Origin of the sequence: Nocardia veterana NBRC 100344, from assembly GCF_000308855.1 — a bacterium.
Classification (GTDB): Bacteria; Actinomycetota; Actinomycetes; order Mycobacteriales; family Mycobacteriaceae; genus Nocardia; species Nocardia veterana.
On sequence record NZ_BAGM01000052.1, the window covers coordinates 1 to 55,511 of the forward strand.

Below are 55,511 nucleotides of genomic sequence, written 5' to 3' on the forward strand. Positions count from 1 at the left end.
AAATGTCAAAGATGCTCAACATTTGAGCCGTGGCCAGCGAGCATCCCGTACGTGTACGACGGCGCGAATGCCGGATGACTCAGGCGCAGTTGGCTTCCATCGTCGGCGTCAGCCGGCAAACCGTGATCTCGATCGAACAGGGCGATTACGCACCGAGCGTCTACCTCGCATTGCGGATCGCCCGGGCGCTGGGAACGACGGTCGAAGACATTTTCTGGACCGAGGATCTGGAGGGGACATGGCCAAAACCACTGCACTCGAAGACATCTTCCTAGCCCCCGACGACCCGGCTTGGGGCGACGAGCGCGCCCGCGAGGAGTTCTACCGCGGCTCGACGTTGGCGCTGTGCGCGACGATGTACGGCTGCTACGTGATCGCCATCATCGCCGCGGCAGTGGACGCCAAGCTGGTATCGCTACTGATCTTCATCCTGCCGAGCCTCACGAGCCTGCTGCTCCTGCGCTACTGCGCGCGGCGCGGCATCGACGTTCGGGCGCTGGTGAAAAACTTCCCCACCTGGCGCAAACGGATCGCATACGCTACGACGTACCCGTTGGTCGCCATCTGGTTGGCCGTATATCTATGGCGCGCAATGCCTTCCGATTCGCAGGGGCTCGTCGGCGCCGTCGTGGGCGGCCTGGTCGGGGGAGTGGCCGCATTCGTGGTCGGGAAACTCGTGCGGCGGCGCTCTGCCCTGCAGCAGGTTCCCGAAGACGACTGCTTCGATTGCTAGCGGGGTGATCACCAACGGCCCACTCGCATTGTTGCCCTCGGGCGGGCGGAGCGGGCCGATTGCCGGAAACCGAGGCCCAGGCCGCCTATCTCGATCGCGCTCGCGGATCGGGCTGTGTCGTGGTAACCGGCCGCGCCCGTGATCAACCCATCTGGTCCACCAACTCGGCGCTGATGCGCCGCACTTCCACGCACGGATCGCCGGGCGCCTGTTCACCGTCGCGCACGTAAGGAATACGTGCCATGAACCACACCATCCCATACGACATATCGGCAGCGATGTAGCAGCGCTCCCGCCGATCGGGATCGAGGCGGTCGGCGAAATCGGTGCCGGGCTTGCTCGCGACTGTCGTAGGCGCAACCGCGGTGTAGTCGCCGAACCGGGAATCCTTCCGGAATTCCGCGACCGTCATCGGGCCGACGTAGACGCCCGCGTCGTACCAACCGGCCCGGGATTTCCAGATGCAGCCTTTCCATCCGGCGAACTCGGAGCCGACCGGGTGGGTGATCCGGTCTGTGGTGATGAGGTCGGAGGCGGTGACCTTCTGCTCGGGCAGATCGCACGGATTCGGAAGTGCTCGTGTCGACTCCGTCGTCGAAGACGCTGTGGTCTCGGATGCGATACCGGGGGAGTCATCTGATCCGCACCCGGTCACCGTTCCGGTCAAGGCTGCGCCGAGGAGAAGTGCCAGTAATTGTCGTTTCATACGAGCCAGGACCTTTGTGTCGGGTATTCGTCGAAGTCGTCGGGCCAATCGCTGGGCCCCACGACGTTATCGTCTTTGGGCTGCGGACGGCGGGCCGATACGCCGGCCGGTACAGCTACCGGAGTGGCAGGTGGTGTCCAGTCCCACCTGAACGAAGGTGAGCTCTTCAACTCTGCGATCTCGGGTGGGACCGGCCGTGCGAGCAATTCTATTTGCTCCCACTGACATTCGCCCGCTCGGACGCGTTCGGCATAGTCCTTCAGGGCTGGCGAGGAGTTGGGCATGGCGGCCAATTCAGCCAGTAGCCCGCCGGTGACCGGAGTCGGCGTGCTCCACAACTGTTCGATATCCGTTCGCTCGGCGCGCAGGCTGGCGGTCTCCAGATCCGCAGCCGCATCGAATACCTTGCGGGCGGCGTTCTCCACACCCGGGTCCAGGTTGGGATCCAACACAAAGGCTCCTCTGGCTCATGGCTTTTCAGAATTCGCCGAACGGCGGGTCTCGTGAATCATGGGGCGTTCTCCCATGGCTGCGTGCCGGAGCCGATGTCGTAGCCGACTTTGGGACGATTCAGGGTGTCGCCGAACTGCGATATCATTCCGATGTCGTTCACCAGTGCGGCCTTCTCCGCTGCGTTGTCCACCTTGCTGGTGATGGGTTCCAGTTTCTGTTCGACCCACTGCTTTCCCTTGTCGGCCGGGTTCGACACGAACTCCAGAAATTGCTTCAGGCTGTTACGCAACGTCTCTATCTCTTGAATGATCGTTTTGACCAGATCGACGACATTCCAGATCTTCCGCGCGGCGTCGAGGACTTCGATTGCCGTTCCGATGAAAGGGATCTTTTTGACGACGAGCTTGAAAATATCCTTCGCGCCCCGGAATTCGATGAACGACTTGATGAACTCCTGTAGCTTCTGGCAAACCGTTCTCACGCCCTCGCGAATCTTGTCCGCCACCTCGTTGCAGACGTCGGAGACGACTCTGCCGACCGGGCCCTCCCACTTCATTGCGGAAATCTGCTTCCGCGCCCAGTCCTCGAATCCGATTGCCGCCTTACCGTCCCATTTGGGACCGATACGTCGTACCGCACTCTCGAGGTTGCTCCCGGATGTCTCCATTGCGTTACCGGCGACCTTGTAGGATTCGCCGATCCTGCGCAGCTCGTTCCAGTTTGCGGTCACCGGCGAGAGGATCGTCTCCAATATGTTCACCTCGTTACCGGCCATGCGGGTGACATTCTTGATCGAGTCGTTGACGTCGCCGACGATGCCGGTTGTTTCGGCAATGATATCGGCAAGCTCCGGTGGCGCCGCGGACGGAGGGTCGAGCTTCAGTTCCTCCGATTTCGGATATGAGACCGGATCCAGATAGGGTTTCACGAATCCCGGGTTCTCATGGTCGGATGCGACGCTGACCGGAACACCGTTCAAATCGACTGTCGCGGCGTTCAGCGCTTCGTAATTCTGGAGTTCCTGATTATGATAGAGCCATGCTGCACGGTTGAGCTCCCCGCTGGTCACCATCGTCTGGTTTGCAATATCTCCCATCCGGGACTTCGTCGCGTCGGCGGCGACCCGGAAGGGCACTGTCAACGGTTCCAATATCTTGCCACCGAAATTTCCGCCGTCCACGTTGCAGCACTTGCCGACGAAGATCGCGATGGTGTTTCCGTCATGAGCGATGTCTTTCACAGCGTTACTCAATCCGGCGATCTCGTGCGGGTCTGCAACCAGATGTTCGGTCACTGCTCGGATCCTCCTCGGTGACTAGCGATTATTCGGTTTTTCGAAACGACGAGATCACTTGCTCCACACGGTCTTTCGTGAGCGAGTGGGGGAGGTCGGTGTGGTGTTCGACGACCAGAAGCGCCACCTCTGCCGTGGCGTACCCCGGCGTGGCGACAACATCGAATTCCGCACGGCCCGGATCGCAGGAGTGTTTTCTAGGAATATCTGTGATGGTCGCGGTGTATCGAACTGCCGGACGCCCGTCGACTGCTGTGGTGACCGGGCCGGCAATGGTGACTCTGGGCGGGCTGCCCGAATCGGCGAAGATGCGCTCGGCTTTCCGAACTTCTTCGCGTGCAGCGGTTTCCGGATCCACTCCGTTGCGGCCTGTCATGCCCACCTGAGCGAGGGCCGAGCCCTCGGCATCGGGGCAGTAGCCGTAACCGTAATCGCTGACTGCACCGTAGGTGGCGATCCGGCCCTCGGCGTCGGACCAGCCACTGATCATCGTGTTCGATGGCCGCCACCCGTTGCCGTTGGGCACGGTGTAGGACAGTCCGAACTTGGTCGGGACTGACTGCGGCTGCCCTGGGGGTGCCGAAGCCATCGTCGGGGGAAAGTGCATCACCGGAAACCCCGGCGGAGGTTCAGCCGCCGCAGACAAGGGAGCGACGGGCGTCGGCAACCATGCCGACGCTGCACTTTTCGCGTCTGGTACGTCCGTGGCGAACGGGTTGCCGACCCAGGCTACAGCGTAGAGAAAGACGACCAAGCCCCCGATCGACAGGGTGATTTTGCCCAGCGGAGCGAGGATCCCAGCGCGGCGCAGACGCGTGAGGATCTGCTTCATCGGCCCCCCCTTTCGCTGTTGCAGGTTGCGTGAATTTGGACGTAACGGACAGGGTAGAGGTTCCCTGATTGTGACTGGCGACACAGTGTCGTGGGTTCCGGCGGGTGCGTCTATCTCGATCGGGCTCACGGATTGGCGATGGTCGTGGCAGAACTTAGCCCAAGCAGCGTGGGAGTTACCCCGACGTTCGAACCGTGTTGGTTCCGGTGAGCAGGTTGGCCGGAAGGTATTCCGACTGTACGTCGACCGACATCCCCGCCGACTGTGCGAGCACCGCGATGGCCAGCGGCGCCAGTGCGAGAAATCCGCTCGGGTCGCCGGAGCGGTTGGTGCCGGTCCAGTACTCGCGATGCCGTTCGAGAGCCTGCACCAGGGCAGCCCTGAACTTTTGGGGGTCGCGGCGCAGGACGTAGTAGAACATCTCGATCGGCGGGTAGATGAGGTTCAGCATCGCGTCCGGGGGTGTGAACCGCGCGGCGTCCGGGTCGGTTCCGTCCATGGCGGGCAGGAACATTTCCGGAGTGACTTCGCGGTGGGTGACGAAGGCTTGCAAGGTTTCGATCCACGGATACAGGTAGGCGTCGTGTTCGACGCCCGAGGCTCGCAGGATCTCCTCTGGGACGGTCGCCAGCTGCTGGATCGCCGCGTCGTCGCGGACGATGATCGCCAGCCACAGGGCGGTCGGCCATCGACCGGCGTGGGCGGAGTCGGAGGGGCCGGTGGCGGTGAATCGGACCGGCCGGCCGATGACCGCCTCGATCTCCTGTCCCTCGGCGCTGGTTGCCGCGGTGAATACGGTGGTGGCAGCCCGGGATGCGAGCCGGAGGGCATCCCACGTGGCCGGGTGGGCGGCGTCCGGATCGACCGCCGCGCGGTACTGGGCGAGCGTCAGTGCCCGGCGCAGCACGTTGTCCAGCGCACCGGTGTCCTTGGCGATGTAGTCGAGGTAGAAGTCCATTTGCGACGTCAGCGCCTCGATCTGCTTGCGCGCCGCGTCGGTGTCTACCTCGGGTCTCGAAACCGTTGTCACCGGTCCTATTCGACCAGGATGTCGCCGACGGTGTCCACGCGGTCGGGCTGTTCCTCGGCTCGACGGGCTGCCGAGGAACACCACGTGGAGGCTGAGCCCGAATCGTCTCGATGTAATGGTGGGAACCGACCGGGTGCCGGCGCTATCGAGCGGCGGTTGCAGACGGCGAATCGGCTCCGGTCGAGGAGTCGGTACCGCGGTCGGATGTCGCAGCCCGGTACCGCCCCGGCGCCAGCTCGTACTCCCGCTTGAACGCCTTCGCGAACGCGAATTCCGAGGTGTACCCGACCTTTTGGGCCACCGTCCGCAACGGTGTGTCGTCGGCGCGCAGCAGCCGGCCGGCGAGGGTCATGCGCCACCAGGTGAGGTAGGCGAGCGGGGAGCGGCCCACTGTGGCGGTGAAGCGGCGGGAGAAGGCGGCGCGGGACAGGCCGCCGAGGGCGCCGAGTTCTTCGACCGTCCAAGGCTTTTCGGGGTTGGTGTGGATGGCGCGCAGGGCGGCGGCGACGGGGCGGTCGGCCAGGGCGGCGGCCCAGCCGTTGCGTGGGGTGCCGTCGTCCTCGATGTCCATCCACCAGGCGCGCAGGATGTAGAGCAGCAGGGTGTCGAGCAGGGATGTGACGATGGCGGCCGAACCGGGCTGGTCCTCTTCCAGTTCGGTGCCGAGCAGTTCTACGGCAGCGCGCAGAGAGCGATGGGCGCCGACGCGGGGGCGCAAATGGACCACGTCGGGGAGGTCGGTGAGCAGAGGGTGGGCGCGGCGGCGGTCGAGTTGATATGCGCCGCAGAGCAATACCGTGACGGCGGCATCGGGTGCGTGCGGTTCGGGCACGAACGGCGGCCAGGATCCGTCGGGCAGGGGCGTCACGTCACGCAGGGGTGCCGCAGGGTCGCTGGCCAGGGCGTGGGCCTGGCCGTGTGGCAGGAAGGCGATATCGCCGGGACCGAGTGCGATCGGCTCGCCGTGCTCGGGGATCAGCCAGGCCGAACCTTCGAGTACGACGTGGAAACCGGTGCCGTCGGAGGCGGGGAAGCGGATGCCCCACGGGGCGGCGCGGTGTTGGCGGGAGGAGTGGGGGCGGCCGGTGCGCATGGTGGCGACCGCGTCGCTGAGAACATCCAGGCCCATATCCGAAGAGTAGCCGCGGTCGTTGTCGGAAGACGAACGGATATTTCCGCGAGACTTCGGCACATAGATCATCTCTCGGCTGGTACATAACGTCGATGGCATGACAACTGACACGATCACTGCGCGCACGGTCGTCTTCCATGAGCTCGGCGACCCCGGGGTCTTGACCATCGAGGATCTCGAGTTACGGGCGCCGGGACCACGGGAAGTGCTCATCCGCGTCGAGGCACTCGGGCTCAACCGTGCGGAAGCCCTGTTCCGGGCCGGTACCTACTACTACCTGCCCACGCTGCCGGGGTCTCGCCTCGGCTACGAAGCCTCCGGGGTGGTCGAGGCGATCGGCGCCGAGGTTACGGAATTCGCAGTGGGAGACGAGGTTTTGACCGGACCGAATATCGAGATGAGTTCGGCCGGGGTGTACGCCGAGCGGGTGGTGCTCCCGGTCGAATCCGTGGTGCCGCGGCCAGCCGGGCTCGACGCGGTGGCCGGTGCGGCGACCTGGCTGACCTATGCCACGGCCTACGGGGGTCTGATCGAAACGGGCGGGTTGCGTCCCGGCGACCATGTGTTGATCACCGCGGCCTCGAGTGGCGTGGGGCTCGCGGCCTTGCAGACCGCCGCGCGGATCGGGGCCATCCCGATCGCGGTGACCCGGACCGGTGCGAAGAGCCGGTACCTGCTCGACAACGGAGCCGCACACGTCATCGCCGCGGCGGATACCGATGTCGTGACGCAGACGCGGCGCATCACCGACGGCGCCGGCGCGCAGGTGATCTTCGACGCGGTCGGCGGTCCCGGTTTGGCCGAACTGAGCACTGCCGCAACGCATAACGGCACGGTCGTCGTGTACGGCTGGCTGGATCAACGGCCGATGGCCATGCCCATGAACTGGCCGCTTCGGATTCTCGGCTACGCCAATATGGAACTGTCGGCCACCGCAGCGGGCCGCCGGCGGATCAACCACTGGATCGCCTCCGGCATTCGCGACGGCGTATTCCGGCCGCACGTCGGCGCCGTATTCGACGGTCTGGACAGCATCCGTGATGCCCACCGGCTGATGGAATCCGCTACCCACACCGGCAAGATCGTCGTCAAGCTCTGAGCACGGGCATGATGATGCGATGACGGATGTGACGCGGTCCGGGCACCACGAGATATGGCTCGGACCCTCCGCGGCTGGGCAGGTACCGCGTGGCCACGTCGTGGCGATCCCGCTCGGCTGGGGGATCGAGCCGCGGATCGAATGGAATCGGGACGCGGTCGTCCTGCGGTTCGAGCCCGGCGGGGAGATTCGGGTACCCATGGCGATGGTGCTGGACCACCGATAGGTCGCCGCGGCTCCGCCTCGCGAATGCCGCACGCTCCGAACGGATATCGGGAATAATCGTCGAAGTCGTTGCGTGACAGGACATGCGGATGACGGGGGTGGCCCGTCGAGTCGTCTGGAAATCCACTGCAAGGTCGAGGGAAGTATCGTCGCGATCCGCACTCGTGACACCGCTCAATCGATTCTCCAGTATGTGGCGACGCTGGGATTCGTCTTGGCTTGGGCGGCAACGAGTGCGGGGGTGTACAGCCGCAGCGAGACCTGGCTGAAGGGTGCCTGCCTGAAGGCTCTGAAGTGGTGGGCCGGCATTTTCGTGCCGGTCGCCCTGCTCAATCTGGCCTTCACGGTGATGAACAAATCACCGGCGTGAGCGGGATCTGCGCCCGCCGCTCACTCTCAACCGTTCACCGTCTGGCCTGGTCGAAGTTCCGTCCCGCACTCACCGCCGGTCTTCTGGTAGTCGGTCAGGAGGTGGGGCAGGGTGTCACTGACATACCGCTGCAGTTGCTGTAGTTGCCCGTCGTCGCGGACGACGTCCTTGCGCACCCAGTCCTCGTCCGGGTTGGCGGTGTTCTGCGATTGCTGGATGCGGTAGTAGTCGCGGCTCATGCGCGGGTCGACGGTGAGGCCGTTGTTCATCCAGACGCCGTGGACGTGGACGAAGGTGGGTTGGACTTGCTCGAACACGTAGTCGGCGAGGGTGGTGTCGGCCTTGCCCGCGTAGATGTCGGCGATCTTCGCGTCGGTGAGTCCGGCCAGGTCGATCAGTCGGAGCCGTGAGGTGAGCGAACTGCCACCCATATCGGGGGCCAGCAGGCTGGCTTGCGGAAGTCCGAGAATGTCGGCGTAGCCGTTGACGTAGCGGCCGAATCGAATCGCGATCCAGCACATCGGCACATCCGAATCGGCGCGGTAGGCATCGGCCTCGTCCGCCAAGGCGACGCCGGAAGGGACCATTGCGGCAACCAGGATCGCCGCGACCAGCGCCCGGCCGCGAGCGCTCAGGATGGTCAGCACCTGCGCTGCCGCAATGGCGACGGTGATCGCCGCGAGCGCCCACACCGGGGTGGCGAACCGGAACTGGCCCATCCAGTCCGGCTGCAGGACGCAGTAGGCGATGGTCGCCAGTGCCAGCGGAACCAGCAGGGCGACCAGGCCGTCGCGGTGTTCGTGCCGGCCGGTCAGGGTGATCCCGATGACGGCGGCGACCACGACGACGGCCGGTGCGCCCACGTACTGGACCAGTTCCCCGGCCCTGGTCAGGTCGTGCACGGTCGGGGTCGCCTGATGTTTGGCCACCGCCGTATTCGCGACGAGGCGACCGAACTCGCCGATCCGCCACAGTAGGTACGAGCCGAACGGAATCGCGAACGCCGCAAGGGAATACAGCACCTGGCGAAGCGCTATGGGCCAGTCACCGCGGCGAAGCAGCAGTAGCGACACCAACGGGTAGGCGGTGACGTAGATGAGGCCGTCGGGGCGGGTCAATGCCGCGAAGGCCGCGATGATCCCCGTCGTCACCGCCACCGCCGGGGTCCACAGCCGTCCGTCCAGTACCGCCAGGAACAGGCGGACGGCGAGCACACAGGCGCTCAGCGCGAACAGTGAGTTCTCCAGTCCGGAGAAACACCAGATCACGAAGGACGGAATCGATGCCAGCACGACGCCGGCGCCGAAGGTGAGCAGCGCCGGCCACCGGGTCACCCGCCGGGCGGCCAGATAGGTGACGACCAGGATTCCGGCGCAACACAGCAGCGCGATCGCCTTCGGGTAGACGACGAAGTCGGGGAGGCCGAACAGTGCGCCCGAGTCGAACAGGCCGCACCACTTTCCCACCACCAGCACCGACAGCCAGGTGGGATTGGAGTATCCCTCGACCGGTTCCGCGCCCGGCTGTAGTACCGGACCCAGGCCGGCGGCGATGTTGCGCGCATACGCAAAGGTGATGGCGGAATCGTCCACCAGCCAATAGCCGTATTGCGCGGCCCGCCATATCAGCAACAGCAGTCCACCGGATATCGCGGCCGCCGCCGCCCACTTGGACCGGCGCCGGTCCTGCTGCGACCGTTCCGGCGGCGCGGCAGAAGCTTGCGGCCGCGCCGTCAGAAGCCCAACCATTCGTCAAAACCCACGTTCGAAAGATGGTGCCGAGAGACGTCCACGGCCGTGGCCGCCCCTCGCACATTTCCACAGCAAACGCTTGATCTTGAATCACCCGGCGGCAGCAGTCAATTCGGCCGTCACCGAGAGCGGGGAGTGCGAAACCTGTGTTCTGCGAACGCCGAGCTGACTCCTGCCCGGGCGTCATCGGCGCCGCGGCACCGAGCGCGGCCTGATCAGAGTCGCCGACGCGTACTCCTCCATCGCGTGGGCCAGCCAGCCGGCCGTCCGAGCGACGGCGAAGATGGTTTCGCCCGCGCCGGGGATCATGCCGAAGACGGTGGCGAGGACGGCAAGGCCGAAGTCGCTGTTGATCGCCGGGAGGCGGCGTCGCCGCAGTTCGGCCGAAACAGCGTCTGCCACAGCGAGTTTCGGGTGGTCGGGGGCGATGCGCCGGATCGTCCCGACGAGGTGGGTGCCGCGCGCGTCGCCGGAACGGTAGACCGAATGCCCGGCGCCGGGTATGCGCTCGCCGCGCCGCAGACGCTCGCCCACTGCCGCGGGCACGGCACCGGGGTCGGTGATCTCGGTGAGCATCCGTTCCACCGCCAGGGACGCGCCGCCGTGCCTGGGACCGCTGAGTACCCCCAGCCCGCACGTGACGACGGCATAGGGGTCGGCGTGCACCGAGGCGGCAACCCGGGCGGCGAAGGTCGAGGCCGCCAGCTCGTGGTCGGCCAGCAGAACCAGTGCGGCCGTGAGTATTCGGAGCTCGCGGTCGTCGCGGGGAGGGGTGGGCGACAGCCGTGACCACAAGGTGGCGGCGACGGATCGGCCCACCGGCGAGGACAGGCGGGGGAGGGCCTCGACCATCCCCGCGATCAGGGTGCGAGCGATGGCGGCGACGGCCGCGGGATCACGGTCGAAACGCAGTGGGTCGTGGACGGCCGAGCTGGTCACGATGAGCTGGAGCCGGTCCAGCGGCAGGAGGGCTTCGGACAGGCCGGACTGGGCGGCACGGGCGGCGGCGACCGCCTCCGCGCGCGCCTGCCAGGGGGCGCTGTCGGTGAGGTCGCCCCGCCACAGCCATTCGGCGACCGCCTCGAAGGTGTGCGAGGCCGCCAGTTCGACGGCATCGAGGCCCCGGAAGAACGGCCGGTCCGCACCCAGTTCCGTCACGGCGGAGGCGATGGCGATCTCCGTCGGAGCCGGTTTGCGGCGCGGCTTTCCGCGCCGGGCCAGCTCCTCGACCTCGGCCGGATCGAACAGGCTGCGCCGCCGGATCGGATCGTAGCGGCGCCGCAGCACGCCCCGGCTGACGTAGGCGTAGAGCGTCGCGGGCTTCACGCCGAGCCGCTCGGTGGCGGTGGTGCTGTCGATCCACTCCATCTGGTTGACCATAATCAATATTGATTACGCACGGGCCGGGGCGCACAGTTCGGGTATGGATCTGGTATCGCAATTCGACCTGCAGGCGAGGGCCTGCGACAAACTCGGCTCGCCGCTGTACGGGTCGCTGCTGCGAAACATTGCCGGGGATATCGCCGAGGGCGGGCCGTGCGCGACGGTGCTGGCGGGCTTCGAGGAGATGGCGTTCGCGTCCGCGCTACCGCTGCGCATGATGGCCGGCGTCCATGCGCTGGTGTTGTCCGGCGGCGCAGCGGATCTCGCGCCGTTCTATCCCAGCTCCGGGGTAGCGCTGCGACAATGTGATCCGGCCGAGGCGTGGATTCCCTTCCGGCAGGCGGTGCTCGATCGGCCGGAGTGGATTCGCGACTGGCTGGACCGGCCACCGCAGACCAACGAGGTGGGACGGGCGGTTCCGCTGCTGGCCGGGTTGCTGGCCGCTGTGGACGCGATGCCGATGCCGGTGCGGTTGCTGGAGTTGGGCGCCAGTGGCGGACTGAATCTGCGGGCCGACCAGTTCCGTTGGGACAGCGGCGATATCGGGTGGGGTCCGCCGGACTCACCGGTCCGGATCACCGATGCCTGGCGCGGGCCGGTGCCCGCGTGGCTCTCCGCGGCGGTGCGGCGCCACCCCCGCGTCACTCTCGTCGAGCGAGGTGGCTGTGATCCGACGCCGTTGGATCCGTTGTCGCCGCGCGATTCGCTCGCGCTGCGTTCGTACGTGTGGCCGGATCAGCGCGAGCGGGCGGCGCGGCTCGACGGTGCGCTGCGACTCGCGGAGCGGATACCGGTCGATATCGCCGTCACCGGGGCTCGCGACTTTCTCGCCGGTGTCGAACTCGAACGCGGCACCCTGACCGTCGTGTGGCACTCGGTGATGCGGCAATACGTCGGCGCCGAGGAATGGCGCGCGGTCACCGCCGAGCTGGATCGGTTGGCGGCGGCGTCGCGCCCCGATGCCGGTTTCGCCTGTGTCGCTTTCGAACCCCAGAACAGCTCCGATGACCGCAACGGTTTCCGGCTCACCGTCCGGCTCGGTGCCGGCGCCCCGGTCGTTCTCGCGCGGGCGATGCCGCACGGCGTACCGGCCTTCGCTTACCCGCTCGACGATCCGGCCCGATAGCCGGCCCTCTCGGGCTCGCCGTTCTCCTGCGCCTGGCGACCCATTTGGCTCAGCCGCAACGGATTCGGGCGATGACTTTCCGCGGCCCGATGCGTCTTACTTGTGCGGCCGCGAATCTCGCGGCCAGAGGGGAGCACGTGATGACTACCGAGCGGGACCGGGCGGGTGCCGGACGTTATGCGGAACATCCGACCGTGCGGCGCATGGCCGAGGTCGGGCACACCACACCGGATCCGGTGGTGACCGCAGCGCGGCTGCGTGAGATCTGCCTCGCCGCCGGCGCCGATGATGTGGGATTCGTCCGGGTCGACGATCCCGCTGTGGCAGCCGAATTCGAGCACGCGCGCGCAATTCTGCCGACCGCCCGGACCTACATCTCCTTTTGTATTCGGATGAATCGCGACAATCTGCGCAGTCCGATGCGCAGTCTCGCCAACACCGAGTTCAACCACGCCGATGACGAGACGAACGTGGTGTCCCGCCGGATCACCCGGGCGCTCGAGGACGCGGGCTATCGCGCGGTCTATCCGGCGCCGGGATATCCGATGGAGGTCGACCAATTCCCGGGCCGGATCTGGGTCCTCGCGCACAAGGTGGTGGCGGAGGCGGCGGGCCTGGGAGTCATGGGGATTCACCGCAACGTCATTCACCCGAAGTTCGGGAATTTCATTCTGCTCGGTACGGTCGTGACCGATGCGGTCGTCGACGAACCGAGTGCGCCACTGGATTTCAGCCCGTGTCTGGAATGCAAGTTGTGCGTGTCGGCCTGTCCGGTCGGAGCGATCACCACCGAAGGTGGTTTCGATTTCCAGGCGTGCTACACCCACAACTATCGCGAATTCATGGGCGGGTTCACCGATTGGGCCGAAACCGTCGCCGACAGTAGAGACCGCGACGACTACCGCGACCGGGTCACCCGCGCTGAATCGTTCTCGATGTGGCAGAGCCTGTCGTTCAAACCGAACTACAAGGCCGGGTACTGCATGGCTGTGTGCCCGGCGGGCGAGGATGTGATCGGCGCGTTCCTCGACGATCGGAAGGCTCATCTCGACGATGTGGTGCGTCCGCTGCAGAACAAGTCCGAACCGGTCTACGTGCTGCCCGGGTCGGCGGCCGAAGAGCATGTCGCCCGCCGCTTTCCGAAAAAGACCCCGAAACCGGTCGGCAACGGATTCGGGGACGAGGTCAACGACCTGCTGGACCAGATCGGCCCGCGGCCACGCCGGCGTGATGCCTCGCAGGGGTAGCGGGCTCGCCGTCACATACCGGAAGGTCGGCTCGAACGCATCGGGATCGTTCGCGCCGGCCATTCGGGCCTATGGTACGAAAAGTACTATCCACCAATAGTTCCCGTCGCGAATCGACTCGGCTCGAGGCTCGGTGGGCGACACGAAACGCGGAGAATCGGGCGGATGTCCACATCCATGCCCGGAGTTGTCTATGCTGAAGATATTGCCGCGCAAACGAATTCGATAACCCATCCAGTTCGAGCACGTCAACCGGGTTCCGGATTCGGTTACATCCTGCAGGTCAGCGCAGTAGCCCTTGCCGAATTTGCGAGAAACGACTGGAGCCAGGTTTCGACCATGCCACAGTTCACGGATTCCGATTTTCCTGCCAGAACCCAGGCACCGGTGCTGCACGGTTCGCCGGTGCGCGCGTCCGGCGGCGAGCCGCGGGTCGCGATGTATACGCCCGATTTCTCGGCCGACCCGCATCGGGCCTATGCGGATATGCGGCAGCGGTACGGATCGCTGGTACCGGTCGAGCTGTCGCCGGGAGTGCCCGCCACTCTCGTGATCGGGTACCGCACGGCGCTGCAGATTCTCAACGACCCCGACCGCTTTCCGGCCGACCCGCGGGCCTGGCAGCAGAATGTGCCCGGGGAATGCCCGGTGCGACCGGTGCTGGAGTGGCAGCCGACCGCGATGTACAACACCGGTGTCGACCATCAGCGATATCGGAACGCGGTGGTCGCCGCGCTGGATACGGTGGATCTGCACGCGGTGCACGCGATGGTGGGCTATCTCGCGGAGCCGCTGATCGACGGCTTCTGCGAGGCGGGCGCCGCCGATCTGGTCACCGATTACGCGTTTCCGCTCGTCACGTCCGTACTCGACCAGCTGATCGGGTGCCCCGCGGAGCTGGGGCTGCGAGTGGCGAACGGGATGGCCGCGTGCTTCGACACGGCCCGGGCCGCGCAGGGGCTGGCGCAGGCGCGCGAGGCGCTGACCGAGCTGGTGTACCTCAAGCGCACCGATCCCGGTGACGACATCACGACACACCTGATCAACAGTCCCGCCGAGTTCACCGACGAGGAGGTGGCGGCGCAGCTGGTGAGCTTCTACTCCTCGGGGGTGCCGGCACAATGCAACCTCGCGGTCAACACGGTGCTGCTCATGCTCACCGACGAGCGGTTCGGCGGCGGGCTGTTCAGCGGGGCGCTGTCGACCCGGGACGCGCTCGACGAGGTGCTGTTCAACGATCCGCCGTTGGCGAACTTCTGCATCACCTACCCGAAACAACCCACGGTCGTCGAGGACACCTGGCTGCCCGCCCATCAGCCGGTCGTCATCAGTCTGGCCGGCTGCAATACCGATCCGGCCATCGACAAGGGGGAACGGTTCGGCAACCGGGCGCATATGGCCTGGAGTACCGGACTGCACGCCTGCCCGGCTCGCGAACTCGCCTACCTCGTGGTGCAGGACGCGGTGGACGAGCTGCTCGACATCGTCCCGGATCTGCGGTTGAGCATCGATCCCGAGGAGTTGGTGTGGCGGACCGGGCCGTTCCACCGGTCGCTGGTGTCGCTACCGGTCACCTTCGAGCCCGTTCCGAAAACCGGCCTCGACCGCTGACCTCGGCTACCCGCGCTTCCGGTTGCCGAGCAGGAGCGGGGCCAGCGAGATCACGATGATCACCGCCACGGCGGGCAGGAGATAGCGGTCGATGTTCGGCACCTGCCCGCCGAGCCAATAGCCCAGCAGCACCAGGCTCTGTGACCACGCCAGACCGCCCACGATCTGCCACAGCGTGAAGGTCCGGGTGGGGACGCCGAGCACGCCGGCGACCGGGCCGATCACCGTCCGGACCATCGGCACGAATCGGCCGATCACGATCGCGCGCCGCGAGCCGTAACGGTCGAGCCACTGCTCGCCGCGGGTCACCACCCGATGCAGCCGGAGATTGCCGGTGCGAGTCAGCATCGCCCGGCCGCCGTGCCGGCCGACCGCGAAACCGAACTGGGCACCCGCCACGGAACCCACTGCCGCGCAGAGCAATACCTGCCAGAGGACCAGATGCGGGCCGTCGCGCGAGCCGGTCGCGCAGAGAATTCCGGCGGGAAAGATCAGCGTGTCTCCGGGCAGAAAGAAGCCCACGACGAGCAGTCCCGATTCGGCGAATGTCCCCACCAGCACGGCCAGGGCGCCGAAGTCGGCCAGCAGGGCGGAGCCACTCGTCGGATCGAGCGCGGTCCGGATGCCTGCCATCGGCTCACGGTAGCGGGACGCGGCGGTCGCCGCCTGTCCGGCAATCCCGCCGGCCCCGGGTAGCGTGCCGGTAGCGGGCGTGCTGAACGTGGAAAGGGACGACTTCGATGGCGGCGGTGTCGGAAACCGTTCCCGAACTCTTGCGTGCACTGGACCTGACCGGAGTGTTCGCCAACGCGATGCTCGGTGGGGCGGTGGCGCGCACCTTCCGATTCGATCCGATCGGATTCGCGGTCCTCGCCACCGCGTCGGGACTCGGCGGTGGAATCATTCGCGACACCCTGTTGCAGCGCGGAACGCCGGTGGCTCTGGTCGATTACGCGTATCTGCTGACCGCGCTGGTCGGTGCGGTGATCGCCTTCGCCTTCCGGTTCGAGGGCAGGTTGTGGGACCGGATGTTCCCCTGGGTCGATTCGCTGGCCCTCGGCTGTTGGGCGGCGGTCGGTGCGCAGAAGACCTTGGAGGTCGGCCTGGGATGGTTGCCGGCGATGCTGTTGGGGACCACGACGGCCGTGGGCGGTGGGGTGGTCCGCGATCTCGCGGTGGGCCGGGTGCCGACGATTTTCGGTGGTAACACGCTGTATGCCACGTGTGCGCTGGTGGCCAGTGCGACACTGGTGATCATCTGGTATTCGGGGCATGTGACCGCGGGTTCGATCGCCGCGACGGTGGTCGGCGCGGGCCTGTGCCTGGCGGCCCGGTGGCGCGGCTGGATGCTGCCGGAACAGGTGAGTTGGCCGGAACGGTTGCGCTACGGACGGCGAAAGGAGAGGTGATGACCTCGACGACGCGGGACTACGCGGTATTGGCGGGGCTGGACGGGACGGCCGGCTGGCAGGAGGAGTTCTATCGTGACCTGCATGCCCATCCGGAGCTGTCGCATCAGGAACATCGCACCGCGGGCTTGATTGCCGACAAGTTGCGCTCCTGGGGTTACGACGTGCACCAGGGGGTCGGCGGGACGGGGGTGGTCGGGATTCTGCGCAACGGGGACGGGCCCGGGGTGCTGCTGCGCGCCGATATCGACGCCCTCCCGGTCCGGGAGGCCACCGGATTGCCTTATGCCAGTTCGGTTTCCGCGGTCGACCGGGACGGCAACGAGGTGCCGGTGATGCATGCCTGCGGGCACGATGTGCACGTGACCTGCCTGCTCGGCGCCGCGCAGTTGTTCGCAGAGCGACCCGACGGCTGGCACGGCACGCTCGTGGTGCTCTTCCAGCCCGCCGAAGAGGTCGGCGACGGAGCGCGCGGGATGGTCGACGACGGTCTCGCCAGTCTGCTGCCGAAGATCGATGTCGCGCTCGGTCAGCACGTCCTGCCCGCGCCCGCCGGCATCGTCGGCACCCGCAGCGGGCCGATGCTGGCGGCCGCCGACAGCATGCGGATCACCGTCTACGGACGTGGCGGGCACGGGTCGATGCCGCAGGCCACCGTCGACCCGGTGGTACTGGCCGCGATGATCGTGCTGCGACTGCAGATGGTGGTCTCGCGCGAGGTGGCGCCGACCGACACCGCGGTTCTCACCATCGGCAGCATCACCGCGGGAACCAAGAGCAACGTGATCGCCGATCATGCTGTGCTGCAATTGAATGTGCGCACCTACAGCGAATCCGTTCGCACCACGATTCTCGACGCGATCCGCCGGATCGTGCACGCCGAATGTCAGGCGTCCGGGTCGCCGAAGGATCCCGAATTCGAACTGTTCGATCGCTTCCCGGTGACCGACAACGACCCCGAGGCCACCCGGCGAGTGGCGCAGGCGTTCACCGCCCACTTCGGCGATCGTGCGATCGAGTTGCCGATGCAGAGCGCCAGCGAGGATTTCAGCGAGATCCCCGATGCCCTCGGTGTGCCCTACACCTATTGGGGTGTCGGCGGGATCGACCCGGCCACCTATCAAGCGGCTGCGAAAACCGGCCGGATCGCGCAGGAGATCCCGGTGAACCACTCGCCGGGGTTCGCCCCGGTGATCGAACCGACCTTGCGCACCGGAACCGAGGCGCTGGTCGTCGCGGCGTCGGCGTGGTTGAGCGGACACTGAGCGACAACGGCCGATTCCGCCGAGCCGGCCGGGCTCGGCGCGCGGCTCGGTGAGCGATTCAGCCGTGCGATTCTCGCCGGTCGTACCGTGTCCTGGCCGCGGCGTGGGCGGACCGTAGCAGGTCGCGGACCGCCGCGTCGGTGCGTGGGCCGGGATCGACCACGGCCAGCCAGCCCTGGCGGGCGTAGACCGGGTGGGCGATCACGGTATCCGCGATGCCGGGGTTCTGGGGCGCGACGTCGGCGCGCGGGCTGTGGCCCGTCCATCGGGTGAATGCTTCCGTGCCCGCGAAGATGTTGACGCGGAAGGTATTCGGGCGATTCAGTTGGGAGGATTCGTCGCCCGGGTAGTCCTTGGTGACGATGGTGGCGAAGGGTTGGGTTCGGGGGAGGACGCCGTCCGGGGCGTAGTAGAAGAAGGTGTCGCCCCAGCTGATCTCGGGGGTGCCGTCGCCGGGTTGCGGGCGCAGGGTCAGGACGCCACCGAGGTTCTCGACGAATCCGACGATCTCGTTGATCTCCATTGTTCTAGCGTTTCATTCATGTGCTTGTGGAGACTTCGGCCGATGAAGTGGCTGGTAGTGGTGTGAAAAGTCGCGAATCCGCTGGTCTGCGGACGGTCGATGTGGCCCGGCGCGCCGGATATTCGGTGCAGCAGGTGCGCAACCTCGAGCGGGACGGGGTGTTGCCGCCGGCCGTGCGGGGACCGTCGGGATATCGACGCTACGCCGAGATCCATGTGCGTTTCGCGCGAGCGTATCGATCGTTGGCGGCGGCGATCGGGCCGGTGGCGGCGAAGGAGGTCGTGCGGGCGGCACGGACCGGGCCGGATCTGCCGGCATTGCTGGATGCCGCGCATGCCCGGCTCGATGCCGAACGGCGCGAGGTGCGGTCGGCCGAACGGGCCGTCGAATCGATCGCCGCGGAACCGATCCTGGCGGCGGAGCCGGCCGATTCGATGACCGTGGCCGAACTCGCGGACGCACTGGGGGTGCGGCCGTCGACGTTGCGGCACTGGGATGCCGAGGGATTGGTCGTGCCCGGTCGGTCGGGGGCACGAAGCGCGCGGCTGTACGCGCCGGAGGATGTGCGGGACGCGCGGATCGTGCATCAGCTCCGGCGCGCCGGATATCGCATACCCGCACTGCGAGAACTGATGTCGATGCTGCGGCAGGCGTATCGGGTGGGTGATGCCCGCGCCGCGTTGGCCGCGCGCGCGAAGGCGATCGACCGGCGGTCGTGGGCGCTACTGGCCGCCTCCGCCGCACTCGCTGCGAGCGTGTCGCCACCCGACGGGGCGGGATTCGATTCGGAGTACGGCGGAGGCGGCCCGGCTGCGTAGGTGTGCTCAGCGCGTGGCCGCGCGCACCCGGTCGACCGGGTGCGGAACGCGCCGGCGGCGATCGGTGAGTACGACGCCGACCGCGATCGCGCTGAAGGCGGCGCTGCACCACAGTGCGGTCGCCGGACGATCGGTGTGGTCGACAACCGGACCGGCGGTGGCGGGGCCGAGAACGGCGCCGACGTTGAACGCGGTGGTCGCCAGGGCACCGGCGATTCGCGGCGCCGCCGCGGTGGCGGTCTGCACGATCGATGCGATCAGGGTCGAGCCGACACCGAAGGCGATCGCCCCGGCCACCGCGGACATGAGCAGAACGCCGAGCAGCGATTGCGCCGAGACCGCGGCCAGCAGCCACACCGCCACGAGGCTCACCGTTGCGACGACCACGATCCGCCGCTGATACCGGTCGGCGAACCGCCCGGCAACCGTCACCCCGGCGAACGAGCCGAGCCCGAAGACGGCCAGTACCAACGGAATCCATCCACGATGGCCGGTCGCGCCGGCGGTGACGGCGCCGAGATAGGTGAAGCCGGCGAAGGTGGCCGCGTTCACCAGGATTCCGCGCACCGCGGCGATCAGCGTCGGCCGCTGCCGCAGCACCGACCACTCCCGCCGGATCGAGCCCGCCCGGCTCGCCGACGGCTCACCGCCGTCGGCAGCGCGACCGAGCATCCGCCACACCGGCAGCAGGGTCGCCGCGGTGAGCGCGGCCACCGCCCAGAACGCCGACCGCCAACCCCAGATCTGCCCCAGCGCGGTGCCCGCGGGAACGCCGACGATGCAGGCCACCGTCACCCCGGACACCACCACCGAGGTCGCGCGACCGACCGCGCCGGAGCCGACCACTCGCGGCAGCGCGGCCAGCGCCACCGCCAGGAACCCGGCGTCCGCGACGGCCGCAACCACGCGGGTCACCAGCAACAGCGTGAAATCCGTTGCGAGAGCGCCCACTACGTGCGCCAGACAGAACAGGCTCGAGAAGGCGGTCACCGCCCAGCGGATCGGCAACCGGCCCGCGGTGATCGCCAGCACCGGCGCACCCACCACCATACCGGCGGCGAACAACGAGGTCAGCAGGCCGGCAGTGCCGAGCGACACCCCGGTGTCGGTCGCGATCCGCTCCAACAGTCCCGAGACCATGAATTCCGATGTGCCCTGGGCGAAAACCGCCACAGCCAGCACGAAAACCACAATTGGCATAGGAGAGAACTCCCCGGATACGGGACGCCGCAGCGGGGAGCCACGGCATCCGAGACGGCTGCGGAACCGGGCGCCGCCCGGCCGCAGAAATCCACCAGCATCCGGCGCTGCGAGATACCGGTCGCGCGGCGACCGGCAGTACATACCCACAACGCCGCCCGGCCCGTGGGCCGGGCGGCTACCGTTCGGATGCCTCCGGAGAATTCACCCCGACACCATAACAACGCCGGCGCGCAGGTTCGACGGAATATTCGCGCGGCCCGCACCGGCGGACGACGCGTGGCTCGCTCGTACCCGATCGACGCCGATCTCGGTGTCGCCGAAATCAGGAAACCGGTGCGTCCGAAGCGATGTCGGGCGCCAACGGGGCGATGACGCCGATGATGTCGGAAACCGTCGCCGCCAGCACGCCGGCCGCGTGCAGAGCGTCGGTCAGATGCCCGGCGACCAGGCTGAAGTGGTGCATGGTGATGCCGCGGCCCTGATGGACCTGCTTCATCGGGGCGCCGGTATAGGGCAGCGGCCCGCCGAGCGCGGCGGCGAAGAATTCCACCTGTCGACCCTTCAACCGCGACATGTTGGTGCCGGAGAAGAAGCCGGCGAGCTCCTCGTCGGCGAGGACCCGGCGGTAGAAGTCCTCGACCACGGTCTCCAGGGCTTCGTGCCCACCGATCTGCTCGTAGATCGACGCCGAGGCGGACGGGGCGGAGGACGATTTCGAGAAACGGGAGGGAATTCGCATGAAAACAGCGAATCACCGCCGTGTTTCCCGATCGTTGATCCGGTGTCGCCGTCGAGTTGCCGTGTGTAGAAAGACGATTTCTCCGATCTCACATCCGCTGTGCGGGCGCGGCGAGGTTTCTCGCGACGGGGTCTCGAACGCCTCGTCCGGACGCGCCTCGACAGTGGCGGAGGTGGGTGTATCCGATCACGGCACGGCCGGTACCGCCCGGCTGGGATCGACACCGGAGAACGCGAGAGAGATGACGAATCCGGCCGCCTCCTCCAGCTGCCGGGCCCGGTCGAGGCCGCCGAATACCGTCGCGGCGGCCCCGACGTCCCGGACCAACTGCTCGGTGGTCCGCAGGGCGGCCGGATCGTCACCGCAGATCGAGACCGTCACCGTCGCGGTCTCGCCGGTGGTCCACTGCTCGCTGGGAAACAGATGGAAGGCCTTGACCACTCGGGCGCCCGGGGCCAGCTCCGCCACCCGCCGCGCGTGGGACATGCCGGGCGGGAGGCGCAGCATGCCGACTCCGTGCTCGACCGCGTTGACCGGATCGATGACGGTGCGGCCGGACAGGCTGCCGCTCGGCGCGCCGACCGCGCGCAGGACGTCCTCGGTGCCGGTGTATGCGACCGCCAGTAGCACCACCTCGGCGTCGGCGACGGATTCCGCGAGCGGGACGGCTCGGATCGCGCCGAGCCGCTGGGCCGGTAGAGCGGCGAGCCGCTGGGCCAGCTGCCGCGCCTTGACCGGCGATCGTCCGGCGACCGTGATGTCGTGTCCGGCGCGGGCCCACCGGCTGCCCAATGCCTCGGCCAAGGTGCCCGTTCCCAGAATCGTGATGCGCATCCGCTGCTCCTTCGAGTTGTCGATCCGGCGTTACGGTAGGCATGTCGATACGCACCGATCGGTGCGCAACGGACGGGTGATCATCACAGGATGAGTGGCTACGACGAACATGCCGGCGAACTGGTCGCCGACTGCCGGTTACGCGCGGCGACCGACCTTTTCGCGCACACCTGGGATCCCGTGGTGCTGGTCGGGCTGCTCGGCGGGCCGCGGCGGCGCAGCGATCTGCGGGCCGAGATCGGCGGCATCAGCGACAAGGCGTTGACCGAGGCCCTGCGCCGGCTTCTCGGCCACCGCCTGATCGAACGCCACCGCTACGCGCAGGCACCGCCCCGGGTGGAGTACGCGCTGACCCCGCTGGGCCGCAGCCTGGTCGAGGGACCGATGCGCGCGCTCGGCGACTGGGTGGAGGAACACGGGGACGAACTGCTCGGGCCGGAGCCGAGCGACGAACCGGGGATGAGCGCGTAGCCCGGATCGACACGGCGGGACGGGCGCCGACCACCGGTCGACCGCTCGATAAGCTCGCCCGGTGACCGACGAGACGCTGCAGCAGGGCCCCATCCACGCCGTCCACACCGAGTTGGGCGCGACCTTCGCCCCGTTCGGGGGATGGGAGATGCCCGTGCAGTACGCGGGCACGGTCGCCGAACATACCGCGGTGCGGAGCACCGTCGGTGTCTTCGACGTGAGCCACCTCGGCAAGGCGACCGTCCGGGGAGCCGGTGCGGCGGAATTCGTGAACGCGGCGCTGACCAACGACCTCGGCCGCATCGGTCCGGGCAAGGCGCAATACACGCTGTGCTGCACCGAAGCGGGCGGGGTGATCGATGATCTGATTGCCTACTACGTCGGCGACGACGAGATCTTCCTGGTGCCGAACGCGGCCAACACCGCGGCCGTCGTGGCCGAGCTGCGCGCGGCGGCGCCCGAGGGGATCTCGATCACCGACCAGCATCGCGAGTTCGCCGTCTTCGCCGTGCAGGGGCCGAAGTCCGCCGATGTGCTCGGCGCGCTGGGACTTCCCACCGATATGGAGTACATGGCGTTCGCCGACGCCGAATGGGACGGCCGCCCGGTGCGGGTGTGCCGGACGGGGTACACCGGCGAGCACGGTTACGAACTGCTGCCGCGCTGGGCCGACGCCGAGGCGGTCTTCCGCGCGCTGCTGGCGCAGGTGACGGCCGCGGGTGGGCAACCGGCCGGGCTGGGCGCGCGCGACACGCTGCGCACCGAGATGGGCTATCCGCTGCACGGACACGAACTGACACTGGATATTTCGCCGGTGCAGGCCCGGGCGGGCTGGGCGGTGGGCTGGAAGAAGCCCGCGTTCTGGGGCAAAGCCGCACTGACACAGGAGAAAACGGACGGCCCGCGGCGAATCCTGCTGGGGCTCAAGGCGATCGATCGAGGTGTGCTGCGGCAAGGGCAGACCGTCCTGCGGGGGGAGGAGAAGGTCGGGGAGACCACCTCGGGGACGTTCTCGCCCAGCCTCAAGGTGGGTATCGCGCTGGCTTTGCTGAACACCGATGCCGGGCTCGAGCCGGGTGACGAGGTCGCCGTCGATGTGCGCGGGCGCCGGTTGCGCGCCGAGGTGGTGCGGCCGCCCTTCGTCGCCCCGCGCACGTCCTAGCGCGGTCGACCACACCGGTCGACGACGAACCCGATGACCCGCGTTCGCCGGGGAGGGAGGCGAGGCAGTCTCGCTCGCGAGAGCAGCGCTCCCGCGTGCCGGCGAGGGGGAGACGGGCCGGTCGTCGGGTGAGACCGTGGCTCTGACGGTGCGGCCTCGTCCTGCCGACGCAGGTCCGCGCATCGGCGCCGAGTACCGCAGTTCTAGTATCGAGATCATGACAGTTGCCGCACAGTTCACCCGTACCCCGCATCCCGCCCCGGTTCCGGCGGATCGGCGCGCGGAGATTCTGGCGGCGCCCGGGTTCGGCCGGTACTTCACCGACCACATGGTGTCGATCGACTACATCGACGGCCAGTGGACCAACGCACGGGTCGAACCGTACGGACCGCTGTCGATGGATCCGGCGACGATGGTGTTCCACTACGGTCAGGCCATCTTCGAGGGGCTCAAGGCGTACCGGCAGGCCGACGGCAGCATCGCCACCTTCCGCATCGACGCCAACGCGGCGCGGTTCCAGCGGTCGGCGCGGCGGCTGGCGATGGCGGAGCTGCCGGAGGAACTGTTCATCGAGTCGGTGCGGCAGCTGCTCGAGGTCGACGCGGACTGGGTGCCCGCGGCCGGTGGTGAGGAGTCGCTGTATCTGCGGCCGTTCATGTTCGCCACCGAGGCCGGGCTCGGCGTGAAACCCGCCGCCGCCTACAAGTATCTGCTGCTGGGATCGCCTGCGGGAGCGTACTTTCCGCGTGGCGTGAAGCCGGTGCGGGTGTGGCTGTCCACCGAATACGTGCGCGCCGCGCCCGGGGGCACCGGTGAGGCCAAGGTGGCCGGCAACTACGCCTCCTCGCTGCTGGCCCAGCAGCAAGCCACCGAGAAGGGCTGCGATCAGGTGGTGTGGCTCGACGCGTGTGAGCGCAAGTACGTCGAGGAGATGGGCACCAACAACCTGTTCTTCGTCTACGGGTCCGGTTCCGAGGCGCGGCTGGTGACCCCGGAACTGTCCGGTTCGCTGCTGCCGGGCATCACCCGCGACAGCCTGCTGACACTGGCCGCCGACTCCGGCTACCCGGTGGAGGAACGCAAGGTCTCGGTCGAGGAGTGGCGTGCGGGCGCGGAATCCGGCGAGATCACCGAGGTGTTCGCGTGTGGGACCGCCGCCGTCATCACCCCGGTCGGCTGGGTGCACTCCGCCGAGGGCGAATTCGAGATCGGCGGCGGTCAGCCGGGTGAGGTCACCATGGCACTGCGCGACACCCTGACCGGAATCCAGCGCGGAACCTTCGCCGACAACCACGGCTGGTTGCGCACCCTGGCCTGAGGTCGTGGCGCGACCCAGCGTCGATGCATGCGGCGCCCCGGACCGCGCCGGAGCGCCGCGGCGGCATCGTCAGTCCCGTGACAATGCCGCCTCGTCATGCTTTTCGACATCGATATACGGAAATCGACACCGATGGTGTGTTTCCCGGGTGCCGGAGCGGACGCCTCCAGCCGCTGCTCCGGCGGTATGCCCAGCAAGTTGTAGGTGTAGCGCACCGTCCCGTCCTCGACGTACAGCGCGTGACCACCGAACCGCGACCCGTGGGAGAAGATCACCTCGGCGCTGCCGGCCGTCGTGGTGACCTCGGCGAGGACCTCGAATTCCAGCCCGAGGAAGGTCTGCAGATCCTTGCCGCTGACCGCGAGGTCGTTGAGCGGGAGCACCTTGTTGATCTCGGCTTCCCGGAACCAGAGGCCGAGTGCACCACCGGTCGTGGCGGCGGACCTCATCCGCTCGGGTGAATGACGGTGTCACCGCCGCTGCCGCGCACCCCGTTGCCGATACCGCCACGACCTGGCGAATCGGGCGGTACGGTCGGATCAGCGTACGGCCGGCTACCGCTGCCGGCGTTGACGTTTCGGACAGTGAGGGAGAGGAAGTCATGCCACACCGCACCGACTCCGGCACCCACCACGCCTGCTGCGCACCCGCGGCCGGAAAGAGCGCCGAATCGACCGGACACGGTTCCGATGCCGGTCGGCCGGCAGACGCGGCTCGCCGCACGGACTTCGAGACCGGGCTGGTCGCCGTGCCCGGCGGCACCTTCACCATGGGAGACGAGAGCCGCTGGGCTTATCCCGGGGACGGTGAGGGGCCGCGCCATCCGGTCACGGTCGACGCCTTCGCTATCGGCCGGTACACGGTCACCAATGCCGAGTTCGCCGCATTCGTCGCCGCCACCGGCTACCGCACCGACGCCGAGAAATACGGCTGGTCGTTCGTCTTCGCCGGATTGCTGCCGCCCGATATGCCGCCCACCCGCGCGGTGGTCAACGCCCCGTGGTGGCGGCAGGTGGAAGGCGCGGACTGGGCCCATCCGTTCGGGCCCGGCTCCGACCTCGATGCCCTGGCCGACCATCCCGTGGTCCATATCTCCTGGGAGGACGCCCAGGCCTTCTGCAACTGGTCGGGCACGCGGCTGCCCACCGAGGCGGAATGGGAATACGCCGCCCGCGCCGGATCCACCGGCCCGTTCCCCTGGGGTGAGGACTTCGAGCCGGACGGGCAGCGACGGATGAACGTCTTCACCGGCGATTTCCCCCGCACCGCACCCGGTGCGCATGTGGGCACGATGCCCGTGGACGCGTACGCGCCCAATGGATTCGGGCTCTACAACACCACCGGCAATGTCTGGGAATGGTGTTCGGACTACTTCTCCCCGGACTACTACCGGCACAGTCCCGAGACCGATCCCACCGGCCCCGATCTCGGCCGTGACCGGGTGATGCGGGGCGGATCGTATCTGTGCCACCTGTCCTACTGCCGCCGTTACCGGGTGTCGGCGCGGCAGGGCAGCGAGCCGGTTTCCTCGACGGGAAACCTCGGTTTCCGCGTGGTCGCCGATACGCCGGCCGAGCGCTGACGTTCGCGGCTCGGTTCACCCACCACGTTATGAGATGCCGGGGTGCCGCGGTTGCGCGATATCGGCGGCCTGCTTGCCCGGGTGCCGGCCATCTCGATCATGGCGTTCCTCGAGACGGTCGCGGTGGACCGGGCGGTCGCCGCGCTCAGGCCAGATTGACGATGCCGCGGATGGTGAAGAGGGCGCCGAAGACCAGCAGCACGCCGATCGACAGCACCCGAGTGTGCCGGATCATCCAGACCTTGGCCGCGTCGAGTCCGGTGCGGGCGCGCTCGCCCAGCAGCAGGTAGATGCCGATCGGGACGAGAAAATCGAGGACCGCGGCGACGAGCAGCACGATCGTCCCGACCGCTGACGCGGCGACCGAGGTGCCCGAACTGGCGATCAGGCTCATGCCCGACAGCATGATGAACAGATTCGGATTGATCACCGCCAAGGCCAGGCCCGCGATGAACGCACCACGCGGTCCGGTGTTCTCCAGCTGCGTCATCCAGCGGGGCCCGCCGCTGGACGCGGTTGTCGGCTTGCGCGCCGCGATGACGGCGCCGGCCAGCAGGAACAGCACGCCGACCACCAGCCCGGCCCAGTGCGAGGTCTGTTTCGACGTGGACTGTGGATCGCCCGCACCGCCCAGCAGCGCGGCCACCGCGATCTGGGCATAGACGAGCAGGAATGCGGCGCCGAACGCGGAGGCGTCGGCGACCGGGCGATGCGACTGCAGCAGCAGTACACACCCGGCGACGGCGCCCGGGGTGACGATCAGTCCGATCACTTCCGGAAGTAGTAGTACGAGCAGATCGCCCATCTCGACTCCTCGCCACGTCCTGGTGCTGTGCCGACTCGGATCCGCTCGTGCTCGTCCGGCGGGGTGCGCTCCCGCACGATCACGCTAGAGCGCGGACGCCGGCGTGCCGTCATACGTTGCGGGTGAGCTCGGCGGCCGAGATGCCGGGAAGGTGCGTGGGGCCGCGGAAAATTGGTGTGCGCACAGGCGAAAAGCCCTCTCGCGCAGAGCGAGAGGGCTTCGTGCGGATGCGGTTCGGCTCAGCCGGGCATGAGCATGTGCCACTGTTCCAGGGTGGTCGGGCGCATGACGTAGTTGTTCTCGCGCACCGACGACAGGGCCGCACTGGGTTCTTCGGAGTACCAGTGGCCGGGGTAGACGACCGGGTCACCGGACAGTTCGGCCAGATGACGCAGGCTGCGGAACATGGCGTCGGAATCGCCGCCGGGGAAGTCGGTGCGGCCGCAACCGTCGACGAACAGGGTGTCACCGGCGACGAGCCGGTCCTCGAACAGGAAGCACTGGCTGCCCGGAGTGTGGCCGGGGGTATGCAGGAATTCGATCTCGACGCCACCGACGGCGAGGGTGTCGCCGTGGTCGTGGCCGGTCAACTCGCTCGGGGCGATACCGGTGACGTTGGCGACCCAGGACAGTTCCTCGTGGTTGACATGCACCGGGACCTGGACCCGCTCGAGCAGTTCCTTCACCCCGCGCAGGGTGAAGCCCATCATCGTGCCGCCGACATGGTCGGGGTGGTGGTGGGTGGCCAGGACGCCGGTCAGCCGCAGACCGTCGGACTCGGCGATATCGACCAGATCACCCGCCGCGTACGCGGGATCGACCACCACGCATTCGCCGGTCTCGCGATCGCCGATCAAATACGAGAAATTGCGCATTTGCGTGGCGATCGGATCGCCGACGGCCCAATCCCGGCCCGCCAGCAGCTGACGAAAATATAAACGGTCGGATCCCATGTGCACACCCTATTGTTCGCGGGCGAACTCCGCGCATCCGGACGCAATATTGTGAATCGTCACCGGCGCGCGGGCCACCGAACGGCTCGGTCCCTCGCGGAATCAGCGCAGCAGCGCGCCGAGCTCGTCCGCCGCCTCCGGTCCGTACGCGCCGCGCAACCGTTCGAGCGCGCTCTCGCGATCCAGCGACCACTCCTGAGTGCCCACGGTCTCCAGCACGAGCACCGCGGTGAGCGAACCCAGCTGGGCGGACCGCTGCAGGCTGAGCCCGGCAATGTGCCCGGTGAGGAATCCGGCGCGGAATGCGTCCCCGACGCCGGTCGGATCGACCTGTGAAAGTTCCGGCACCACTTCGACATTCACCTCGACGCCGTCACCATCGACGATCAGCGCGCCCTTGGCACCCAGAGTCGTGACCCGAATGCCGACGCGCCGGCCGATCTCCTCGGCGGACAGGCCGGTCTTCTGCAGCAGCAGACCCCACTCGTACTCGTTGGTGAAAAGGTATGTGGCGCCGTCGATCAGGGCCAGCGCCTGGTCGCCGTCGAGCCGGGCCAGCTGTTGCGACGGATCCGCGGCGAACGGGATGCCGAGCTTGCGGCACTCCTCGGTGTGGCGCAACATCGCGTCGGGATCGTTGGCGCCCACCAAAACCAGGTCCAGCGAACGGTTTTCGGCCACTTCGGCGATCGAGATGTCGCGGGCTTCGCTCATCGCACCCGGATAGAACGACGCGATCTGGGCCATCGTCTCATCGGTGGTGCAGACGAACCGTGCGGTGTGCGCGGTCTCCGAGACGCGGACCGCCGAGCAGTCCACCCCGTGGCGCTCGAGCCATTCGCGGTATTCGCCGAAGTCGGCGCCCACCGCGCCGAGCAGCAGCGGGCTGCCACCGAGCAGACCCATCGCATACGCGATGTTGCCGCCGACACCGCCTCGGCGAATCACCAGATCGTCGACCAGGAAGCTCAGCGACACGTGCTGCAACTGATCGGCAAGCAGGACGTCGGAGAATTTCCCCGGAAATCGCATCAGATGGTCGGTCGCGATGGAAGCGGACACAGCGATGGTCACGAAGCCCGGTCCTTGTCTGTCGAGGGCGAATTCAGCTTTACCGTACCGTGTGCACGACACGGCGCGGAACCTCCGCAGAGATTCCGCGCCGTGGGGGATATGTCAGTTGAAGCTGTCGCCGCAGGCGCAGGAGCCGGTGGCGTTCGGGTTGTCGATGGTGAAACCCTGCTTCTCGATGGTGTCGACGAAGTCGATGGACGCACCCTGCACGTAGGGGGCGCTCATCCGGTCGACGGCCAGCGTGACACCGCCGAACTCGGCGGTCAGGTCACCGTCGAGGGTGCGATCGTCGAAGAACAGCTGATACCGCAGGCCCGCACAACCACCGGGCTGCACGGCGATACGCAGCGCCAGATCGTCGCGACCCTCCTGGTCCAGCAGCGCCTTGGCCTTGGCCGCGGCGGCGTCGGTCAGGATCACACCGTGGGTGGTGGTCTCGTTCTGCACAGTCATGAAGTCTCCTCGCAGACCCTCGTTACCCGTGAACGTTGTTTCCGTGAACAGCGCACGGCTCGGTAGCTGTCAACGCCACGTCGCGGGTGGCTATTCCAATCTTGCCACTGTCGGCGGCGGGGCGGGCCGGTCGGCCCCGGAAATGCTGGGTCGGGCACGGTCCGACGTGCGAATCGCCACAGCTGGGGGCGTGTCGCGGCCACAGACCGGCCGGTCGGGGCCGGTTTGGCGGTATGGGCGATATGACCGATGACACAGGCTCCGCGGAGACCGTATTTCCCGGTCGGTGTGCCATCCAATAGCCTGGTCGGCGTGAAGTTCCTGCGCCGTGGCGATGCCAGCACCACCGACGACCACGCCGACGACACCTCGGCCGCGACCGGCGGCGACTCGGCCACCGTCGCGGAGCGGCCGGCGCCCGCGCCGACCGCGGGCAAAGGCCGCCCGACGCCCAAACGCCGCGATGCCCAGGGCAGACGCCGCGGCCCGGTCGCGCCGGCGCCGCTGACCGCGAAGGAAGCCCGGGAGCGGCGCAAGGCCATGCGGGGTAACCGGGAGGAGCGCAAGGCGGCCGCCGCCGAGCGCCGGGCCGCCGCCGCGGACCGTCGCGCCCGGATGCTGGCGGGTGAGGACAAATATCTGTTGCCGCGCGATCGCGGGCCGGTGCGGGCCTACGTCCGCGATCTGGTCGACGCTCGCCGCAACCTGGTCGGGCTGTTCATGCCGCTGGCGCTGGTGCTGATCCTGACCATGTTCCTCACCCCGCAGGTGCAGGCCTACGTCACGCTGGCGATGATCGTGATGATGCTGTTCATGGTCGCGGAGGGTTTCGTGATCGGCCGCATCATCAACAAGCGGGTGCGGGAGCGGTATCCGGACGACACCACGTCGAGCTGGTCGCTGGGCTGGTACGCCTTCGTCCGCGCCTCCCAGATCCGGCGCATGCGCGCACCGAAGCCGCGGGTCTCGCCGGGCGACGCCGTCTGAGATCGGTTCCGGCGGGGCCGGCCGGGTCCCGCCTGCGTGTTGCGGGCCTGAGCACCAGCCGAGCCGTCAGGCACCGAATCCGTTCCGGGCATACGCGCTGACAGCCCGGCGGTCCGATGTGCGGCGTCGGCCAGTACGCGGGAATCGCGGTGCCGCCCGATTGGTACCGTGCTGACGTGGTGAACGATGCTGCGGGCGGCCGAGGGCTGCGAACGCTGGTGCTCGGTGGGGCGCGGTCGGGTAAATCGGCCTATGCCGAGGAGGTGGCCGGCCGCCTCGGTCCGGTGCGGTACGTGGCGACCGCGATCCTCGATCCCACCGATGCCGATTTCGTCGCTCGCGTCGCCGTCCATCGGGTGCGCCGGCCCGGTAGCTGGCGGGTGGTGGAGGACGACCCGATCACCGTCCTCGGGGAATCCGCACCGGTCACCCTGATCGACGATCTCGGCACCTGGCTGACCGCCCGACTCGACGCCCGCGCCGCCTGGGAGGCGCCACGCGGCACCGTCGGACCCGATATCGATGCCCTGGTCGCGGCCGTCACCGGCTACGCAGACCGATTGCTGATCGTGAGTCCGGAGGTCGGACTCGGTGTCGTTCCGGCGACCGCGTCGGGACGGCTGTTCCAAGACGAACTCGGCACTCTGAATCAACGCCTCGCGGCGGTATGCGACGAGGTCGTCCTCGTCGTCGCGGGCGTTCCCGTGGTGCTGAAGGCGGCGGGCACGACCGCGGAAGGTGCACTGGGCGCAGCCGCGGCTGCCGCCGGACTTTCCGCGGGGGCGGTCGCGAACGAGCGCGGAACCGGTGCTCGCGCCGTCTCGAAAGAGACCGGCCCCGAATCGGATTCGGATTCCGGCGCTGTGCCCGAAGCCGGGCCGGCCGCCGCCGAGCTGGGCGGCCGGAGTCCCTCGGAACCGGCGGTCGGCGCGACCGAGGCTGCCGCGTCGCCGACCGGACCGCGCGCGGCGGCCGCATTCGACGGCACCGTACCGGCTTTCGGGCCGGTGGCCGCGCCGGACGCGCGGATACGGGCCCAGGCCGAACAGCGGCAGTTGCAGCTGACGAAGCCGGCCGGTGCGCTCGGCCGGCTGGAGACGCTGGGCAACTGGATCGCCGCCTGCCAGGGACAGTGCCCGCCGCGGCAGTTCGAGCGTGCCCGGGTCGTGGTGTTCGCCGGCGATCACGGCGTGGCGCGACACGGGGTGTCGGCCTATCCGAGCGAGGTGACCGCCCAGATGGTCGCCAACTTCCTGTCCGGTGGGGCGGCGGTGAACGCGCTGGCGCGGCTGGCCGATGCGACGGTGCGGGTCGTCGACATCGCGGTGGACGCCGATACCGATCCCTCGGTGTCGGCCTACAAGATTCGCCGATCCAGCGGCGCCATCGACCGCGAGGACGCCCTGACCGAAGCCGAGCTGTACGCGGCGCTGGCCGCCGGCCGGGCCATCGCCGACGAGGAGATCGACGGCGGCGCAGATCTGCTGATCGCCGGCGATATGGGAATCGGCAACACCACGCCGGCAACGGTTCTCATCGCTTCCCTGACCGATACCGAACCCGTGGTGGCCGTCGGGCGCGGCACCGGCGTGGACGATGCGGGCTGGATGCGGAAGGCCTCGGCGGTGCGCGATGCCATGTGGCGGGCGCGGCCGCATCGGCAGGACCCGTTCGCGCTGCTGCGGGTGGCCGGTGGCGCCGATTTCGCGGCCACCGCCGGCTTTCTCGCGCAGGCCGCGGCCCGGCGTACCCCGGTCGTCCTGGACGGCGTGGTGGTCACGGCCGCCGCTCTGATCGCCGAGATGCTCGCGCCCGGCGCCAAGCGCTGGTGGGTCGCGGGGCACCGCTCCACCGAACCGGCGCATGCGCCGGCCTTGGCCAAGCTCGGGCTGGAACCGCTGGTCGAATTGGATATGCGCCTGGGCGAGGGTTCGGGCGCGGTGAGCGCACTACCGATCGTGCGGGCCGCGGTCGCCGCGCTGACCGAGATGGCGACCTTCGGTGAGGCGGGAGTCAGCACCTCCGATGCCGAATCCGGCTCGGCCGCAGCGGAAGTCGTGTCCTGAGCGGCCTGCCGGAACGGATGTCGCGGGCCGGTGACGGTCCCGCCCGGGCAGTGGAGCGGCTGTGAACGGGGCCGTGCGGCTGGCCGTCTCGTGGTTGACGGTGCTCCCGATCCGCGGTCCGGAATCGGTGGATCGGACGACCGCCGCGCGGGCTATCGCGCTGGCGCCGATGGTGGGGATTCTGCTCGGAGCCCCGGCAACCGGCCTGCTGTGGGTATTGCACTGGGTGGGTGCGAGTTCGAGCCTGTCCGGATTGCTGACCGTCGGGATGCTGGCGCTCGCCACCCGCGGGATGCATCTGGACGGACTGGCCGACAGCGCGGACGGTCTGGGCTGTTACGGGCCGCCCGAGCGGGCCCGCGAGATCATGAAAAGCGGCGGCGTCGGGCCGTTCGGGGTCGTGGCGCTGGTGTTCGCGATCGGGGTGCAGGCGCTGGGATTCGCCGAACTCGCCGCGCAGCAGCGGTGGTACGCGGTGGGTTTCGCGATCGCGCTGAGCCGCGTCGCCGTCGTCGTCGCCTGCCGGCACGGGTATTCGGCCGCTCCGGGCTCCGGATTCGGAACCTTGGTGGCGGGCACCCAGTCGCGAAGCACCGTGGTCGGATGGACGGCGATCGGCCTGGTGGCAGCGCTGGTCGCGGGCGGCTCGTGGTGGTGGGGGCCGGTGGCCGCCGCCGCGGCACTGCTCGGCGCGGGCATGCTGGTCCGGCACTGCGTGCGACGCTTCGGCGGGCTCAACGGCGACGTTCTGGGCGCGGCGATCGAGATGACCGTGGCCGCCGCAGTGGCACTGCTCACGCTGCCGCGGTGAGGGCGGCGCCGGTAGGTTGCCGGTGTGGACGATGCGATGTGGCGAGCAGCGTTGGTGACCGAGGGCGACCGGATCGCGGCGATTCCGCTCGCGGCGTTCGACGCACCGGTCGCCGCCTGCCCGGGATGGGATGTCGCGCGGCTCATCACCCACCTCGGCCGGATTCATCGGTGGGCCACGGCATTCCTGCGGGGCGGTGAATCGGCCGCGGCCGAAGTCGCGCGGCAGCCGCGGCCGGCCCGAACGGAACTGCCCGGGTGGTATCGCGACAGCCGCGACGAGCTGGTGCGTGCCCTGGACGAGTTGGACCCCGACGCGCCGGCCGACACCTTCGCGGGTCCCGGCACCGTGCGGTTCTGGTTGCGCCGGCAGGCCCACGAGACGGCGATGCACCGCTGGGACGCTCAGGACGCGGTGTCACCCGGCACTGCCGAGCCGATCGATCCCCGGCTGGCGGCGGACGGCGTGGACGAATGGCTCACCGTCTTCGTTCCGCGCTTCCTCGGCCGGGGTCCGGGGATTCCCGACGACCTGAGCGGCTACGCCGTGCAATTCCGGTGCACCGATATCGACGCCCCGGCCTGGACGCTGCGCCTCACGCCGCCGCTGTCGGTCGTGGAATACGGTACGGCGCAATCGGATTCGGTCGTCACCGGCAGCGCGTGCGATCTGCTGCTCACCGCCTGGCATCGGGCGGCGCCGACGCCACCCGCCGGCGCCGAGGCCGGGCAGGTCCGCCGGGTGCTGGACCTGGTGCACGTCACCTAGCGCCGGGCCGCTCGATACCATCCGAATTTGCGGTGACGCAGCGGAATACGAATTTCGTTCCCGAACGGTGAACGTCGGCCCGGACGGCGGCCGCCGCGGTTCGCCGAACGCATTGTCCCGGTTTGGAAATCGACGCCACGGGTACTCGTCGGAAATGACGGTGACACCGGATCACCGTATTCGCCGCCCGCCGACGACGCCGAGCGCACCGCGGATACTTCGCTGTCGGCAGGTTGTCGGGATCGATGTTTCGCGCGCCAGTTCGAGACCTCGACATCGATGAACCGAGGTCGAGAGGGGAGTAGGTTTGTCGATGTCGTTCCGTGACTCGAAGAACAAGAATCCGGATAAAGGCTATGTCGCCCTGTTGGGTTGGAGCCTGAGCGCCGTGGAAGCGATCGACCGTTTCGACCGGCGGTATGTGGTGGTCGCTCCGGAGTGGGCGCACGAGTATTGCAGCGAGCACGAAATACCTTATATTCCCTGGGATTTCGAACGCCTCAACGACCGGTCGATGGAAATCGCGGAGACATTGCACGCGATGGGTGTCGACGTGGCGATCCCGATCTTCGAAGAAACCGTCGAATGGGCCGGTGCGATCAATTCGGTCCTGCTCGGCAACCCCCGCCTGCTCGGGCAGGCGATGCTGTTGCGCGACAAATCGCTGATGAAGCGGCGCGCTCAGCTCGGTGGGATCCGGGTGGGCATCTTCGAGGAAGCGCACGAACGCGACGATGTGATCCGATTTCTCAAACGCGTCAATCAGACGCTGCTCAAGCTCGACGGCGATCCGAACGACCCGATCCACATCAAGGCCTTCGACAAGGCCGGCTGTCTCGGGCACCGCGTGATCCGCACCCCCGACGAGGTCGACGCGATACCGGACGACGAGTTCCCGGTTCTGATGGAATCGCACCTGGACGGCTGGGAATTCGCGGTGGAGGCGTGGATCCACGGCGGAAAGATCCGGTTCCTGAACATCTCCGAATATGTGCGGCTCGGATATTCGGTCTTCGTCCCGGCAACACCGGAGCTGGAGCGGTACCGTCCGGAGATCACCCGGCAGGTCGAAAAGTTGATCAAGACCTTCGATATCGAATTCGGTTTCGTCCATCCCGAATACTTCGTCACCAGCGACGGCGAGATGTATTTCGGCGAAGTCGCTTATCGGCCACCGGGTTTCAAGGTGTTCGAGCTTCTGGAGCGGGCCTACGGGTTCAACGCCTATCACGCCCTCGTGCTCGCCTTCGACCCGAAGACGACCGAGGAGGAGATCGAGGCGTTCTTCCCGCGGGAAGTTGTGGACGCGAAAGGTCACGCCGGATCCTTCGGGGTGTATCCGCGGCGGCGCGTGGTCAGCCGGCTCTCGATTCCGGAGGAAACCGAGGATCACGAATACTTCGATTCGCACGAACTCACCGCTCCGCTGTCGGAGAAGGTCACCAAGCGCACCGCCTTCGGAAATCACTGGGGACTGTTGTACTTCTTCGGCGAGGACCCGTACGCTCTGCGGGATCTGCTGAAGCGGCAGGAAGAACTCGACTTCTACGTATGAATCCGACTCGGCAGCACGGATTACGGGAGGGCCCTTGGTGAGTCCCATCGGCAGCGACGACGCGACCCTGGACAGACGGCTCGCCAAACTCGACGAAGCGACCCGAACCCTCGCCGCCACCAGCGATTTCGGTAAGCAGGTCACGGTGGCGAGAGTGCTGGGCGCGTTGCGGAAAGTGCTGCCGTTGCCCGGCGGCTGCGCGGCCGTACGGGCGCGGGCGCGGGAACTCGAAGCGGCCGGCCTGTTCCGTGGCACCGACTGGGCGCAGCCGCAGATTCTCATTCCCGCGCTCAGCACCGGCTCCCTGCGCAGCGCGAACGCCGACATCGTCGTGCTGGAGACGGTCAGCGATCTGCGGCTGCTGGCGGTGGCGAAGGGCGAGTACCAGCACGCCGCGATCACCGCCGACCAGGCGCTCGATCATCTGTCGCAGGTGCTCGCGATGAATCTGGCCCTGCTGTTCGGCCCGCCCAGCGAGGCCGAGCGGGAACAACAGGGACGGATGGCGCAGGTGTCGCGGGAACTGCTGCACCACCTGGTGGTCGAGATCGGTTACGAGAAGGTGCTCGAGCATCTGGTGGACGAGATCTGGCGGATCCTGCGACAGCGGCCCATCCAGGTCGATCAGGTGAAGCGAATGATCACCCAGATCGCCGTCGCCCGGGCCGATCCGGATATCGACCTGGGCGCCGGCGCGTTGGGCGCCGACCGGCTGATCAGCAGCCTCTACGGCACCACCGACGCCTGCCGGGAGGATCCGGGCGTCGAGGTCTACCGCACCCGGCTCGAGTCCATGGACGACAGCGCACTGCAGTACGAGGCAACGGGTTTCGCGCGCTCGATGCACGACACCGGACTGGTGTCGCCGTATCACGCGGTGCTGCTGCGCTATCTGCTGAGCCGAGGGGAGTATCTGCTCGGTGAGGCGCTGGGCCTGTCCAGCACCGGGCGCGATTGTCTGCTCTGCTATCACGAGCTGGTGCGCGCGCTGATCGAGCAGGCGGTGCACATCGACACCGCGCAGAGCATCTACGGTCTCGCACTGCTGCTCGAACGCGGGATCCTGTACCAACCACCGGTGGCGCCGGCGCTGTGGCGGGCATTGGCGCTGCCGCTGTCGGCCACCGCCCGGCGGCGCTTGACCGAGGTGTTCGGGACGGCACCCGATCCGCGCAACCGGCTGCTGGCGGGAATTCTGTCCATCCTGGGACAGCCGCTGGGCGTGGGGCAGGGGGACAATCCCACCTGCCAGTCCGCCCGGGCGCTGTCGATGTGGGCGTACAACGATCCGGATTATCTGTTGCAGACGGTGGCCTGGGCCGCCCGCGACGACGAGATCGTGATGCACTTCGAGGGACAGCCGATTTCCTCTCGCGAGGCCTCGGCCGGGGTCGCGACCACCCTGCCGCTCGATCTGGACCCGGTCTCGCTGCTGGTGGTCCCGCATCTGGACCGCATCTACGCCGAGATGGGGCGGCGCTGCGCGGGACGCGAGGGCGATCCGCATCGGTGGGTCAATCCGGAATTCCACGGCTGGTGGTCGGGCCGCGGGTTCCGCATCAATGTCGACGTGGCCAGCGGTCGCCTCATCGATCTGGACGAGTTCCTCCGGCACTTCTACGCCAGCTACCACCCGTTCTACAACGGCAATCAGCCGTTGATCCACCCGCAGCCCGCCGGCGTCGCCGTCACCGACAGCGCCGCTCGGTTCGTGGGCTGGCATGCCATCACGGTGCTGCGGGTGAACCTGGACCCGCAGGACGTCATGCGGGTGTATTTCTACAACCCCAACAACGACAGCGGCCAGGACTGGGGGGACGGCGTGGTCGTGGGCACCGCCGGACACGGGGAGCGGTTCGGCGAGGGGTCGCTGCCGTTCGAGCAGTTCGCCTCACGGCTCTACATCTTCCACTTCGATCCGCTCGAGCGCGGCGAACTCGCGTCGGTCGACCGCGCGGAGCTGGATCGCGTGGTCGGCTACATTCATCGCAGTTGGGGCGCGGACCGGCTCCCGGAGCCGGCGGTCACCGATCCGAGCGGGGACGGGTCAGCGTGAACGCGTCGACCACCTTCAATTCGCCGGGCCCGTTGAGCGCGTAGTAGGTGGCGCTGATCGTCGTGTTCCCGCCCGGCGTGCCCGGATCGACGTCGAAGGCGCAGAAGCCGTACGGATTCTCCGGGTCCTTGAACGCCGACCACGCCGCCTGCTCCATCACGTAGATCGGCGTCTTCCTCCCGGTGACCGGATCCGGGGCGCCGACGCCGGTGATCACCCGGCCCTGCCGATCGGGGAAGAACAGGGTGTTGGACGGGGCCGAGGTGCCGCCGCCGCCGATCACCACATGGACGGTGCCCCGGGTGGTGTCGATGATCTCGGTCGGACGGCCGGTGGCCGTCGCCGGGCCCAGTTCGACCGCGTTCGGCACCGGGTTCGGGGTGAGCGTATCGGTGCCCAGCACGCCCCGAACGGGATAGGAACGCTCGTAATGGTGTTCGTGTCCGCACAGCACGAGATCGACCTGATAGCGGTCGAACAACGGCAACCACTGCTCCCGGATCGCTCGGTCGGAACCGTTGGCCCGGTCGGCGGAGGAGATTGCGGTCTGATGCATGAAGACCACGATCCAGTCGATGTCGCGATCGGTGCGGGCCGCCGCCAATTCCGTTTCCAGCCAGCGCTTCTGCGCGCCACCGGAATAACCGCGGACATAGCTGTTGCCGCCGTCCTGGTAACAGATGTCGTCGTTGGCCAGGGCGATCACCCGCACCCCGCCCACCGTGAACGCGTACCACAGGCCGCGGGCGAAATCCTCGGCGCCGTTGTCCGGCACCGTGAAATAGGTTTGGAAGGCGGCATATCCGATCGGACCGTTGCCGCGTTCGTTCTCGTGGTTGCCGGGCGCGGGCATCCAGGGGCGGTGCCGGGCGGAGCGAGAGTTGTTGGCCCACCAGTCGTTCCAGGTGCGGATCCGGTCGGTGGCGAGATTGGCGTAGCAGAGGTCGCCGTTGACCAGGTTGAACAGCGGGGCGAGCCGTTCGATCCCGGCGGTGACGTCCCCGGCGAACGGTGAGCCCAGGTTGTCGTTGACGTAGCGGCCGTTGTCGAGCCGGCCGAGTGTGGGCGTGCCCTGATCGCCGAAGCTGGTGAAGCGGAACGCCGCGCGGCCCGCCGGCGCGGTGCGCAGCGTGCCGAATTCGCTTGTCGCGCCGTCGTGTCCGGCCGCGTAGACGTAATCGGTGGCCGGGGTGAGTCCCGTCAGCACCGCATGGTGGGTGTAGACCTCCCGGCCCGAGGCGGCATCCCGATACACCCGCGTGCGCGCCGCAACCGTACTGCCGAATCCGGCGGACGCCGGACCGAATCGGACCACCGGATTGCGCACCGAACCACTGCTGTGCCAGCTCACCACGGCTTCCCGCGCGGCATCCGAGCCGAACTGCAGATGCAGGCCGGTGACCGGGGGTGCGGCCACCCGGCCGGGGCCCACCACCAGATCCGGTGCGACCGAACGCAGGTCGTGCGCGCCGGCGGAACCGTCGTCGTGGACCGCGGCCGTGGCACCCGCGCCCACGGCCAGTCCGGCGAGCGCCGCCGCTCCGGACGCGCCGAACAACCAGCGACGGCTCACGGCCCGGGGCCGCTGGTCGGAAACGTGAACGTCCGTGCTCGCGGGGCCGGTCACCTCCGCGCTGCTGCCCGACGGGCGCGGATCCCCTTCGGTTTCGCCCTGATTCGGCTCCGATACGCCGTACTCGCTCATGCCCTCAGCTAACCCGGTCCGGGTTCAGGAAGTGGGACAGGGTGGCCAACGCGAGGTGAATCGCCGGACCGGCGGCGCCGGGGACCGTCAACCGCGCGCCGCGATGCGGGCCCGGACCTCCGGCCGCCGCAGCGGCGGCACCGTCTTCGGTGGCACCTTGCGGTCGGGGAGGGTGGCCAGCAGGCGCGTGGTGGCGGCCGCGATCTCGGCCACCGCCTCGTCCACGGCGGGACGCATCCCGGCGGAGATACTGGTCAGCCCGCCGACCTTCCGGACGTACTGCAGGGCGGCCGCCTCGATCTCCTCGGGCGTGGCCGCCGGTTCGAGCCCGCGCAGGGCGGTGATGTTTCGGCACATGCCTACGAGGCTAGGCCTTTGCCGCGACCGGCGCGGGACTCGCGGCACATGCGCCTACAGCCGCACCGGATACGTCGGCTCCTGAATCGTCGGCTTGATCCGGTCCTCGACGAAGATGCCGTGCCAGATCATGAACACCAGCAGGGTCCACAGGCGGCGGCTGTGATCGCCGTTGCCCGCCCGATGCGCCTCCAGCATCGCCTTGATCGCGGCCTTGTCCAGCAGGTGGTCGGTCTGCGATTCGGCGATCTGGGTGGCCGCCCAGTCGTAGAGTTCCGGGCCGCGCAGCCAGTGCCGCAGCGGGACCGGAAAGCCCAGCTTGGGGCGGTGCAGCACATGCGCCGGCACGATTGTCTCCAGCGCGCGCCGCAGCGCGTACTTGGTGGTCTCCTTGGTGATCTTCTGCTGGTACGGGATCTGCTCGGCGACCGCGAACACCTCCGAATCCAGGAACGGCACCCGCAGTTCCAGCGAATTCGCCATCGTCATCTTGTCGGCCTTGACCAGGATGTCGCCACGCAACCAGGTGAACAGGTCGAGGTGCTGCATCCGCGCCACCGGATCCCAGCCGCGCGATTGCGCGTAGATCGGCGCGGTCACGTCCCGATGGGTCCACTCCGGCCGGAAGTCGCGCAGGACCGCACGCAGCTGGGCGTCGTTGAAGCTGCGGGCATTGCCGTAGTAGCGCTCCTCCAGGCTCAGCGACCCGCGGTGCAGCAGGCTCTTGCCGCGGGTGCCGTCGGGGATCCGATCCGAGAGTTTGCCCGCCAGCCGCCGCACCCCCTTCGGCAGATATTCGAAGGGTTTGAGCGACAACGGCTCCCGATAGATGGTGTAGCCGCCGAACAATTCGTCCGAACCCTCACCCGAGAGCACCACCTTGACGTGCTTGCGGGCCTCCTGGGCGACGAAATACAGGGGCACCAGCGCCGGATCGGCCACCGGATCGTCGAGGTACCAGACGATTTCGGGGATCGCGCCGGCGAACTCCTCCGGGCTGACGGTCCGGATGAAATGCTTCGCGCCGATCGCCTCGGCGGTCTCGGCCGCCACATCGGCCTCCGAATAACCCTCCCGTTCGAAGGCGGAGGTGAAGGTCAGCAGGTTCGGATTGTGCCGGATGGCCAGGGCCGCGATCGCGGTCGAGTCGATGCCTCCGGACAGGAACGCGCCGACGGTGACATCGGCCCGCATGTGCTTGGCGACCGAATCCTCGAGCACGGCCGCGATCTCGCGGTAGCGGGCCTCCTCGGATCCGGCCGCGAACGGGCGCACCCGGAAGTCCGGACGGAAGTAGCGGGTCACCTCCGGTTCGCCGCCGGGGCGCAGGACCGCGTAGCACCCGGACTCGAGGCGGCGGATGTTCGCGTGCAGCGATTCCGGCTCGGGCACGTACTGCAGCACGGTGTAGTGCTCGAGCGCGCGCGGATCCAGCTCGTCGGACAGCTGCAACGCCGGCAGCAGTTCCAGCAGGCTCTTCTTCTCGCTGGCGTAGGCGGTACCACCCGGGCCGGTGGCCAGGAACAGCGGCTTGATGCCGAACGGGTCGCGGGCCAGTACCAGCTGCCGCGTTTCGGTGTCCCAGATCGCGAAGGCGAACATCCCGCGCAGCTTGGAGATGGCCGCGGTGCCCCAGTGGTGATAGGCCGCGACGATCGCCTCGCCGTCGCCCTCGGTGCGGAACTGCGCGCCGAATTCCTCGCGGAGCTGCGCGCGCAACTCCAGGTAGTTGTAGATCTCACCGTTGAACGCCAGCGCATAACGCTGCGGACTCTCCGGCGGACCCCAGCGCAGCGGCTGATGCGAATGCTCGATATCGATGATCGACAGCCGGTTGAAGCCCAGGATGATGTGCTCGTCGTGCCAGGTACCTCGCTCGTCCGGGCCGCGATGGCGCCCGCACTGCAAGGCGTCGTACACCTGCTGCACGACGGAGTCGGTGGCCACATCGGCGGTCAGAAATCCCAGCAGTCCACACACTGCGTCGAGAACCTCGTTTCCGGATCGGGTACGCGGAGAACATTCGAAACCAGTCCCCGAGTATGCCGCACCGCGGGCCGTGCCGTCGCCTCAGCGCACAGCGGTCCCGCCCGTCGGCGCCCGCACTCACCCCGGGGCGGAGCGAGGGGGCCGATACACCCGGTGGCCGGTGTGTCGAAAGCGACCCGGGCACAACGCGGGAGCCGGTTTGGTCTACGCTGCGTAGTACTCGGGAACTCTCGTGGTCGGCCGTGCGTTCTGTGCGGCACACGCAAAGGTCCCGAACGTGCTGAAAACGTGCCGCCCGGCCTCCGGGCAGCACCGTGTCGGATGGACGACCAGGAAGGCGTTGAGCGTGGCGCACAAGGCGAGCGAAGCGATAGGGGCACGACCCGCCCGGGTACGGCGGGGCCGCATCCTTCGGCGGGCCGGGCTTGCGGTGTCCATGGGGATCACCGTGATGCTCGTCTCGGGCTGCTCGATCGACAATCCCGTGCTTCGGTTCGGCTGGCCCACGGGTGTGACCCCGCAGGCGACCCGGATGCGGGAACTGTGGACGTGGTCGGTCGTCGCCGCCCTGGCGATGGGTGTGCTGGTCTGGGGTCTGACGTTCTGGACCGTGGCCTTCCACCGCAAGAAGAAGACCTCCCCGGAGTTCCCGCGGCAGACCGGGTACAACGTGCCCCTGGAGCTGACCTACACGGCGATTCCGTTCGTCATCATCGCGGTGCTGTTCTACTTCACCGTGGTCGTGCAGAACTACGTGCACGAGAAGACCTCGAATCCGGACGTGGTCGTGGACGTGACCGCCTTCCAGTGGAACTGGAAGTTCGGCTACCAGAAGGTCGTCGGCCAGAACGGCCAGGTCTACAACGGTGTCGACGAGACCCGCCAGGCGATGAACGACCAGATCAAAGAGGAGTACAAGGAGCGGAAGGCCGACGGCCACCCGCAGCCGGGCCCGGTGCACGGTCTGCCCGCCAACGACATCTCCTACCTGCACTACGACAAGGTCGAGACCGTCGGTTCCTCCGACCAGATCCCGGTGCTGGTGCTGCCGACCAACAAGGTCGTGGAATTCCAGCTGGCCTCCGCCGACGTCATCCACTCCTTCTGGGTGCCGGAGTTCCTGTTCAAGCGCGACGTGATGCCGAACCCGAAGGAAAACCACTCCGACAACACCTTCCAGATCACCAAGATCGAGCACGAGGGTGCTTTCGTGGGCCGCTGCGCGGAGATGTGCGGTACCTTCCACTCGATGATGAACTTCGAGGTGCGCGCCGTGACGCCGGAGAAGTTCGACAAGTACATCGCCGCCCGCGAGGCGGGTAAGACCAATGCCGAGGCGCTGTCGAGCATCGGCGAGTCGCCGGTCGCGACCACCACGCACCCGTTCGACACCCGTCGCACCGCGCGCGAAGCCAGCCAGGCCGAGAGCAAGTAAGGACTGAACTGACATGAAGGTCGAAGCACGCATCTTCGAGCTGCTCACGGTGTTCTTCATCATCGTGGCAGTGGTCTACGGATTCTTCACCGGCCAGTCCCGCACCGGCGTCGAGTGGGCGGGTACGACCGCCATCGTGCTGACCGCCGGTCTGACCCTGATCGTCGGCACCTACTTCCGCTTCGTGGCGCGCCGCCTGGATCTGCGCCCCGAGGACTACGAGGAGGCCGAGATCGTGGACGGCGCCGGCGACCTGGGCTTCTTCTCGCCCGGTAGCTTCTGGCCCATCCTGCTGGCCGGTTCCGCCTCGGTCACCGCGATCGGGTTCGCGTTCTTCCAGTACTGGCTGATCGCCATCGGCGTGCTGTGCGTGCTCGCCTCGGTCGCCGGTCTGGTGTTCGAGTACCACCTCGGACCCGAGAAGCACTGAGCCCCCGAACGACAACGGCGCCCCGGTCTCGACCGGGGCGCCGTTTTTCGTTGCGTCGAAGCGGGGGTCACTCCCCGGTGTGATAGCGGCGGGCGCGTTCGGATCGGCAGATGTCGTCGATGCCGGCGGTGACGTCGCGCAGGAGTTCCGGGGCTCCGGACCGGCCGGTGTAGCTGCCGGTGGGGCGCAGACGGCAGGTGAAGGTGATGAAGCCGTGGTCCTCGCCGGCGGATTCGTGCAGATACGGCGAGCGCACCCCGTAGGTCATGGCGGAGATGACCGTGAAGGCGCCGCTGCGTTCGCGGTGCTCGGCGAACAGGTCGTGCAGGCGGTGGAAGACCGTGCTGTAGCTCGACAGCGGCGCGAACACCGCCACCCGGTAGGCCGGTCCGCGTTCGGAGGAACTGATCACCGTGTCGGCCAGATATTCGGCATCGCGCAGGGTGAGCACCTTCGGTGCGAACATCAGCGCACCGGCGGCCGCGTTGCGCACCGGCATTCCGGCCCGGCCGCCGGCCGCGGACGCGATGGCGCCCAGCGACTTTCGCGCGCGGGTACCCAGTTCGCGGCGGGCGCGCAGCGACGGCGTGGCGGTGGTCGGATGCAGGCTGGACCACTGGCCGAAGCGGACCGTGCCGAGCTGGATGTTCCCGGTGCCGACCGGGCGGGACACGCGCAGCGGGGCGGTGTCGACCCACCGGCCGACCTGCAGCAGCGCATCGCCCGGGCGGGTGATCTCCGCGTGCGAATGTTCGACGAAGGTGTCGAAGTCGAGGAAGCGGTGGGCGTCGGAGGTGAGCCAGGTGTGATCCTTGTCGACCTCGATGGCCTGCAGCGTCAGGGCCGTGATGATGCCGCTGCGGCCGGCCCCGCCGAGGATGCGGCGGAAGCGGTCGGCGTGATGGGTGCGCCCGCAGGTGCCGAATCTGCCCTCGGGATCGACGTATTCGAGGGCGACCACGTTGTCGCTGAACATGCCGTAGCGATGTGAGGCCGCGCTGAGCCCGCCGACGGCCGCGAAACCGCCGGCCGTGATCTCGCGATGGTCGCCGACGATCGGCAGGCCCAGGCCGTGCGCGGCCAGGGTGCGGTCGATATCGGACAGCCGTGCACCGGCCTGCACGCGCACCAGACGCGCGTCCGCGTCCACGGCCTGTACCCGGTTCATCCGGCGCAGCGACAGCACGATGCGGCGGTCGGGCGGGCCGGGTTCGTCGTCGAGCTGCTCGCTGCTGTGCTCGCCGCCGCGGACGGTCAGCGGTTGCGGTCGTGAATCACGCACTGTGCGAACGACATCCGCGGTGTCGCGGGGCAGATATTCCTCCGGCAGAGCAGCGAGGGTGGTACTCATGGCCTCAAAGCTAACCACAGTAGCGGCGCTACGTCTGCACCGAGATTTGCGCGGCCGGTACCGGGCGGTGACGGCTCGGCGCACCCCGGGACTTTCCTGGAAACCTCGGCGAAAATGCGGGAAAACCGCCTGATTCGGCGCGGTTTGCACGATCGGTTCGGCATCGATCCGGTGTCCCCCGATGTGACATCCGCGATGGGTTCTTGCCCGGACCGGTGGCACGGAGTTGGGTGGAGCCCATGAGCACAGTGCTGGTGACCGGCGGGACGGGTGCGCTCGGGCGGCAGATCGTGGATCGGCTGCGGGTGCGTGGGCATGAGGTGCGGGTGTTGTCGCGGCGGCCCGGAGCGGGAACCCATGTGGGGGATCTGGCGACCGGGGCCGGTGTGCCGGCCGCGGCCGACGGCGCGGAGCTGATCGTCCACGCGGCGTCGGATTCGCGCCGCTTCGGAAAGCCGGACATCGATCAGACGCGCAATCTGCTCGCGGCGGCCGGGGGAGCGCGGCAGCTGCTGTACGTTTCGATCGTCGGGATCGACCGCATTCCGTTCCGGTACTACCGCAACAAGCTGGCCTGCGAGGAGCTGATCACCGGCAGCGCGCTGCCGCACACCATCCTGCGCGCCACCCAGTTCCACGACCTGCTCGCCGCGGTCCTGTCCGGTGTGCAGCGGCTGCCGATCGCTGCGCTGCCGTTGGATTTCCGGTTCCAGCCGGTGGCGACCGAGGATGTCGCCGTCCGCATCGCCGATCTGGTCGAGGGCGAACCACGCGGGCGCGCAGCCGATTTCGGTGGGCCGCAGGTGCACACGCTGGCGGAACTGACCGAGATCTGGCGGCAGCAGCACGGCCGGCCGCGCCGGACGCTCCCGCTCCGGTTGCCCGGTGCGGTCGCCCGGGGCTTCCGGGCCGGCGACAACACCTGCCCCGACCATGCCGACGGAACTCGGACGTGGGCCGACTACGTCGCCGCGGATCCCGGTCCCAGTTATCGCTTGCGCGGCTGATCCACGGGCGACAGGCGCTCCCGTAGGCCGGTCAGCCCGCTGCGGACGTAGTCGTCCACACCGGTGTCGAGGCCGTGGATCACCTCGTGCCAGGGCCCGAGCCGATGCCACACCGAAGCCCGCCGGCGGAGTTCGTCGGTGACGCGGTACGCGGTTGCCACGGCCGCCGCGAACTCGGCCGGCGTGCCGTGCAGCGCCCAGGCCAGGTCGACGGCCGGATCGCCGATGTGCACATCACCGAAATCGATGACCCCGCTGACCCGGCCGGCGTCGACGAGGATGTGTTCGGGACCGAGATCTCCGTGCACGAGCGTATCGGCGGGAAGATCGCGGGCCGCCGCGAGCAGAGCCGTCGCGGCGGCCCGGTCCGGCCGCGGCAGTAACGGCACGACGTCGACACGAAACCGATCGAGAGTCTCGGCCCGGGTGCGGTGCGTCTCGGCTGGGGGTGCCGCTGCGTGCTCGACCGCCGTCGCGGCCGGGCAGTCGTGCAGGGCGCGCAGAAATCGGCCGATCGCGAATCCCGCTCGGGCGTCCGGTGATTCCAGGGCGCGTCCCGGAACGAGGGCATGCCGAACGACGAGTGGATCGTGCCCGGCGACCTCGGGAACCGGCACCGGGAGCGGCAGCCGGGGCGCCAGCCACGGCATCAACCGGGTTTCGCGGAGCAGTTGTTCGGCGACGTCCGGGCGCCGGGGCCGCCGTTCGACCCAGCGGCCGCCCACCAGGGTTGCGACGGTGTCCCAGCCTTCGGCGAATTCCATTCCCTCACGGTAACGGCGTCGTGGCGGGGAATCGCGCCGCACCCGTTCAGTTCTCGCTCGTGGCCTCGGTGATCCGGGCGGCGGTCGCGGTGATCGCCGCGCCCAGTTCGGTGAGCCGGTGCGCCGACAGGCGGGTATCGGGACAGGCCACCACGGAAGCGACGACCCGTCCGGCCGCGAAGATCGGGGCGGCGACGGTGACGACCGCGTTCTCGGTCCCCAACTCGTCGGGCAGGTAGTCGATGGTGATCAGGTCGGTGATCATGCTGCCGAGCCGGTTGCGCAGCGGATCGGTGACCGGCGAATGGCGCAGGGCCGCAAGCGCTTCGAGGATCGGCGCGGATTCGTCGGCGAGACGTTCCACGGAATAACCGCGGGCCCGGACCGCGTCGAGCACCGCGAGCAACCGGTCCCGGTGGGCCGGGTCGGCGTCGGCCAGCCAGCGTTCGCGTTCCTCGGCGGGCGCCCAGGCGATGAATTCGCGCGCCACCGGTGGGGCGAGGGGCAGCCGCCGTCCCTGCCTGATCCATCCGACGGTGGGGGTGCCCGCGGTTTCGGTGACTAGGATGGAGCCGCCGTCGCGTTCGGCGAGGAAGATCGGAAAACCCTGGGCGGCAACGAAATCCCGCATCGGTGCCAGCGCCAGGCGGCGCAGGGGGAAGGCGGCTTCGGCGCGTCTCGCGACGGCGAGCAAGCCCAATCCGAGGCCGAAGTTGCCGTCGATATCGCGCACGGTCCAGCCGTCGGCGGTGAGCTGCGTGAGAACCGCATGCGCGGTCGCGCGGGACAGTCCGGTTTCGCGGACGATGCGCGCGAGCGAGAGGTGGTCGAGGGGGCGGCGAGACAGCAGCTCGATCACCCGCACCACGCGATGGGTCGGTGGGGAACCGGCGGAGGTGGCGGGGGTGTCGGTGCTCTCGGTCATGCGCTCTTCCTGGGGTGGTGGGAGTCCGAGGTGGGGAGACGGGCGTGGCCACGCACGGCCTCTTGACCGACGCGCAGTTTCCCGCCTATCGTCGGTGTCACAATATCGAACGATAGCGTCGAATATTCGACAACGCAACCCGAGGGGAAGCGAGCGAATCGACGCGGACAAGGCGACTGTGATGCGGACGGGATACGAGCTGTCGCATCTGTCGGCCCTCGAGGCCGAATCGGTGCACATCTTCCGGGAGGTGGCGGCCACCTTCGAACGACCGGTGCTGCTGTTCTCCGGCGGCAAGGACTCGGCGGTGATGCTGGAGCTGGCGCGCAAGGCCTTCTGGCCGGCGCCGCTGCCGTTCCCGCTGCTGCACGTCGACACCGGGCACAACTTCGACGAGGTGATCGACTTCCGTGATCGCACGGCGGCGCGGCTCGGCGCGCGGCTGCTGGTGGCGCGGGTGCAGGACGATATCGACGCCGGGCGGGTGACCGAGCGGCCGGGGGAGAGCCGGAACCGGTTGCAGACCACCACATTGCTGCGCGCGATCGCCGACCATCGCTTCGACGCCGTCTTCGGCGGGGCGCGCCGCGACGAGGAGAAGGCGCGCGCCAAGGAGCGGGTGTTCAGCTTCCGAGACGAATTCGGCGCCTGGGAGCCACGCGCGCAGCGGCCGGAGGTCTGGAACCTCTACAACGGCAAACACCGTGCGGGCCAGCACATCCGGGTGTTCCCGCTGTCGAACTGGACCGAACTCGACATCTGGGAGTACATCGACCGCGAGGCGGTGGAACTGCCGTCGCTGTACTACGCGCACCGCCGTCCGGTCTTCCGGCGCGACGGGATGTTGCTGGCCGCCAATCCCTTCCTGACTCCGGGCCCGGACGAACCGGTGTTCGAGACGACGGTGCGGTTCCGCACCGTGGGCGATGCCACCTGCACCGGCTGCATCGAGAGCGAGGCCGACAATCCGGCGGCCGTGATCGCCGAAACCGCGATCACCCGGCTCACCGAGCGCGGCGCCACCCGCGCCGACGACCGCATCTCCGAATCCGGGATGGAAGACCGCAAGCGGGAGGGCTACTTCTGATGAGCCGCAATCTGTTACGTCTCGCGACCGCGGGCAGCGTCGACGACGGCAAATCCACCCTGATCGGCCGTCTGCTCTACGATTCCAAGAGCCTGTTCTCCGATCAGCTGGCCGCCATCGAGCGCGCCAGCGCGCAACGCGGCGATGCCGCGACGGATCTCGCGCTGGTGACCGACGGCCTGCGCGCCGAGCGGGAACAGGGCATCACCATCGACGTGGCCTACCGCTACTTCACCACCCCGCGCCGCAAATTCATCATCGCCGACACTCCCGGTCACGTGCAGTACACGCGGAACATGGTGACCGGCGCGTCCACCGCGGATCTGGCGTTGATCCTGGTCGACGCGCGTAAGGGTGTGGTCGAGCAGACCCGTCGTCACGCGTTCCTGGCCTCGCTACTCGGGGTGCCGCACCTGGTGGTGTGCGTGAACAAGATGGATCTGGTGGACTGGTCGGCCGCGCGGTTCGACGAGATCCGGGAGGAATTCGCCGATTTCGCGGCGAAACTGACCGTCGGCGACCTGAGTTTCGTCCCGGTCTCCGCACTGCACGGCGACAACGTGGTGACCGGCTCCGAGCACACCCCGTGGTACCCCGGACCGCCGCTGCTGCGGCATCTGGAACTGGTCCATATCGCCTCCGACCGCAACCTGATCGACGCCCGGTTGCCGGTGCAATACGTGATCCGCCCGCACGGTAGTGCTGCGGGGGACGCCGATTCCGCGCAGCGCAGCTATGCCGGGACCATCGCCGGTGGCATCTTCAAACCGGGCGACGACGTGGTGGTTCTGCCCTCGGGTCGCGCGGCGCGGGTCGCGCGGATCTGGGGTCCGGGCGGCACCAAGATCGACGAGGCGTTCACCGGGATGGCGGTGTCGGTGGAACTCGACAGCGAGGTGGACGTCGGCCGCGGCGATATGCTCGCCCGCCCGGGCAATCGGCCGCATATCGCGACCGAGGTGGACGCGATGGTGTGCTGGTTCTCCGACAACACCGAACTGCGGCCCGGCGCGCGCTACAGCATCCGCACCGCCGCCCAGACCACCCGGGTGCGCGTGGACCGGCTCGACTATCGCCTCGACGTCAATACGCTGCACCGCCTCACCGACGCGGATGCCTTGGCGCTCAACGACATCGGCCGCCTCACCCTGCGCAGCCAGCGCCCGCTGATGGTCGACAGCTATCGTGACAATCGCCGCACCGGCAGTTTCATCCTGATCGACGAGGACACCGATCAGACCGTGGCCGCGGGCATGATCCTGGCCCGTGACACCGGGCCGGAGTCGGTGCCGGACGCCTCGGCTGCCCCGGCGGTGGTTCGCGAGGACGTGGTCTGGCACAGCTCGTCGGTGGGGCGCGGCCAGCGTCCGCACGCCGGGGCGACGGTGTGGCTGACGGGCCTCTCCGGCTCCGGAAAGTCCACGATCGCTGTGGAATTGGAGCGTCAGCTGGTGGCCGCCGGCCGGCCCGCCTACCGGCTCGACGGCGACAATCTGCGGCACGGACTCAACGCCGATCTCGGTTTCACCGACGAGGACCGGCGCGAGAACATCCGCCGGGTGGCCCAGGTGGCCTCGCTGTTCGCCGACGCGGGTCTGATCGCCATCGTCTCGGTGATCAGCCCGTTCGCCGACCAGCGCGCCCAAGCGCGTGCGGTGCACGCCGCGAGCGGTTTGGACTTCCACGAGATCTTCGTCGACACCCCGCTGGAGGTGTGCGAGCGCCGGGACCCGAAGGGGCTGTACGCCAAGGCCCGCGCGGGCCGGCTGCCGGAGTTCACCGGTATCGACTCACCCTACGAACGTCCCGAACACGCCGAGCTCGTGATCACCCCCGACCACGGCTCACCCGCCGACATCGCCGCGCTGATCCGGCGCGAACTGAGACTCTGAACCGCAGATCCGCCACGACACACAAGGACGACATGAGTACATCGACAGGATCGGCACCGGGCACCGACACCGCCGCCGGCAACGGACTTCCGGGCGGCGGCGCGCTCACCGAACCGTTCACCGCGGCGATCGCCGAGGCCGAGAAGCTGATCGCGGCAGCGGATTTCATCCACGACGAGCAGGACCTCGCCGAGGGTTACGCCTACCTCGCGGGCAGTATCGCCGCCTGCCTGCAGCTGTCGGAAACGCACGGCACCAGCCACCCCTACTTCGTCAGCTCGACGGGTCCGCACGCGAAAATGGGCCTGGACAACCCGGATACGCTCTACTACCACGCCAATATCGAGCCGGGTGCGGAGTACCTGATCACCGGCGTCCGGGGCAGTACCGTCGACCTGAGTTTCCAGGTGCTGCGCGGCGACTACACCGCCACCGACGTACCCAACGGCGACGACGCCTTCGACGATCGCCGGCTGCGGATCGCCGACGACGGCAGCTATCAGCTCCGCTTCGGCCCGCCGAAAGCCGATGCCGGACCGAACTATTTCGTCTTGGGCGAGGGCGCCTCGATGCTCGCGGTGCGCGAGGTCTACGGCGACTGGAACGCGGAGAAGAAGGGCAGCATCCGCATCGAACGTCTGGACACCGTCGGGACCGCGCCCGCCGAACCGGGCGTCGACCAGCTGCGCAAGCGATACCGCGCGGCGGCGCGGGCGCTGGTGCAGCGCATCCACACCTGGTTCAACTTCCCCAAGTGGTTCTACCTGGACCTGCCGGTGAACACCCTCACCGAACCGCGGCTCACCCCGGGCGGGCTCAGCACGCAGTACTCCTCGGTCGGCCACTTCGATCTCGACGACGACCAGGCGCTGGTGATCACCGTGCCGAAATCCGATGCGCCCTATCAGGGTTTCCAGCTCGGCAGCCGCTGGTACATCTCCCTCGACTACGTCAACCATCAGACCAGCCTGAACAGCGCGCAGGCGCAGGTCGATCCGGACGGGATGATCCGCATGGTGGTCTCGGCGCGCAACCCGGGCATCACCAATTGGATCGAGACGACCGGACGCCGCCGCGGCATCCTGCAGTTCCGTTGGCAGCGCGTCGCCCGGGAGATGACTCCCGCGGACGGGCCGCAGTTCGCCCTCGTGCCGTTCGACGAGGTGGCGGCGCAGCTGCCGCACTACGACCTCAACCGCATCGACGAGGCGGGCTGGCGGGCGCGCATCGCCGACCGCCAGCGCGGTTTCGCCGATCGGATGCTCGGATGAGCGCCGGAGTGGGCCTGCTGGCCGACAAGGTGATCGTGATCAGCGGTGTGGGTCCCGGGCTGGGCCGCTCGCTGTGCGTGCAGGCGGCCGCCGCCGGTGCGAAGGTGGTGCTGGCCGCGCGCACCGAATCGCGGCTGCGGGAGGTGGCCGACGAGATCGACAGCGCGGGTGGCACCAGCCTGATCGTGCCGACCGACATCACCGACGACGCCGCGGTGGCGAATCTGGTCGAGCGCACGGTCGAGACCTTCGGCCGGGTCGACGCGCTGATCAACAACGCCTTCGCGATGCCGTCGATGAAACCGCTGGAGCGCACCGACTTTCAGCAGATCAGCGACAGCCTGGAGTTGACCGTGCTCGGCACGCTGCGGGCCACCCAGGCCTTCACCGACGAACTGGCCAAGACCCGCGGCGCGGTGGTGATGATCAATTCGTCGGTGCTGCGGCACTCCGAACCGCGCTACGGCAGTTACAAGGTCGCCAAATCGGCGCTGCTGGCGATGTCGCAGACGCTGGCAACCGAGTTGGGCGCCAAGGGTATCCGGGTCAACAGTGTGGCGCCCGGCTACATCTGGGCCGATCAGTTGAAGTGGTATTTCGGTGAGGTCGCCAAGAAATACGGCATCACGGTCGAGCAGGTGTACGAGCAGACCGCCTCCCGGTCGGATCTCAAACGTCTGCCCGAACCGGACGAGATCGCCAGGGCCGTGGTCTTTCTCGCCTCCGAGTGGGCCAGCGCCATCACCGGCCAGACCCTCGACGTCAACTGCGGCGAATACCACGCGTGAGTTCGCGGCGCCGCTTCGCATTCAGTAAGGACAATTCATGACTGCACGCACGAATGTCGGGACCGTCGACGACTTGCACGCGTCGGCCACCAAGTTCTGCGGCCTCACCGATTTCGGCGACGACGACTACACCGAGGCGCTCGGTGTGCTGCTCGACTCCTACCAGCGCGACGCCGACCTCACCGAGCTCGGTTCCAAGATGAATCGCTACTTCCTGCGCGGCGCGCTGGTCGCCCGGGCGCTGAGCGAGGCGTCCTGGAAGGCCAATCCCGGGTACGCCGAGACGAAGATCGAGCGGCCGATCTTCGTCACCGGCCTGCCCCGCACCGGCACCACCGCCCTGCACCGCCTGCTGGCCGCCGACCCGCAACATCAGGCGCTGGAGATGTGGCTGGCCGAACTGCCGCAGCCGCGCCCACCGCGCGAGACCTGGGCCGACAATCCGGTGTTCCAGCGGATCGACGCCGGATTCGCCCAGCATCACATCGAGAATCCGGAATTCATGGGCCTGCACTACATGAGTGCCGCTGAGGTGGAGGAATGCTGGCAGTTGTTGCGCCAGACCGTGAAATCCATCGCCTACGAATCGCTGGCCTATCTGCCGACCTATTCGCGGTGGTTGCAGAAGCAGGAGTGGACCAACGCCTATCAGCGGCACAAGCGCAATCTGCAGCTGATCGGGATGGGTGATTCGAGAGGCTGGGTGCTGAAGAATCCCAGCCACCTGTTCGCCCTGGACGCGTTGCTGGAGGTGTATCCGGACGCGCTGATCATCCAGACCCACCGCGACCCGGTGACCATCGTCGCCTCCTCGTGCAGTCTCTCCGAGCAGGCGACCAAGGGGTGGTCGAACACCTTCGTCGGGGAGACCATCGGCCGCACCCAGCTCGAGTTGTGGTCGCGTGGTCTGCGCGAATTCAATTCAGCGCGAGCGCGATACAACCCCGACCAGTTCCTCGACATCCAATTCGAGGATCTGCGGGCCGATCCCTTCGGCACCGTCGAGAAGATCTATTCGACCTTCGGGCTGGATTACACCGAGTCGGCGCGCGCCGCGATGCGGGCCCTCGACGAGGAGAGCAAATCCGGTGCTCGCAAGCCCGCGCACACGTATTCGCTGGCCGACTACGGCCTGACCGAGGACGAGGTGCGGTCGGTCTTCGCCGACCTCTGATTCCGCTCGACGGTCGCGTCCGCCGAATCCCGGATCTCGGCCCGGAGCAGGTCGATCAGCGCCGGGAAGCGCTGTTCCAGCTCGGCCCGGCGCAGCTGGGCCATATTGCTGTTGCCGCGATCGACCTGACGAATCAGACCGGCCTGCCGAAGCACTCGAAAATGGTGCGTGAGTGTGGATTTGGATACCGGCAGACCGAACGAGCTGCAGGGCCGTTCGGTTCCGTCGGGTTCGGCCAGCAGGGTGAGGACCACCCGGCGCCGGTGCCGGTCCGCGAGTGCGGCGAACACCGCGCCCAGATCGATGTCCTCCGGTGCGGGCTCGGTCGTATCGGGCATGGCATCTCCCATTCCTAAGGTATGGCTTGCATCGTACCTTTGGGACGGCTACCGTCCCAAGGTATGACAGAGTTCGTACCTAAGACCGAGACGCCCTATGCCCTGGTCGGCTTCGCCCGCCCCAAGCCGGAACGGGCCGCCGAACTTCGCGAGTTGCTGTTGTCGTTCGTCGCGCCGACGCGAAGCGAACCCGGTGCGCTCGAATACCACTTCCACGAGGACACGAACGAGCCCGGCACCTTCGTCTTCTACGAGGTCTGGCGATCGAAGGACGACCTGGACCGGCATCTGGCGCTGCCGCATATGAAGCGGTTCTGGGACAACCGGATGGACTACCTTCGGCAGGATCTCGAAATCCGCTGGTTGACCATGCACAGCCCGTACCCGCGGCCGGTCGCCGCGTAGTCACGGGTATCAACCTCGGAAGCCGGGCCCGGGCGGTCCGCAATCACGCTCGCCCGTCGGCGGATTTCTCCCGGCGGCGGGCGCGGCGCTGCTGGATGGCGGCGAATCGGAGCTCCAGGCCCGCGACGAACGATTCCAGCGCCAATTCGAAACTCTCCGCGTCGATTTCGTCGGCCTTGGCGCGCAGCAGATGGGCCTGCTCGAGGTGGGGGTAACGGTCGCGGTAGACCTGCACATCGTCGACGAAGCCGCGGGAGAACGAGCCGATGGTGGAGCCCATCACGACGTAACGGGTGGCGGCGCCGATCATGGTGGCCTGGCGCGGTGGCCAGCCGGCGCCGACCAGGCCGCCGTGCACCGCATCGGCGGCGCGCAGATTCTCGTCGCGCTTCCCGGGGCCGGCGGCGAGGTAGGGCACGAAATTCGGGTGCCGGACCAGGGCGGCGCGATACGAGCGCGCCCATGAGATCAGCCCGGTTCGCCAGTCGGCGGTTTCGAAGGCCGACGCGTCCACATGGGACATGATCCCGGCGGCGATGTCGTCGAGCAGGTCGTCCTTGGTGGGGTAGTGGCCGTACAGCGAGGCGGCTCGAACGCCCAGTTCGGCCGCCAATTTCCGCATCGACAGCTCGGACAGTCCGTCGCGGTCGATCAGCTCCAGTGCCGCCTCGCGGATGCGTTCGCGACTCAGCAGCGGTACCCGTGGCCGGGGCATGCGCGCCACCTCCTTCGCCGCGAATCCGATCCGT

At 68.1% G+C, this 55,511-nt stretch carries 56 protein-coding genes; 30 read left to right on the forward strand and 26 right to left on the reverse strand.

The genetic code is table 11. From position 1 onward, the window contains the following. The first annotated feature begins 29 nt into the window (after positions 1-29). Positions 30-275, forward strand: coding sequence for a helix-turn-helix transcriptional regulator (locus tag ON37_RS31640; RefSeq protein WP_083892819.1), 246 nt, complete (start codon positions 30-32; stop codon positions 273-275). Then, complete coding sequence (locus tag ON37_RS30880) at positions 239-733, forward strand: hypothetical protein (protein ID WP_051031355.1); 495 nt, start codon at positions 239-241, stop codon at positions 731-733. The genes ON37_RS31640 and ON37_RS30880 overlap by 37 nt, the downstream gene beginning before the upstream one ends. A 142-nt stretch (positions 734-875) precedes the next feature. Here ON37_RS30880 and ON37_RS08440 read toward each other — a convergent pair whose 3' ends face one another. The 6 genes from ON37_RS08440 to ON37_RS08465 all read right to left on the reverse strand — a co-directional run bounded on the left by ON37_RS08440 (position 876) and on the right by ON37_RS08465 (position 6,177). Then, the gene (locus tag ON37_RS08440; RefSeq protein WP_040718271.1) at positions 876-1,439 is read right to left on the reverse strand and encodes a DUF3558 family protein; all 564 of its coding nucleotides are present in this window, start codon (positions 1,437-1,439) and stop codon (positions 876-878) included. Continuing rightward, the gene (locus ON37_RS08445) at positions 1,436-1,891 is read right to left on the reverse strand and encodes a hypothetical protein (RefSeq protein ID WP_040718272.1); all 456 of its coding nucleotides are present in this window, start codon (positions 1,889-1,891) and stop codon (positions 1,436-1,438) included. The genes ON37_RS08440 and ON37_RS08445 overlap by 4 nt, the downstream gene beginning before the upstream one ends. A gap of 56 nt (positions 1,892-1,947) precedes the next feature. Beyond that, positions 1,948-3,186, reverse strand: a complete 1,239-nt coding sequence (locus ON37_RS08450; protein WP_040718274.1) for a hypothetical protein — start codon at positions 3,184-3,186, stop codon at positions 1,948-1,950. Positions 3,187-3,214: 28 nt separating this feature from the next. Then, positions 3,215-4,018 carry a DUF8017 domain-containing protein gene (locus tag ON37_RS32820; protein ID WP_157171390.1) on the reverse strand — a complete coding sequence of 268 codons (804 nt, stop codon included), beginning with the start codon at positions 4,016-4,018 and terminating at the stop codon, positions 3,215-3,217. 175 nt (positions 4,019-4,193) lie between these two features. Continuing rightward, positions 4,194-5,048 carry an immunity 49 family protein gene (locus tag ON37_RS08460; protein ID WP_040718275.1) on the reverse strand — a complete coding sequence of 285 codons (855 nt, stop codon included), beginning with the start codon at positions 5,046-5,048 and terminating at the stop codon, positions 4,194-4,196. Between the two features lie 142 nt (positions 5,049-5,190). After that, the gene (locus ON37_RS08465) at positions 5,191-6,177 is read right to left on the reverse strand and encodes an AraC family transcriptional regulator (protein WP_210741492.1); all 987 of its coding nucleotides are present in this window, start codon (positions 6,175-6,177) and stop codon (positions 5,191-5,193) included. A 100-nt stretch (positions 6,178-6,277) separates the two neighbouring features. Here ON37_RS08465 and ON37_RS08470 point away from each other — a divergent pair, with 100 nt between their 5' ends. The 3 genes from ON37_RS08470 to ON37_RS32825 all read left to right on the forward strand — a co-directional run bounded on the left by ON37_RS08470 (position 6,278) and on the right by ON37_RS32825 (position 7,874). Further along, positions 6,278-7,279, forward strand: coding sequence for a zinc-dependent alcohol dehydrogenase family protein (locus tag ON37_RS08470; RefSeq protein ID WP_040718277.1), 1,002 nt, complete (start codon positions 6,278-6,280; stop codon positions 7,277-7,279). 19 nt (positions 7,280-7,298) lie between these two features. Continuing rightward, on the forward strand, positions 7,299-7,505 hold the full coding sequence (locus tag ON37_RS08475) for a hypothetical protein (RefSeq protein ID WP_040718278.1): 207 nt from the start codon (positions 7,299-7,301) through the stop codon (positions 7,503-7,505). Positions 7,506-7,577: 72 nt separating this feature from the next. Next, positions 7,578-7,874, forward strand: a complete 297-nt coding sequence (locus ON37_RS32825; RefSeq protein WP_157171391.1) for a hypothetical protein — start codon at positions 7,578-7,580, stop codon at positions 7,872-7,874. Positions 7,875-7,900: 26 nt separating this feature from the next. Here the strand turns inward: ON37_RS32825 and ON37_RS08480 are convergent, their stop codons facing one another. After that, positions 7,901-9,622, reverse strand: a complete 1,722-nt coding sequence (locus ON37_RS08480) for an ArnT family glycosyltransferase (RefSeq protein WP_040718279.1) — start codon at positions 9,620-9,622, stop codon at positions 7,901-7,903. A 186-nt stretch (positions 9,623-9,808) separates the two neighbouring features. Beyond that, positions 9,809-10,993: a citrate/2-methylcitrate synthase gene (locus ON37_RS08485; RefSeq protein WP_051031368.1), complete on the reverse strand. Its 1,185-nt coding sequence runs from the start codon at positions 10,991-10,993 to the stop codon at positions 9,809-9,811. Between the two features lie 55 nt (positions 10,994-11,048). Here ON37_RS08485 and ON37_RS08490 point away from each other — a divergent pair, with 55 nt between their 5' ends. The 3 genes from ON37_RS08490 (at position 11,049) to ON37_RS08500 (ending at position 14,992) form a co-directional block, all read left to right on the forward strand. Beyond that, entirely contained in the window at positions 11,049-12,134 is a 1,086-nt protein-coding gene (locus tag ON37_RS08490) for a DUF2332 domain-containing protein (protein WP_040718282.1), read from the forward strand. A gap of 140 nt (positions 12,135-12,274) precedes the next feature. Next, the gene (locus tag ON37_RS08495; RefSeq protein ID WP_083892821.1) at positions 12,275-13,381 is read left to right on the forward strand and encodes an epoxyqueuosine reductase; all 1,107 of its coding nucleotides are present in this window, start codon (positions 12,275-12,277) and stop codon (positions 13,379-13,381) included. A 339-nt stretch (positions 13,382-13,720) separates the two neighbouring features. Continuing rightward, on the forward strand, positions 13,721-14,992 hold the full coding sequence (locus ON37_RS08500) for a cytochrome P450 family protein (RefSeq protein WP_040718283.1): 1,272 nt from the start codon (positions 13,721-13,723) through the stop codon (positions 14,990-14,992). A 6-nt stretch (positions 14,993-14,998) separates the two neighbouring features. Here the strand turns inward: ON37_RS08500 and ON37_RS08505 are convergent, their stop codons facing one another. Beyond that, positions 14,999-15,625, reverse strand: coding sequence for a DedA family protein (locus ON37_RS08505; protein WP_040718285.1), 627 nt, complete (start codon positions 15,623-15,625; stop codon positions 14,999-15,001). 107 nt (positions 15,626-15,732) lie between these two features. Between ON37_RS08505 and ON37_RS08510 the strand changes: the two genes are divergently transcribed. Both ON37_RS08510 and ON37_RS08515 read left to right on the forward strand, forming a co-directional pair. Further along, the gene (locus ON37_RS08510; protein WP_040718286.1) at positions 15,733-16,401 is read left to right on the forward strand and encodes a trimeric intracellular cation channel family protein; all 669 of its coding nucleotides are present in this window, start codon (positions 15,733-15,735) and stop codon (positions 16,399-16,401) included. After that, complete coding sequence (locus ON37_RS08515; RefSeq protein ID WP_040718288.1) at positions 16,401-17,666, forward strand: M20 family metallopeptidase; 1,266 nt, start codon at positions 16,401-16,403, stop codon at positions 17,664-17,666. Before ON37_RS08510 ends, ON37_RS08515 begins: the two co-directional genes overlap by 1 nt. Positions 17,667-17,724: 58 nt before the next feature. Here the strand turns inward: ON37_RS08515 and ON37_RS08520 are convergent, their stop codons facing one another. Next, the gene (locus ON37_RS08520) at positions 17,725-18,189 is read right to left on the reverse strand and encodes a DUF6194 family protein (protein WP_040718289.1); all 465 of its coding nucleotides are present in this window, start codon (positions 18,187-18,189) and stop codon (positions 17,725-17,727) included. A 62-nt stretch (positions 18,190-18,251) separates the two neighbouring features. Between ON37_RS08520 and ON37_RS08525 the strand changes: the two genes are divergently transcribed. Then, on the forward strand, positions 18,252-19,007 hold the full coding sequence (locus ON37_RS08525; RefSeq protein ID WP_051031357.1) for a MerR family transcriptional regulator: 756 nt from the start codon (positions 18,252-18,254) through the stop codon (positions 19,005-19,007). A gap of 6 nt (positions 19,008-19,013) precedes the next feature. Here ON37_RS08525 and ON37_RS08530 read toward each other — a convergent pair whose 3' ends face one another. The 3 genes from ON37_RS08530 to ON37_RS08540 all read right to left on the reverse strand — a co-directional run bounded on the left by ON37_RS08530 (position 19,014) and on the right by ON37_RS08540 (position 21,783). Further along, positions 19,014-20,207, reverse strand: coding sequence for a Cmx/CmrA family chloramphenicol efflux MFS transporter (locus tag ON37_RS08530; protein ID WP_040718291.1), 1,194 nt, complete (start codon positions 20,205-20,207; stop codon positions 19,014-19,016). Between the two features lie 325 nt (positions 20,208-20,532). Next, positions 20,533-20,949: a group I truncated hemoglobin gene (locus ON37_RS08535; protein ID WP_040718292.1), complete on the reverse strand. Its 417-nt coding sequence runs from the start codon at positions 20,947-20,949 to the stop codon at positions 20,533-20,535. Positions 20,950-21,135: 186 nt separating this feature from the next. Further along, entirely contained in the window at positions 21,136-21,783 is a 648-nt protein-coding gene (locus tag ON37_RS08540) for an NADPH-dependent F420 reductase (protein ID WP_040718293.1), read from the reverse strand. A gap of 90 nt (positions 21,784-21,873) precedes the next feature. Here ON37_RS08540 and ON37_RS08545 point away from each other — a divergent pair, with 90 nt between their 5' ends. The 3 genes from ON37_RS08545 (at position 21,874) to ON37_RS08555 (ending at position 24,734) form a co-directional block, all read left to right on the forward strand. After that, positions 21,874-22,254 carry a winged helix-turn-helix transcriptional regulator gene (locus ON37_RS08545; protein WP_040718294.1) on the forward strand — a complete coding sequence of 127 codons (381 nt, stop codon included), beginning with the start codon at positions 21,874-21,876 and terminating at the stop codon, positions 22,252-22,254. A gap of 61 nt (positions 22,255-22,315) precedes the next feature. Next, on the forward strand, positions 22,316-23,416 hold the full coding sequence (gene gcvT / locus ON37_RS08550; RefSeq protein ID WP_040718296.1) for a glycine cleavage system aminomethyltransferase GcvT: 1,101 nt from the start codon (positions 22,316-22,318) through the stop codon (positions 23,414-23,416). Between the two features lie 217 nt (positions 23,417-23,633). Continuing rightward, entirely contained in the window at positions 23,634-24,734 is a 1,101-nt protein-coding gene (locus tag ON37_RS08555) for a branched-chain amino acid aminotransferase (protein WP_040718297.1), read from the forward strand. Here ON37_RS08555 and ON37_RS32830 read toward each other — a convergent pair. Then, positions 24,635-25,183: a hypothetical protein gene (locus tag ON37_RS32830; protein WP_157171392.1), complete on the reverse strand. Its 549-nt coding sequence runs from the start codon at positions 25,181-25,183 to the stop codon at positions 24,635-24,637. The genes ON37_RS08555 and ON37_RS32830 overlap by 100 nt on opposite strands. 152 nt (positions 25,184-25,335) lie before the next feature. Here ON37_RS32830 and ON37_RS08565 point away from each other — a divergent pair, with 152 nt between their 5' ends. Next, positions 25,336-26,316, forward strand: coding sequence for a formylglycine-generating enzyme family protein (locus tag ON37_RS08565; protein WP_040718364.1), 981 nt, complete (start codon positions 25,336-25,338; stop codon positions 26,314-26,316). 145 nt (positions 26,317-26,461) lie between these two features. Here the strand turns inward: ON37_RS08565 and ON37_RS08570 are convergent, their stop codons facing one another. The 4 genes from ON37_RS08570 to ON37_RS08585 form a co-directional block, all read right to left on the reverse strand. Further along, positions 26,462-27,121, reverse strand: coding sequence for a GAP family protein (locus ON37_RS08570; protein WP_040718300.1), 660 nt, complete (start codon positions 27,119-27,121; stop codon positions 26,462-26,464). A gap of 239 nt (positions 27,122-27,360) precedes the next feature. Then, positions 27,361-28,074, reverse strand: coding sequence for an MBL fold metallo-hydrolase (locus ON37_RS08575; RefSeq protein ID WP_040718301.1), 714 nt, complete (start codon positions 28,072-28,074; stop codon positions 27,361-27,363). 102 nt (positions 28,075-28,176) lie between these two features. Then, positions 28,177-29,148, reverse strand: a complete 972-nt coding sequence (locus ON37_RS08580) for a carbohydrate kinase family protein (protein ID WP_040718303.1) — start codon at positions 29,146-29,148, stop codon at positions 28,177-28,179. Between the two features lie 102 nt (positions 29,149-29,250). Beyond that, positions 29,251-29,601: a HesB/IscA family protein gene (locus ON37_RS08585; protein ID WP_040718304.1), complete on the reverse strand. Its 351-nt coding sequence runs from the start codon at positions 29,599-29,601 to the stop codon at positions 29,251-29,253. Between the two features lie 312 nt (positions 29,602-29,913). Here ON37_RS08585 and ON37_RS08590 point away from each other — a divergent pair, with 312 nt between their 5' ends. The 6 genes from ON37_RS08590 (at position 29,914) to ON37_RS08620 (ending at position 37,844) form a co-directional block, all read left to right on the forward strand. Continuing rightward, positions 29,914-30,588, forward strand: a complete 675-nt coding sequence (locus ON37_RS08590) for a DUF3043 domain-containing protein (protein WP_040718305.1) — start codon at positions 29,914-29,916, stop codon at positions 30,586-30,588. A 176-nt stretch (positions 30,589-30,764) separates the two neighbouring features. Continuing rightward, positions 30,765-32,654, forward strand: coding sequence for a nicotinate-nucleotide--dimethylbenzimidazole phosphoribosyltransferase (gene cobT, locus ON37_RS08595; RefSeq protein WP_245553117.1), 1,890 nt, complete (start codon positions 30,765-30,767; stop codon positions 32,652-32,654). A gap of 61 nt (positions 32,655-32,715) precedes the next feature. Then, positions 32,716-33,465 carry an adenosylcobinamide-GDP ribazoletransferase gene (locus ON37_RS08600; protein ID WP_040718307.1) on the forward strand — a complete coding sequence of 250 codons (750 nt, stop codon included), beginning with the start codon at positions 32,716-32,718 and terminating at the stop codon, positions 33,463-33,465. Between the two features lie 24 nt (positions 33,466-33,489). Then, positions 33,490-34,233 carry a maleylpyruvate isomerase family mycothiol-dependent enzyme gene (locus tag ON37_RS08605; protein ID WP_051031358.1) on the forward strand — a complete coding sequence of 248 codons (744 nt, stop codon included), beginning with the start codon at positions 33,490-33,492 and terminating at the stop codon, positions 34,231-34,233. A gap of 313 nt (positions 34,234-34,546) precedes the next feature. Further along, entirely contained in the window at positions 34,547-35,788 is a 1,242-nt protein-coding gene (locus ON37_RS08615) for an ATP-grasp domain-containing protein (RefSeq protein ID WP_040718309.1), read from the forward strand. Between the two features lie 34 nt (positions 35,789-35,822). Continuing rightward, positions 35,823-37,844, forward strand: coding sequence for a hypothetical protein (locus ON37_RS08620; RefSeq protein WP_210741490.1), 2,022 nt, complete (start codon positions 35,823-35,825; stop codon positions 37,842-37,844). Here ON37_RS08620 and ON37_RS08625 read toward each other — a convergent pair. The 3 genes from ON37_RS08625 to asnB form a co-directional block, all read right to left on the reverse strand. Continuing rightward, on the reverse strand, positions 37,813-39,549 hold the full coding sequence (locus ON37_RS08625) for a purple acid phosphatase family protein (RefSeq protein ID WP_083892823.1): 1,737 nt from the start codon (positions 39,547-39,549) through the stop codon (positions 37,813-37,815). The genes ON37_RS08620 and ON37_RS08625 overlap by 32 nt on opposite strands. Before the next feature lie 87 nt (positions 39,550-39,636). Continuing rightward, a complete protein-coding gene (locus ON37_RS08630; RefSeq protein WP_040718312.1) occupies positions 39,637-39,906 on the reverse strand; it encodes a DUF2277 domain-containing protein in 270 nt (89 codons plus the stop codon). Positions 39,907-39,960: 54 nt separating this feature from the next. Continuing rightward, positions 39,961-41,886, reverse strand: a complete 1,926-nt coding sequence (asnB, locus tag ON37_RS08635; RefSeq protein WP_040718313.1) for an asparagine synthase (glutamine-hydrolyzing) — start codon at positions 41,884-41,886, stop codon at positions 39,961-39,963. Positions 41,887-42,331: 445 nt separating this feature from the next. Here asnB and ctaC point away from each other — a divergent pair, with 445 nt between their 5' ends. Together ctaC and ON37_RS08645 are read left to right on the forward strand one after the other, a co-directional pair. Continuing rightward, entirely contained in the window at positions 42,332-43,330 is a 999-nt protein-coding gene (gene ctaC / locus ON37_RS08640) for an aa3-type cytochrome oxidase subunit II (protein ID WP_051031359.1), read from the forward strand. A gap of 13 nt (positions 43,331-43,343) precedes the next feature. Further along, a complete protein-coding gene (locus tag ON37_RS08645; protein WP_040718314.1) occupies positions 43,344-43,760 on the forward strand; it encodes a cytochrome c oxidase subunit 4 in 417 nt (138 codons plus the stop codon). A 67-nt stretch (positions 43,761-43,827) separates the two neighbouring features. On the opposite strand, the gene ON37_RS08650 is transcribed toward ON37_RS08645, so the two are convergent. Next, positions 43,828-45,111, reverse strand: a complete 1,284-nt coding sequence (locus ON37_RS08650) for an FAD-binding oxidoreductase (RefSeq protein WP_040718315.1) — start codon at positions 45,109-45,111, stop codon at positions 43,828-43,830. A gap of 239 nt (positions 45,112-45,350) precedes the next feature. Here ON37_RS08650 and ON37_RS34450 point away from each other — a divergent pair, with 239 nt between their 5' ends. Continuing rightward, complete coding sequence (locus ON37_RS34450) at positions 45,351-46,118, forward strand: SDR family oxidoreductase (RefSeq protein WP_040718316.1); 768 nt, start codon at positions 45,351-45,353, stop codon at positions 46,116-46,118. On the opposite strand, the gene ON37_RS08660 is transcribed toward ON37_RS34450, so the two are convergent. After that, the gene (locus ON37_RS08660; protein WP_040718318.1) at positions 46,100-46,882 is read right to left on the reverse strand and encodes a phosphotransferase family protein; all 783 of its coding nucleotides are present in this window, start codon (positions 46,880-46,882) and stop codon (positions 46,100-46,102) included. The genes ON37_RS34450 and ON37_RS08660 overlap by 19 nt on opposite strands. Positions 46,883-46,928: 46 nt before the next feature. Then, the gene (locus ON37_RS08665) at positions 46,929-47,807 is read right to left on the reverse strand and encodes a helix-turn-helix domain-containing protein (RefSeq protein ID WP_040718319.1); all 879 of its coding nucleotides are present in this window, start codon (positions 47,805-47,807) and stop codon (positions 46,929-46,931) included. A gap of 181 nt (positions 47,808-47,988) precedes the next feature. On the opposite strand from ON37_RS08665, the gene cysD reads away from it, so the two are divergent. Genes cysD through ON37_RS08690 form a run of 5 tightly spaced genes read left to right on the forward strand, consistent with a single transcriptional unit; the run spans position 47,989 to position 54,019 of the window. Beyond that, positions 47,989-48,894, forward strand: coding sequence for a sulfate adenylyltransferase subunit CysD (cysD, locus tag ON37_RS08670; protein ID WP_040718320.1), 906 nt, complete (start codon positions 47,989-47,991; stop codon positions 48,892-48,894). After that, positions 48,894-50,786 (forward strand): adenylyl-sulfate kinase, encoded by a 1,893-nt coding sequence (cysC, locus tag ON37_RS08675; protein WP_040718322.1) that lies wholly within the window; start codon positions 48,894-48,896, stop codon positions 50,784-50,786. The genes cysD and cysC overlap by 1 nt, the downstream gene beginning before the upstream one ends. Positions 50,787-50,818: 32 nt before the next feature. Then, positions 50,819-52,057, forward strand: coding sequence for a hypothetical protein (locus tag ON37_RS08680; RefSeq protein ID WP_040718323.1), 1,239 nt, complete (start codon positions 50,819-50,821; stop codon positions 52,055-52,057). After that, on the forward strand, positions 52,054-52,845 hold the full coding sequence (locus ON37_RS08685) for an SDR family oxidoreductase (protein WP_040718325.1): 792 nt from the start codon (positions 52,054-52,056) through the stop codon (positions 52,843-52,845). Before ON37_RS08680 ends, ON37_RS08685 begins: the two co-directional genes overlap by 4 nt. A 37-nt stretch (positions 52,846-52,882) precedes the next feature. Then, positions 52,883-54,019, forward strand: a complete 1,137-nt coding sequence (locus ON37_RS08690; RefSeq protein WP_040718326.1) for a sulfotransferase family protein — start codon at positions 52,883-52,885, stop codon at positions 54,017-54,019. Here the strand turns inward: ON37_RS08690 and ON37_RS08695 are convergent. Further along, positions 53,971-54,357, reverse strand: a complete 387-nt coding sequence (locus tag ON37_RS08695; RefSeq protein ID WP_083892824.1) for an ArsR/SmtB family transcription factor — start codon at positions 54,355-54,357, stop codon at positions 53,971-53,973. The genes ON37_RS08690 and ON37_RS08695 overlap by 49 nt on opposite strands. A 63-nt stretch (positions 54,358-54,420) precedes the next feature. On the opposite strand from ON37_RS08695, the gene ON37_RS08700 reads away from it, so the two are divergent. Beyond that, positions 54,421-54,762 carry a putative quinol monooxygenase gene (locus ON37_RS08700; RefSeq protein WP_040718327.1) on the forward strand — a complete coding sequence of 114 codons (342 nt, stop codon included), beginning with the start codon at positions 54,421-54,423 and terminating at the stop codon, positions 54,760-54,762. A gap of 43 nt (positions 54,763-54,805) precedes the next feature. Here ON37_RS08700 and ON37_RS08705 read toward each other — a convergent pair whose 3' ends face one another. Further along, positions 54,806-55,477 carry a TetR/AcrR family transcriptional regulator gene (locus ON37_RS08705; protein WP_040718370.1) on the reverse strand — a complete coding sequence of 224 codons (672 nt, stop codon included), beginning with the start codon at positions 55,475-55,477 and terminating at the stop codon, positions 54,806-54,808. Positions 55,478-55,511: the final 34 nt, after the last annotated feature.

What these genes read in the sequence shown, in the direction of transcription:
- ON37_RS08495 (WP_083892821.1), top strand. Translation starts at nt 12,275, where the DNA reads ATGACTACCGAGCGGGACCGGGCGGGTGCCGGACGTTATGCGGAACAT.
- ON37_RS08545 (WP_040718294.1), top strand. Translation starts at nt 21,874, where the DNA reads ATGAGTGGCTACGACGAACATGCCGGCGAACTGGTCGCCGACTGCCGG.
- ON37_RS08630 (WP_040718312.1), bottom strand. Translation starts at nt 39,906, where the DNA reads ATGTGCCGAAACATCACCGCCCTGCGCGGGCTCGAACCGGCGGCCACG.
- ON37_RS08515 (WP_040718288.1), top strand. Translation starts at nt 16,401, where the DNA reads ATGACCTCGACGACGCGGGACTACGCGGTATTGGCGGGGCTGGACGGG.
- ON37_RS08585 (WP_040718304.1), bottom strand. Translation starts at nt 29,601, where the DNA reads ATGACTGTGCAGAACGAGACCACCACCCACGGTGTGATCCTGACCGAC.
- ON37_RS08685 (WP_040718325.1), top strand. Translation starts at nt 52,054, where the DNA reads ATGAGCGCCGGAGTGGGCCTGCTGGCCGACAAGGTGATCGTGATCAGC.
- ON37_RS08700 (WP_040718327.1), top strand. Translation starts at nt 54,421, where the DNA reads ATGACAGAGTTCGTACCTAAGACCGAGACGCCCTATGCCCTGGTCGGC.
- ON37_RS08680 (WP_040718323.1), top strand. Translation starts at nt 50,819, where the DNA reads ATGAGTACATCGACAGGATCGGCACCGGGCACCGACACCGCCGCCGGC.
- ON37_RS32830 (WP_157171392.1), bottom strand. Translation starts at nt 25,183, where the DNA reads ATGAGGTCCGCCGCCACGACCGGTGGTGCACTCGGCCTCTGGTTCCGG.
- ON37_RS08660 (WP_040718318.1), bottom strand. Translation starts at nt 46,882, where the DNA reads ATGGAATTCGCCGAAGGCTGGGACACCGTCGCAACCCTGGTGGGCGGC.
- ON37_RS08645 (WP_040718314.1), top strand. Translation starts at nt 43,344, where the DNA reads ATGAAGGTCGAAGCACGCATCTTCGAGCTGCTCACGGTGTTCTTCATC.
- ON37_RS08575 (WP_040718301.1), bottom strand. Translation starts at nt 28,074, where the DNA reads ATGGGATCCGACCGTTTATATTTTCGTCAGCTGCTGGCGGGCCGGGAT.
- ON37_RS08535 (WP_040718292.1), bottom strand. Translation starts at nt 20,949, where the DNA reads ATGCGAATTCCCTCCCGTTTCTCGAAATCGTCCTCCGCCCCGTCCGCC.
- cysC (WP_040718322.1), top strand. Translation starts at nt 48,894, where the DNA reads ATGAGCCGCAATCTGTTACGTCTCGCGACCGCGGGCAGCGTCGACGAC.
- ON37_RS32820 (WP_157171390.1), bottom strand. Translation starts at nt 4,018, where the DNA reads ATGAAGCAGATCCTCACGCGTCTGCGCCGCGCTGGGATCCTCGCTCCG.
- ON37_RS08615 (WP_040718309.1), top strand. Translation starts at nt 34,547, where the DNA reads ATGTCGTTCCGTGACTCGAAGAACAAGAATCCGGATAAAGGCTATGTC.
- ON37_RS08530 (WP_040718291.1), bottom strand. Translation starts at nt 20,207, where the DNA reads ATGCCAATTGTGGTTTTCGTGCTGGCTGTGGCGGTTTTCGCCCAGGGC.
- ON37_RS08695 (WP_083892824.1), bottom strand. Translation starts at nt 54,357, where the DNA reads ATGCCCGATACGACCGAGCCCGCACCGGAGGACATCGATCTGGGCGCG.
- cysD (WP_040718320.1), top strand. Translation starts at nt 47,989, where the DNA reads ATGCGGACGGGATACGAGCTGTCGCATCTGTCGGCCCTCGAGGCCGAA.
- ON37_RS08555 (WP_040718297.1), top strand. Translation starts at nt 23,634, where the DNA reads ATGACAGTTGCCGCACAGTTCACCCGTACCCCGCATCCCGCCCCGGTT.
- ON37_RS08480 (WP_040718279.1), bottom strand. Translation starts at nt 9,622, where the DNA reads ATGGTTGGGCTTCTGACGGCGCGGCCGCAAGCTTCTGCCGCGCCGCCG.
- ON37_RS08505 (WP_040718285.1), bottom strand. Translation starts at nt 15,625, where the DNA reads ATGGCAGGCATCCGGACCGCGCTCGATCCGACGAGTGGCTCCGCCCTG.
- ON37_RS08520 (WP_040718289.1), bottom strand. Translation starts at nt 18,189, where the DNA reads ATGGAGATCAACGAGATCGTCGGATTCGTCGAGAACCTCGGTGGCGTC.
- ctaC (WP_051031359.1), top strand. Translation starts at nt 42,332, where the DNA reads ATGGGGATCACCGTGATGCTCGTCTCGGGCTGCTCGATCGACAATCCC.
- ON37_RS08705 (WP_040718370.1), bottom strand. Translation starts at nt 55,477, where the DNA reads ATGCCCCGGCCACGGGTACCGCTGCTGAGTCGCGAACGCATCCGCGAG.
- ON37_RS34450 (WP_040718316.1), top strand. Translation starts at nt 45,351, where the DNA reads ATGAGCACAGTGCTGGTGACCGGCGGGACGGGTGCGCTCGGGCGGCAG.
- ON37_RS08570 (WP_040718300.1), bottom strand. Translation starts at nt 27,121, where the DNA reads ATGGGCGATCTGCTCGTACTACTACTTCCGGAAGTGATCGGACTGATC.
- ON37_RS08490 (WP_040718282.1), top strand. Translation starts at nt 11,049, where the DNA reads ATGGATCTGGTATCGCAATTCGACCTGCAGGCGAGGGCCTGCGACAAA.
- ON37_RS08485 (WP_051031368.1), bottom strand. Translation starts at nt 10,993, where the DNA reads ATGGAGTGGATCGACAGCACCACCGCCACCGAGCGGCTCGGCGTGAAG.
- ON37_RS08500 (WP_040718283.1), top strand. Translation starts at nt 13,721, where the DNA reads ATGCCACAGTTCACGGATTCCGATTTTCCTGCCAGAACCCAGGCACCG.
- ON37_RS08650 (WP_040718315.1), bottom strand. Translation starts at nt 45,111, where the DNA reads ATGAGTACCACCCTCGCTGCTCTGCCGGAGGAATATCTGCCCCGCGAC.
- ON37_RS08540 (WP_040718293.1), bottom strand. Translation starts at nt 21,783, where the DNA reads ATGCGCATCACGATTCTGGGAACGGGCACCTTGGCCGAGGCATTGGGC.
- ON37_RS08625 (WP_083892823.1), bottom strand. Translation starts at nt 39,549, where the DNA reads ATGAGCGAGTACGGCGTATCGGAGCCGAATCAGGGCGAAACCGAAGGG.
- ON37_RS08690 (WP_040718326.1), top strand. Translation starts at nt 52,883, where the DNA reads ATGACTGCACGCACGAATGTCGGGACCGTCGACGACTTGCACGCGTCG.
- ON37_RS08510 (WP_040718286.1), top strand. Translation starts at nt 15,733, where the DNA reads ATGGCGGCGGTGTCGGAAACCGTTCCCGAACTCTTGCGTGCACTGGAC.
- ON37_RS08665 (WP_040718319.1), bottom strand. Translation starts at nt 47,807, where the DNA reads ATGACCGAGAGCACCGACACCCCCGCCACCTCCGCCGGTTCCCCACCG.
- ON37_RS08565 (WP_040718364.1), top strand. Translation starts at nt 25,336, where the DNA reads ATGCCACACCGCACCGACTCCGGCACCCACCACGCCTGCTGCGCACCC.
- ON37_RS08475 (WP_040718278.1), top strand. Translation starts at nt 7,299, where the DNA reads ATGACGGATGTGACGCGGTCCGGGCACCACGAGATATGGCTCGGACCC.
- ON37_RS30880 (WP_051031355.1), top strand. Translation starts at nt 239, where the DNA reads ATGGCCAAAACCACTGCACTCGAAGACATCTTCCTAGCCCCCGACGAC.
- ON37_RS08465 (WP_210741492.1), bottom strand. Translation starts at nt 6,177, where the DNA reads ATGGGCCTGGATGTTCTCAGCGACGCGGTCGCCACCATGCGCACCGGC.
- ON37_RS08440 (WP_040718271.1), bottom strand. Translation starts at nt 1,439, where the DNA reads ATGAAACGACAATTACTGGCACTTCTCCTCGGCGCAGCCTTGACCGGA.
- ON37_RS08470 (WP_040718277.1), top strand. Translation starts at nt 6,278, where the DNA reads ATGACAACTGACACGATCACTGCGCGCACGGTCGTCTTCCATGAGCTC.